The following is a 57,671-nucleotide window of genomic DNA, read 5'->3' as shown; positions in this document are numbered from 1 at the left end:
GAGCGGATCCGCCGGGCGACCGAGGTCATCGACCTGGTGGGCCTCGACGGCTACGAGAACGCGTACCCGGACCAGCTCTCCGGCGGGATGCAGCAGCGGGTCGGGTTGGCGCGGGCGTTGGCCGGTGACCCGGACGTGCTCTTCTTCGACGAGCCGTTCTCCGCGCTGGACCCGCTGATCCGCCGCGACATGCAGAACGAGGTCATCCGGCTGCACCGTCAGGTCGGCAAGACGATGGTCTTCATCACGCACGACCTCTCCGAGGCGCTCAAGCTCGGCGACCGGATTCTGCTCATGCGCGACGGCAACGTGGTGCAGGCCGGGACCGGGGACGAACTGGTCGGTGCGCCGGCCGACGACTACGTGCGCGACTTCGTCCAGGACGTGCCCCGCGCCGACGTCCTCACCCTGCGGTGGATCATGCGTCCGTCCCGGGACGCCGATCAGCTGGACGGCCCCGAACTGGGTCCGGGGATGATCGTGCGGGACGCGGTCCGTACGGTGCTCGCCGCCGACCGGCCGGTGCGGGTCGTCGAGAACGGGAAACTGCTGGGCGTGGTCGGCCATGAGGAGGTCCTCGACATCGTCGCCGGCAATCAGGCGGGCGCCTGATGGCCACCACGACCATGACCGGCGCGTCAACGCGGACCACCCCACGTCGACGAATCACCAAGCCGCTCGCGGTGGTGGGCATCCTCGTGCTCTGGCTCGTCGCCTGGACCCTGCTGCGCGGCCAGGACATGTTGGAGCTGCCCCGGGCCACGCTGACCGAGCTGCACCACTGGCTCAACGACGTCAACGACTCGGTCGGCGTCAGCCGGAACAGCAACCCGCTCTTCCTGTACTTCTTCAACGAGATCCGCGTGGTGATGGACGCGTTGGTGACCTTTGTCCAGGGGCTCATCGCGCAACCGGCGTACGGGCGGCCGGTGCCGGTGCTCGGGTGGCTGGGTGTGGTCGCGCTCGTCTCCTACGTCTCCTGGGTGTTCGCCAACTGGCGGGTGGCGCTGCTCGCCGCGGGCGGGTTCATTCTCTTCGGCCTGCAGGGGCTGTGGCAGGAGAGCATGGACACGCTGGCGCTGACGTTGGTGGCGGTCTTCGTGTCGCTGTTGTTCGGCATTCCGCTGGGCATTCTGGCCGGGGTGTCGGATCGGTTCCACCGTTTGATCACTCCGGTGTTGGACCTCATGCAGACGATGCCGACCTTCGTCTACCTCGCGCCGCTGACCCTGGTCTTCCTGATCGGCCCGGCCTCCGCCACGATCGCGACGCTGATCTACGCCATGCCGCCGGCGATCCGGATCACCGCGCACGGGATCCGTTCCGTGCCCGGACCGCCGGTGGAAGCCACCGACTCGTTCGGGGCGACCCGGCGGCAGCGGTTGACCAAGGCGCTCCTGCCGCTGTCGAAGCGGACGATCGTGCTCGGCGTCAACCAGACGATCATGGCGGCGTTGGCGATGGTGACCGTCGCGGCCCTGATCGACGCTCCCGGCCTCGGTAAGCCGGTGATCAAGGCCCTGCAGACCACCGACGTCGGTACCGCGTTCAACGCGGGGGTGGCGATCGTGGTGATGGCCATCGTCCTGGACCGGGTCACGACGGCGGCCAGTGTCCGCGCCGAGCAGGGGGGCGGTGAGGTCGATCCCCGGATCCGCCGGCTGCTCCTGGCCGGGTTCGGGCTGGTCGCCGCGGTCTGCTCGTACCTGTCCTACACCTACCTGTGGGCCTCCGAGTTCCCGGAGGGCGGCCAGCTCGGCGAGTATCTGTCGCAGGGGGCCACCACGGTGACGACCTGGGCGCAGCACCACCTCGCGGATCTGACCGCGGCGGTGAAGGACGGCGTGACCATCGCGTTGCTCAACCCGTTGGAGGCGCTGCTGGCCGAGTCGCCCTGGTGGTTGGTGGGCGCGGTGATCGTGCTGCTCGCCGCGCTGGTCGGCAACCTGCGGGCCACCGCCGTCGCCGCGGTCTGTGTGGGGCTGCTGGTCGGTAGTGGGCTCTGGAACGCCAGCATGGTCACGCTGGCCATGACGCTGGTGGCGACGCTGTTGGTGGTGACGCTGGGTGTGGTCGTCGGCGTGTGGATGGGGCGGAGTAACCGGGCCGATCGGGTCATCCGGCCGGTCCTGGACGCCGGGCAGACCATGCCGGCCTTCGTCTACCTGATCCCGGTCGTCGCCCTCTTCTCGGTGAGCCGCTTCAGCGCGATCGTCGCCGGTGTCGTCTACGCCGCGCCGGTGGCTATCAAGATCGTTGCGGACGGGGTGCGTGCCATTCCGGAGTCGACGGTGGAGGCGGCTACCGCAGCGGGCTCCAACACCTGGCAGACCATCACGAAGGTCCAGCTGCCGATGGCGCGGCAGTCGTTGCTGCTCGCCACCAACCAGGGGCTCATCTACGTGCTGTCGATGGTGGTTATCGGTGGCCTGGTCGGGGCCGGTGCGCTCGGCTACGAGGTCGTCGCCGGTTTCTCGCAGGGGCAGCTCTACGGCAAGGGCCTGGCGGCGGGCGCCGCGATCGTCGTACTCGGGATCATGCTGGACCGGATCGTGCGGGCCGCCGCGCAGCGGTCGGAGCGTGCTCCCAGTGGCAACCAGACGTGACTCATCCGCCGTTCCGGTTCGCCGGGACCGCGGAATCGGAGTTGACCGACGAACAACACCTTGGGAGGGTGGCAGTAAATGAGATCCATTGTCAATAAGAGGGTCCTGGCGGGCGTCTCGCTGTCCACGGTGGCGGCTCTCACGCTCACCGCGTGTGGTGGTTCCAAGATCGAGTCGACGGATGCCGCCGACTCGGGTGACTGCGGCACCTTCACCATCGCGATCAACCCCTGGGTCGGGTACGAGGCGAACGCGGCCGTCCTCGCCCACGTCGCCGAGACCGAACTCGGCTGCAAGGTCGTCAAGAAGGACCTCAAGGAGGAGCTCGCCTGGCAGGGCTTCGGCACCGGCGAGGTGGACGCGGTCGTGGAGAACTGGGGCCACGACGACCTCAAGCAGAAGTACATCGAGGATCAGAAGACCGCGGTGAGCGCCGGTTCGACCGGTGTGGAGGGGGTCATCGGCTGGTACGTGCCGCCATGGATGGCCGAGGAGTACCCCGACATCACCGACTGGAACAACCTGAACGAGTACGCCTCCCTCTTCGAGACCACGGAGTCCGGCGGCAAGGGACAGCTGCTCGACGGTGACCCGTCCTTCGTCACCAACGACGAAGCCCTGGTCAAGAACCTGGGGCTGGACTACAAGGTGGTCTACGCGGGCAGCGAGCCGGCCCTGATCCAGGCGTTCCGTCAGGCCGAGGAGAAGAAAGAGCCGGTGCTCGGCTACTTCTACGACCCGCAGTGGTTCCTCTCCGAGGTCGAACTGGTGAAGGTGGACCTGCCCGAGTACCAGGAGGGCTGCGACGCCGACCCGGAGAAGGTCGCCTGCGACTACCCGGTGTACGACCTCGACAAGATCGTGAGCAAGTCGTTCGCCGACGCCAACGGCCCCGCCTACCAGCTGGTCGACAACTTCAACTGGACCAACGAGGACCAGAACCTGGTGGCCCGGTACATCGCCCAGGACAACATGTCGCCGGAGGAGGCGGCCGAGAAGTGGGTCGAGGCCAACCAGGACAAGGTTGAGGCCTGGCTGCCGCAGAGCTGACACATCGTTTCGTAGGACCTGTGCGGTGGCGCCGGTAACACACCGGCGCCACCGCACCGCCGTTTCTCGACCTTCTTGCCGCTGGGCAGCTCTTCCGTGGTCCCGTGAATCCGGGCCACCGGATTCACGGGACCACGGAAGGGGCACGGTGCCGCTACGCTACGGCGTGACCGTTGGCGTAGCGGAAACCGGGGGTTGGCGTGTCGCAGAACCAGGCCGAGCAGCGGACCGCCCCGCGGCGGACCGGAGCCGCCCCCTCCACCTTGGACGTGTCGGTGCCGCACTCGGCGCGGGTGTGGAACTACTGGTTGGGCGGTAAGGACAACTTCGCGTCGGACCGGGCGGCCGGGGACCAGGTTCGCGCGATCTTCCCGGAGATCGTCGAGGCCGCTCGCTACTCCCGGGTGTTCCTGCGCGAGGCGGTGACCTATCTCGCCGCCGAGGCGGGGATCCGCCAGTTCCTCGATGTCGGCACCGGCCTGCCGACCGCCGACAATACCCATCAGGTCGCCCAGCGGATCGCACCGCAGGCCCGCGTGGTCTATCTCGACAACGACCCGATGGTTCTCGCACACGCCCGGGTGCTGCTGACCAGCGACCCGGCGGGCGCCACCCAGTACCTCGATGCCGACCTGCACGATTCCGAGCGGGTCATCCGCGAGGCCCGGGCGACACTGGACTTCAGCGAGCCGGTCGGCTTGATGATGCTGGGGGTCATGGGCCACGTCGGGGATCCCGCCCAGGCCCGGGACGCCGTACGCGCTCTGGTCTCGTTCCTGCCGGCGGGCAGCTTCCTGGCGATGTCCGATGGCACGGCCACCAGTGAACGGGTGATCGAGTCCCATCGGCAGTACAACGAGAGCGGTGCGGCGCCGTACCACCTGCGCGAGGTCGCCGACTTCACCGCCTTCTTCGACGGCCTTGACCTGGTCGAGCCGGGTGTCGTGCCGCTGGGGCACTGGCGGCCGCAGAACGGCTCGCCGAAGGTTGTGGACGGCTACTGCGGGGTTGCCCGCAAGTCCTGACCAGCAGCGCCACCGCGGCCGAACGGGTCGGCTCCGTCCGGTCCGACCTACCCCGGGTCAGTGGTGGGCCCGATGTTGGTCGAGCTGGTGGCGCAGGGCACTGGCGAAGCCCTCCGCGGTGCGGAGCTGTTCGCGTAGCGTCTCCACCCGGGTGGCAGCGACGGTGTGGAAGAGGCCGAGCCGGTCAAGCAGGGCGGGCCGGTCGGCGGCACCGGCAGTGACCAGGGCGTCCAGGACGGCGAGCAGCGCCCGCATCTCGTCGAGGCTGAACCCGAGCGGTTTCATTCGTTTGACCACCGCGAGACGCTCCAGGTCGGCGTCGGTGTAGAGGCGGAAACCGCCCTCGCTGCGTGCCGACGGGATGATCAGTCCGGCGTCCTCGTAGTGCCGGATGGTGCGAATGCTCAGCCCGACCCGCTCGGCCACCGCGCCGATTCGCATCAGCGGACCGGCGCCGGCCGGGCGCCCGGCGGCCCCGGGTGCGGGACCACCGGGCACCGAGCCGGGCATCAGTGGCCCCCGCCGAGGTTGCCGGCCAGGTTGCCGTGGATGGCGGCACTGGGCTGGTTCAGCTCGATGATCTCCACGGTCTTACCGCGAGCGGCGTACTTCGTGGTGATCGCGTCCAGGGCCGCGACCGACGAGGCGTCCCAGACGTGGGCGTGGGTCATGTCGATGACCACGTGCTGCGGGTCGTTGGCGTAGTCGAACTGGTAGACCAGATCGTTGCTGGCGGCGAAGAACAACTCGCCGTGCACCGAGTAGATGCGGCTCCCGCCGTCGGGGTCCAGCACGCTGGTGACCTCCACCAGGTGTGCGACCCGGTTGGCGAAGATCACCATGGCGGTGAGGACGCCGATGACCACGCCGATTGCCAGGTTGTGGGTGACCAGGGTCGTGGCGACGGTGGCGACCATGACGAGCGTCTCGCCCCAGGGCATCCGCTTCAGCGTGGCCGGGGCCACCGAGTGCCAGTCGAACGTCGAGACCGAGACAATGATCATTACAGCGACCAGGCCCGCCATCGGGATCGCGGCGACCACGTCACCCAGGCTGACCACCAGGATGAGCAGGAACACGCCGGAGAGGAAGGTCGACAGCCGGGTCCGCGCGCCGGACGCCTTGACGTTGATCATCGTTTGGCCGATCATCGCGCAGCCACCCATGCCGCCGAAGAAGCCGGTGACGATGTTGGCGACGCCCTGACCCCAGGACTCGCGGGTCTTGTTGGAGTGGGTGTCGGTGATGTCGTCCACCAGCTTGGCGGTCATCAGCGACTCCATCAGCCCGACCAGCGCGACGCCGAGGGCGTACGGAGCGATCAGGGCCAGGGTGTCGGCGGTCCACGGGATCTGCGGCAGCCCGAGGGTGGGCAGGCTGTTGGGCAGCTCACCCTGGTCGCCGACGGTCGGTACGGCGATGCTGGCGGTGACGGTGATCCCGGTCAGGACGATGATCGTCACCAGCGGGGCGGGTACGGCCCGGGTGATCCGGGGTAGCCCGATCATGATCGCCAGGGCCAGGCCGACCAGCGGGTAGACCAGCCACGGCACCCCGAGCAGGTACGGCACCTGGGCGGAGAAGATGAGGATGGCCAACGCGTTGACGAAGCCGACCATCACGCTGCGGGGGATGAACCGCATCAGTTTCGCGACCCCGAGTAGGGCCAGTAGCACCTGGATGATGCCGCCGAGGATGACCGCGGCGATCAGGTAGTCCAGGCCGTGCTCCTTCGCCAGCGGTGCCACGACCAGAGCGATCGCCCCGGTCGCTGCGGAGATCATCGCCGGTCGGCCGCCGCAGATCGCGATGACGACCGCCATGGTGAAGGAGGCGAACAGCCCGACGCGGGGGTCCACCCCGGCGAGGATCGAGAAGCTGATCGCCTCGGGAACCAGCGCCAGGGCGACGACCAGACCGGCGAGCACCTCGGTACGAAGAACCCTCGGTGTCAGCCAGGACGGGCGGGACAGGCGCGGCCGGGTGACCGCGGGCAGCTCAGAAGACATACGGCCGTTTCCACTCGGGTGTGCATGGGGCGCACACAGATCGGCACGTCCTACTCGGGACGTGCCGAATTTCGTATACAAACATTTTGGGTTGGGAAACCCGGTGCTGATCCGGGCGGCCTTGCCCGGTAGGGACCGTGAGGGGCCAGCAGCCGCACCTCGACGACCGGGATCGAACTCTACCCTTCGGTGAGGGGAGAGTCGGTCCACCGTGATCATCATCACGGTGGACCGGGTCTGCCCCGGGTTGGCCCGTCCGGATCGGCTCGGGGCTATCCGGCCGACGAATCAGGCGTCCCGAAAAGAGCAGACATATGGCCTGATTCCGTGCTAGAGGAGCACAGTCCGCAGTGCGCAGCTCATCAGGCCAGGCGAATGTCGCTGCCCTCGACGACGAGGTCACGTGGGTCGAGGCTGCGCGGAGCTGGCCCGCCCACCACGGAGCCGTCGGCCACCGAGAACCTGCTGCCGTGGCAAGGACAGTTGATCGTCCCGTCGGACACCTCGGCCACGGTGCAGCCCTGGTGCGTACAGGTCGCCGAGAACCCCTTGAACGTGCCCTCCTGCGGTTGGGTGATGACCACGCCGGCGTCGGCGAGGATCATGCCGCCGCCGACCGGGACTTCGGCTGCCTGTGCCAGCGCCTGCCCGCCGCTGGGTGCGTCCTGCGCGTCGCCGGCCGCTGCGGTGCCGTCACCACCACCGGTGTTCCCGCCGCTGTTCGTGGCCGGCGCGGAGTTGCCGTAGGTGGCACAACCGCTCAGGATGACCGCCCCGGTCGCGCCCACCCCGGCCAGCCACCGTCGCCGCGATGCGCATCCTCCTGGTCGCCCGCGGTCCTGACCGTCGAGTAGGTCGGGACAGGTGGTCACTTCTGGGCCCAGGCCGTCGGGGCGGTGCACCTCGCGACCGACCTCGGTTGCCGGCCGGGTGTTGTCGGCCGATTCGCCACCGGGCCTGCCGGCGGCCGTCCTCGATTCGTTCACAGCGTGACTCCGATCGTGGTGAAGTACCAGAACGACGACGTCAACCACAGTGCGATCAGGGCGGTGAACACGGTGCCGCCCAGCACCGGCAGGATCCAACCAGGCAGGCCAGGCTTCGGTAGGGCGAGCATCTTGACCGTGAAGGCGCCGAAGAAGAAGCAGCCGAGCAGCCCGTGCGCCACGACGCGCATGTCGTAGGTGGCGAAGCCGAGCGCGTACAGGCAGTGGATCGCCACGGGGACAGCGAGCAGGAACGCCAGTCGTCCGGACCAACGATGTACGGGTGCGGCCCAACTGGGAGTCAGTGTGCCGAGTTTGCCCCACATCGACAGCGCGGACAGCAGCTGAGTAACCGCGAGCACGGCCACGCCGGTGGCCAGCCATACCTTGACTGTCTGTGGGCTGGAGAAGCCGCCCACGTTCACCGCGACACCGGTTGGCTCGTGCAGACTGCCGTAGACCCCGAGGGTCACCGCGACCGTGGCACCGATCAGGAACGGGACACCGAGCAGCGTCAGCTGGCGGGTGCCGGCAGTGCGCCCCGCGCCCTCGTCGGCGGTGTGGTTCGTCGTAGTCTCGTTGGGGATGGTCACGACAACTCCCTGGGGCGGGTCGGGGTGAGCACATCGCCGTCGACGGTGACCCGGCCGGCGGCGGTGTCCAGCGGTGGCGCGGGTTGAGCGACGCCGTCCACAGTGACCAGGCCGACCTGGGTGCCGTCGGCGAGCACGATCCACCCGCCGTCGACCTGCGCGCCGCGCACCGTCGCGGTGGCCCGGTAGAGCCCGGACGGCGCCGTGACCGCTGTCAGGGTGAACGGTAGGACCTGGTCGTCGATCTTGATTTGGCCGCTGGCCCGTCCCTCGCCGTACGTGCCGCTGAGCGTCTCGCCGGCACGGCCAGCCAGGTCGAGTCGTCCGCCCGCGGCGGTGCCCTGAAGCCACGCCTCGATCGCAGCACCGTCGCACAGGTAGGCCACCGCGACGCCGTCTTGTACCGAGATCGCGAGTGTGCCGGCGGTCAGTCGTCCTGCCCAGGTGGCGTCGATGGGTGTTTGGGTCGGGGATGGCGATGGTGCGGCGGATGCTCCCGCGACGGCGGTGGCGGTGGGGGCGGCGGCCGGGACTGGTGGCTCGTCGTTCCCACCGGTGGCGTGCACGCTGAGCGCGAGCACCACCGCGCCGAGCGTGACGCCGCCGAGCAGTGTTAACAGCGGAGTGGATTTCACGCTGGGTAGTCAACCCTCGTTCGGCGCGGCAGTCTGCGTACTAGTACCCACAGCCGTCGGGTGGTGGGGTGTTACGGGGCACGTATGGTGAGGCGTGTGTGGCGACAGCTGACCGGGTCTCCTGTTTCGTTGGCTCGGCGGTGGCGTCGTCCGCGGCCGGCTCGTCGTCGAGGCCGCCAGGTTGCGGTGCCGGTGCGGGCTCTGGTCTGGGCCGTTCACATGGCGCTGCCGCTTCTGGGGTTGTGGCTGCTGGTGGCGCGCCCGCAGGCTGATGTGCACTGGCATGATCCGTTGGGTCACTTCTATTTGATCGTTGCGGTGGCGCTGGTGAACCTGGTGATCGGCGTCATGGTCAGTGCGGCGGCGCATCGGCGGCGTGATGCGCGACTGTTCCTCGTGTCGTTGGCGTTTGTGGCCAGTGCCGGGTTTTTTGTGTTGCACGGGTTGGCCACGCCGCAGGTGCTGGTGGAGCATCCGAATCTCGGGTTCGAGTTGGCGCAGCCGGTGGGGCTGGCTTTCGCCGCCGTGTTCGCGGTGGCCTCGTCGCTGCCGTTGGATGGCCGGCGGGGCGCGGCGATCCTACGCGCGCGGCATATCTTCTGGGGTGAGCTGGCGGTGATCCTCGCCCTGTGGGGCGTGGTGTCGTTGCTGGATATGCCGCCGTTGTCGGATCGGCCGGACCCCGCGGTGGAGGACGCGTGGCTGGTCTGGTTGGCGCCGGTGTCGGTGGCGTTGCTGTTGGTCGCCGCGGTGCGGTACTTCCTGCTGTATCGGCGTCAGCCGTCGGCGATGTTGATCAGTGTGATCACGGCGTTCGTGTTGCTCGCTGAGGCGATGGTGACGGTGGTGCTGGCCGACAAGTGGGCGTTGTCGTGGTGGCAGTGGCATGTGCTGCTGGCGCTGGCGTTCGGGTTTGTCGGCTACAGCGCGTTTGTCCAGTACCGTCGTGAGGGTTCGTCGGCCGGGCTGTTCGACGGGTTGGCGCTGGACCAGACCATCCGGGCGGTTCGGGCCGAGTACGGTGCGGCGTTGGAGGAACTGGTATCCGCGCTCGCGGAGCGGGAACGTGACGGTACCGGTGACATCGGCCCGGTCGCGGCCGGGTTGGGGGAACGGTTCGGGCTGACCGAGCGGCAGACCGCGGTGCTGGAACGCGCCGCACAGGCGTTGTCGGCGGAGCGGGAGGTCAGCCGCCGGCTGGGTACCCTGTTTCGGCACTACCTGTCGCCGGATGTCGCGGCCGCGCTGATCGCCGACCCGGACCAGGCGGCGTTGGGCGGCTCGGTTGTCGAGGTGACGGCCCTCTTCGCCGACCTGCGTGGGTTCACCACGTTTTCTGAGGCGGCCGAACCCGCGGAGATCGTGGCCATGCTCAACCGCTACCACGGGGTAGCGGTTCCCTGCATCCTCGACAACGGCGGCACCGTGGTGCAGTTCGTCGGTGACGCCCTACTGGCCCTGTTCAACGCCCCAGCCCGGCAGCCCGACCACGCGCTACGAGCGGTACGCGCGGCGAGCCAGATGCGCCACGCCGTGGACGAGATCGCCGCCGGCCACCCCGACTGGCCGCGGTTCCGTATCGGCGTGAACACCGGCCCGGCGCTGGTCGGTAATATCGGCAGTGACCAGCTACGCGGCTTCAACGCGATGGGCGACGCGGTCAACGTGGCCGCCCGACTGCAAACGATGGCCGACCCCGGCCAGATCGTCATCGGCGAATCCACGTGGCGATCCACCCACACACAGGTCCCGGTCGAGCCACTCGGGGACCTCACCGTCAAAGGACGAACCGGTCTGGTCCGAGCCTACGCAGTACAGGTGCAGCAGTGAACGAATTCTGGAGCACCCTGACCACCGGCGAACGCGACGCCTTCCGCCAACGCGCCACCACCCGCCACTGGCAACGCGACGACGTCCTCTTCCACGAAGGCGACCAGTCAGGATGGGTCGCCGCCCTCGTCGCCGGCCGGGTCAAAGCCTCCTGCCACAGCGCCTCCGGCACCGAGATCCTGCTCGCGGTACGCGGGCCCGGAGCACTCCTCGGTGAGCTGTCCGCGGTAGACCGTTTGCCGCGCTCCGCAACCGTGCAGGCGCTGGACCCGGTCACCGCACTCGTTATGCCACCGGCCGGATTCCAGGAGTACCTACAACAACAGGGCCGCGTCGCCTTCCAACTCATGCGGCTGCTCGCGGAACGGTTGCGGGACGCCGACCGCAAACGAATCGAGTTTGGGGTCCAGGACAGTACCGGCCGTGTGGCGGCTCGCCTGGTGGAACTGGCCGAACGGTTCGGCACCCCGGTGGACAACGGCATCCACGTCGCCGTCCGGCTGTCCCAGGACGAGTTGGCCGGCTGGATCGGTGCGTCACGGGAGGCCGTCACCAAGTCCCTGCGTGTGTTGCGTGACTCGGGCTGGGTGCGCACCAGTCGCCTTTCGGTCGTGGTGTTCGACCTCGATGCGTTGCGGCGGCGGGCGGCCGGGGGTGCGCCGGACTGATCCGCGTCTCAGGCGGCTGCCTGTCGGGTGCTACCGACCACGCGTACCCAACGGATGACCTGAGGTGGTGCCGCCCGGGTTTGGCGGTCTGACGGGATCATGGTCGCGGTGCCAAAACGTGGTCGGTGCCGCTAGCATCGGACTGTTCTGAGGAGACCGGATGGACGACGTCACCCTCCGGGCCCTGTGCCTCCTCGAGGAGGCACAGGCCGGCGGCGCGGCCCAGGTGCTGGTGGCCGCCGAGTCCGCGCTGCGGGCACCGACCGGGGACGTCTGCGACGGCCCCGCCGCGATGCACTTCGCGCGCGTTGTGGCGTTGACCCGGTTGGGTGACCTGCGGGGCGCCGTCACCGCAGCCGACCTGATGCTGGCCGCCGCGGACCGGGAGCACAGCGTGGGATGGCGTTCGTGCGCGCTGTCGCTGCGCGCCATCCGGCGGCTGCGTCTCGGCGACCTGGACATCCGCGAGCACGACATCGTCGCGGTGCTCCGGGATCTGGTCACCGCGGAGACCGCGCTGCTCGCCGGCGAACCCGACCCCGTGATCGCGGGAAACGCCCACACCGGGATCGCAATCGGGTACGCGCAGCTGCGCCTGTACGAGCTGGCCGAGCCCCAGTTCCAGGCAGCGTACGAATCCACCTTTCAGGCGTCGTACCCGGACAACGGCAACCGGGCGATGTGGCTGTGCAACCTGGCCGAAAGCAACCTGATGTGGGCCCTGGAGCTGTACCAGGTCGGCCAGGTGGCGGAGGCGGAGCAGCATCTCACGGTGGCCGAGGAGCACGCGGTACGGGCGGCGGCGGAGGCCTCGGGGCCGAAGGCGGAGGTGTGGCGGCACCTGGGGTTGCTCTTCGCGGCGTCCGCGCGTGCCGAAGGCCGGGATCCGACCGGCGCGGCCGATGACATCCCTCGGTGCATTGCCCAACTCCAGGCGTTCGGCGTGCCCGCGCAGCAGGCGGAGGTGCTGCTGTGCCGGCCCTTCCACGCGGTCGCGCTGCACCGCTCCGGTCGGCTGGACGAAGCCCTGCGTGTCATCGAGGAGGCCGTCGTCGACCTGTCGTCCGACGCCACCTGGCTGGCCTCGGCGGCGCTGCACCGCACGCACGCGATACTGCTGGCCAAGAACGGATCGCGCGACGTCGGGCCCGGACTCACCTACGGCGACACGCTCGCCGAGCTGTTGTGGCGCCAACGGCACCGCTGGCTGCACGCGGCGGTGTCGATGCAGTCGTACGACGTCCTGCGGTGGCAGCACGAACAGGCCGAGCGGGCGGCACGGACCGACCCGCTGACCGGGGTGGCGAACCGGCGGGGCCTCGACAACTTCCTGCGGAAGCTGGCGGACCCGGGCACCGACGACGACCGGGTCGCGGTGCTCGCCCTGGACGTCGACTGTTTCAAGCGGATCAACGACTCGCAGGGGCACGCCGCTGGGGACGACGTGCTGCGTGCGGTGGCGCAGGCGCTGACCACCAGTGTCCGCAGGGGCGACTTCGTGGCCCGGCTGGGCGGCGACGAGTTCGTCGCCATCCTTCCCGGTGCTGACTGCGCCGCCGCGGAACAGGTTGCCCGTCGGGCCGTTGCCGCCGTGCGTGGACTGACGCCGTGGCGGACGGGGGTCAGCGTCGGGGTCGCCAGCGGCGCCGCCCACTCGCTCGGGATGTCGCTGGCTGATGCCGACCGCGCGATGTACGCCGCAAAGCGGGCCGGCGGCAACCAGGTGAGCCGCGGGCACGTCGCGACCTGAGCTCGGCAGCGACCCCGGCCGCGTCGGCGCCCCCCCCGGATGTCCCCGCGGGCGCGGCGGCTGCCGATATCGGGGCCAGCCTGCGGTCCGGTGGGGGAGGATCCCCACGTGACGGGCGAAATTCCTCGTGGGCGGCGGTGGTCCGCCCGGAGCACCGGGGCCAACCGGCGCAGTTCACCACTGCGGGCCTTCCTGCACACCGAGACCGGCAGCGCGCGGGTGCTGCTGGCCGCCGCCGTGGTCGCGCTCGTGTGGGTGAACCTCGACGAGTCGTCGTACGAGTCGCTGTGGGGCAGCACCTTCTCCGTCCAACTCGGCAACTGGCAGGTCTCACACGATCTGCGGTTCTGGGTCAACAGCGGACTCATGACGTTCTTCTTCCTGGTAATCGGCCTGGAGGTGCGGCGCGACTTCGATCTGGGTGAACTGCGGGAACGGCGCCGGTTGATGCTGCCGCTGCTGGCGGGGATCGGCGGCATCCTGGCGCCAATCGCGATCTACCTGGCATTCAACGCCGGGAAGCCGACGGCCATGGGCTGGGGCGTGGTGATGGCGACGGACACCGCGCTCGCGTTGGGCATGCTCGCCGTCCTCGGCCCCCGCTTCTCCGACCGGTTGCGGAACTTCCTGCTGACCGTCGCCGTCGTGGACGACCTGATCGTGATCGCGGTACTGGCGATCGCCTACCCGGAGCATCCGTCGCCGACGGCGTTGTTCGTCGCGGTGGGCATCTTCGCGCTGGTCCTGCTCATCCGTGCGGCCGGCGGCCGGTGGGGGCCGGGGTACCTGCTGCTGGGGGTGGCGGCGTGGCTGGCGGTGTCGGAGTCGGGGGTTGACCCCGTGGTGGTCGGTCTGGTGATGGGGCTACTCACCTACGCCTATGTTCCGGCCCGCACCGAGTTACGGCAGGCGGCCGACCGGTTCCGGCTGTTCCGGGAGCAACCCAGCCCGCAACTGGCGAGTTCGGTCCGGGCCGGGCTCGCGGCGGCGCTGTCCCCGAACGACCGGTTGCAACACATCTACCACCCGTGGGCCAGCTATCTGATCGTGCCACTGTTCGCGCTGGCGAACGTCGGCGTGGTGGTTGACGGTGAACTTCTGGCTCGCGCGGCGACCTCCCCGGTCACCCTCGGCGTCCTCTTCGCCTACGTGGTCGGCAAGCCGGCCGGAATCGTGATCGCCTCGATGCTGGTGGCCCGGCTCAGCCAGAACCGGTTCCGGGCACCGGTCGGCTGGGCCGCGATCATCGGAGTCGGCACCGTCTCCGGCATCGGGTTCACCATCGCGTTGCTGATCGCCACCCACGCCCTCCACGGGCCCGCCCTCGACGAGGCGAAGGTGGGCATCCTCGTAGCGACGGTCGGCGCCTCCCTCACCACCTGGCTGGTGTTCCGCCTCGCCGCCCGGCTCGGCCCGGCGCGGCGGGCCCGGGCGCTGCTGGGCGCCGCGGAGGGGATCATCGACCTGATGGTCCCGGTCGATCCGGATCGGGACCATGTCCGTGGTCCACGCGAGGCACCGGTGACAGTCGTGGAGTACGCCGACTTCGAGTGCCCCTACTGCGGGCAGGCCGAACCGGCAGTCCGGGAACTGCTGGCCGACTTCTCCAGTATCCGGTACGTCTGGCGGCACCTACCCCTCACCGACGTGCACCCCAACGCCCAGGTGGCCGCTGAGGCCGCCGAGGCGGCGGGAGAGCAGGGGGCCTTCTGGGAGATGCACGACCTGCTGCTGGCGAATCAGGGTGAGCTGCGCCCCGCCGATCTGCTCCGGTACGCCGAACGACTCGACCTTGATCTGGACCGGTTCCGGGAACACCTCGCCGAACGTCGTGGTACTGCCCGGATCGCCGAGGATGTCGACTCGGCCGATCTGAGCAGCGTCTCCGGTACGCCGACCTTCTTCGTCAACGGTCGCCGACACCACGGCCCGTACAACATCGAGGCGCTCTCCGCGGCGGTCACGACGGCGTTCACCAGTGCGCGGCTTCGCCCCGCGGACGGCCGGGAACCAGGCTACCGGCGCGAGGGTGGGCCGGAACGGCCGGACGCGGAACCGGGGAGCTGAGGGACCCGGCCCGGCGGAACGACCGGGTGGGTCCGCCGACGTGGCGGATGCGGACAGCGGGGGCGGGCCGGGGCGGGAAGGTTTCTGGTCGGCCCGTCGGGGAAGCCAGCGGTATGGCCGAAACCTTCGCGGATCAGGATCTGGCTACCCTGCGGTCCATCGCGCGTGGCGCCGGGATAGCGGACACCGAACGTATGCCGCACGACGAGTTGGTCGAGATGCTAAGCCGGGCAGGCTTGGCCGAACCGGACAGTGAGGCGGCCGAGCAGCCCACCCGGGACCCGGCCGGGCTCGCCGGCCTGCCTCGCAGTGATCTCACCCTGGGTGATGAGAGCACCGGTGGGCGGGCCGCTGAGGAGTCGATCGGCGCTCGCCCGGGGGAGTCGGGCACCGAGATCCCCGACCGCACCGAGCGCTGACCACCGACCACCGACTACGGGCGCGCCGCCCCCGGGGACCGAACCAGCGTGTTCGGCCGCGGGGGCGGCGCACGCGCAAACCACCCCGGTTGACCCGGTCGAGCCGGAGGCCGGAACAAGCCGTGATGCGACTGGCGGGCGGTCCGCGCCGAACCAGCCCGTACCGGCCGGCCCGGCAGGGCATGGTGGGGGTATGACGACCTCGCAGTCCACCACCGCTGGTCACCGCGCCGATCGGGCGAAGCACCGCCCCCAGACGTTGCTCCTGCTGGGGGCGAGCGGTGACCTGGCTGACCGGCTGCTGCTGCCGGGCCTGGGGCGGCTGGTGGCCACCGGTCCCGGTGCCCGGTCGAACCTCACCCTGCTCGGCAGCGGCGCGGACGACTGGGATGACGAGCGTTGGCGTCGCCGGGTGGCGGACGCCTTCGCCGCGGCGGGGGCGACCGGCCCCCGGGTCAAGGAGCTTGTCCGCACCACCTGCTATCTGCCCGCCGACGTGACGAAGGAGAAGGATCTACGCCGGCTGTTGTCGAACTGTCACGACCAACTCGTGATCTTCTTCGCGCTGCCGCCGGCGATCACCGCCCAGGCCGCCGCCGAGCTAACCCGGATCGGTCTGCCACCGGGCACCCGGCTGATGTTGGAGAAGCCCTTCGGCACCGACGCTGTCTCGGCCCGCTCCCTCAATGAGGTGCTGGCCCGGCTGGTGCCGGAGGAGCAGGTTTACCGCATCGACCACTTCCTCGGCAAGTCCACGGTGATGAACATCCTCGGGCTGCGCTTCGCCAACCGGATCTTCGAGCCGATGCTGAGCTCCGCGCACGTGGCCTGCGTGGACATTGTTTTCGACGAGACGCTGGGACTGGCCGGCCGGGCCGGCTACTACGACGGCGCCGGCGCGCTCATCGACATGGTGCAGAGTCACCTGCTCCAGGTCCTCGCACTGATCGCGATGGACGCCCCGCCCACCCTCGACGCCCGGGACCTGCGGGGCCGGAAGGCGCAGGTGCTGCGGGCCACCCGGGTGTGGGCGGACGACCCGGCGAGGTGGAGCCGGCGGGGCCGGTATGCGGCGGGGGAGGCCAACGGGAAACGGCTGCCCGCGTACACCGAGGAGCCCGGTGTCGACCCCGGCCGGGGCACCGAGACGTTCGCCGAGGTGGTGCTCTGTGTCGACACCTGGCGCTGGGCCGGCGTGCCGTTCCGGCTGCGTACCGGCAAGGGGCTCGCGGCCCGCCGCAAGGAGGCCGTGGTCACGTTCAAGCAACCGCCCCGGGTGCCGTCCGGGCTGATCGGGTACGACCAGCCCGACCGGCTGCGGATCGGCTTCGGCCCGGACCGGCTCGGCCTCGACGTCAACATCAACGGCCCCGGGAACCCGTTGGAACTGGGCCAGGCACACCTGGTGGCCGACTTCGGCCCGGGGGGTCTGCCGCCGTACGGGGAGGTGCTCCGCGGCGCCTTCGACGGCGACCCGACGCTGTCGGTCCGGGGCGACACCGCCGAGGACTGCTGGCAGATCATCGAGCCGGTGCTCGACTGCTGGCGGGCGGGGGCGGTGCCATTGCGGGAGTACCCGGCGGGCAGTCGGGGCCCGGAGGACTCCCTGCTGACCCCGATGCCGGGCGTGGCGACCAAGGACTGACCCGGTGCCGGGTAGGCATCAGCCCAATTTTTTGACATGGTCCGGCTCGAGGGTGAGACTCACATGATCGTTCACTTTGCCGGGAAGAGTCCACAGGGGGGACCATGTCCAGCAAGAGATTCCGGGGGGCCGGTGTCGCGCTCGCCCTGACGTTCGGTCTGCTGGCGGGTTGCAGCGCCGGGGAGGGCGTCGACGTCGACGGGGGGCAGACCGGCGCCGGTGGGATCCTCACCGCCGCGATCAGCGGGGAGCCGGATCAGCTGGACCCACACCACACCTCGGCATACCCCAGCTTCCAGGTGCTCGAGAATGTCTACGACACGCTCGTCGAGCCGGACGCGAACCTGGCGATGAAGCCGTCCCTGGCGACCGAGTGGACCACCAGCGATGACCAACTCACCTGGACGTTCACCCTCCGTGAGGAGGTGACTTTCAGTGACGGATCCCCGCTCACCGCCGAGGACGTGGTCTACTCGTACAACCGGATCATCGACGAGGAGCTGAACGCCGCGTACCGGCTCGCCACCGTCGAGTCGGTGACGGCCCCGGATCCGGGCACCGTCGTCGTGCAGCTGACCGCGCCCACCCCGAACCTGCTCGCCAGCCTCGGTGGCTTCAAGGGAATGGCGATCGTCAAGGAGTCCAACGTGGAATCCGGGGCGGTGAAGACGGAGCCGATCGGCAGCGGCCCGTTCGCCGTCTCCTCCTACAGCGCCGGGGACAGCATCAAGCTGGTGCGCAACGACAACTACTGGGGCACCAAGCCCAAGCTGGACGGGGTGACCTTCACCTTCGTGCAGGACCCGACGGTGGCCCTGCAGAACCTGCGCAGCGACGAGGTGCAGTGGACCGACAACCTGCCGCCGCAGCAGGTGTCGGCGCTTCGTGAGGACGACGACCTCGTCGTGCGCTCCGCGGCATCGAGCGACTACTGGTACCTGGCTCTCAACCAGGCCCGCAAGCCCTACGACGACGTCAACGTGCGCCGGGCGGTCGCCTACGCGCTCGACCGGGAGGCCATCACCAAGGCCGCCAAGTTCGGGCTGGCGACGGTCAACCAGACCGCGATTCCGACCGACAGCGCCTACTACTACGACTACGCGCCGTACCAGCAGGACCTGGCGCAGGCGAAGCAGCTGCTGGCCGAGGCGGGCGGGACCGACCTGACCATGGATCTGATGGTCACCAACGAGTACCCGGAGACGGTGACCGCGGCGCAGGTCATCGCGGCGCAGCTCGAGAAGATCGGCATCACTGTCAAGATCCGTACGCTGGACTTCGCCCAGTGGCTCGACGAGCAGGGCAAGGGGAACTTCGACTCGTTCATGCTCGGTTGGCTGGGCAACATCGACCCCGACGAGTTCTACTACGCCCAGCACCACAGCGCCGGCACCTTCAACTTCCACGGATACCGCAACCCGACCGTGGACAACCTGCTCGACCAGGCCCGGACCGAGACCGACCAGGCCGCGCGGAAGCAGCAGTACGAGCAGGCGGCCAAGCAGATCGTCGACGATGTCAGCTACCTCTACCTCTACAACCCGGATGTGGTGCAGGGCTGGTCGCCGCAGATCAGCGGCTACGAGGTCCGCGCCGACCGGGCGATCCGGTTCCGCGACGTCGACCTTGCCCGGTGAGGTGGCGGGACCTTGCTGGTGATGCTCAGTGAGTTGGCGGGTCACTCCAGGTGACCCGCTTCATCCTGCGTCGGCTGCTCCAGTCCGGCATCGTCCTCCTCGGTGTGACGCTGGTGGTGTTCCTGCTGCTGCAACTCGTCCCCGGCGATCCGGTGCGGGTGGCGCTCGGTACCCGCTTCGACCCCGAGACGTACGAGGCGTTGCGCTCCCGGGCCGGGCTGGACCAGCCGCTGCCGGTGCAGTACGCCAGCTACGTCGGGCAGGCGTTGACCGGTGATCTCGGGGTCAGCTTCCGCAGCGGCCGGCCGGTGACCGCGATCGTGCTGGAGCGGCTGCCCGCGACGCTCTCCCTGGCGATCACCGCGATCGTCTTCGCGCTCCTGGTCGCCTTCCCGCTGGGGGTGCTCTCGGCCCTGCGCAGCGGCTCGGTGTTCGACCACGCCGCGCGGGTGTTCAGCCAGTTCGGGGTCTCGGTACCGGACTTCTGGATGGGCATCATGGGCATCCTGCTCTTCGCGGGGGTGCTGGGTTGGTTTCCGCCCTCGGGTTACGTGGCCCTCACCGAGGATCCTGTCGGCTGGGCGTCGCACGTCTTTCTCCCGGCGGTCACGGTCGGCCTGGTCACCGCGTCGATCCTGACCAGATTCATCCGATCCTCCGTGCTGGAGGTGCTCGCCGAGGACTACGTCCGCACCGCCGAGGCGAAGGGGCTGCCCACCCGCGTGGTGGTGGTGCGGCACGTCCTGCGGAACGCGCTGATCCCGGTGGTCACCGTCGTGGCGGTGCAGCTGGCCAGCCTGCTCGGCGGCGTGATCGTGATCGAGGTGCTCTTCGCATGGCCCGGGGTGGGTCGACTCACCTATGACGCGGTGCAGGCCCGGGACTATCCCGTGCTCCAGGGGGCGATCCTGCTCGTGGCGGCGCTGTTCCTGGTGGTCAACCTCCTGGTGGATCTCCTCTATGCCCGCCTTGATCCGAGGATTCGGGTGCGATGAGCGGAAACGGTGACTCGACGTCGCGCCGGGCGCTGGTGGCGCTGGGCCGCGACCCGTTGGCCGTGACCGGCGGTGTGGTGCTCGTGCTGCTGGTCGTGGCGGGCCTGGCCGGGTCGTGGCTGGCCCCCGCCGGCATCAACGAGGTGGATGTCGACCGGATGCTCCAGCCACCCAGCTGGGCGCATCCCTTCGGCACCGACGAACTCGGTCGGGACGTACTCAGCCGGGTCCTGGTCGCCGCCCGCGTCTCGCTGCAGGTCGGCGCGGTCAGCGTGGGGATCGCCCTGCTGGCGGGTGTCACGCTGGGGCTGTTTGCCGGCTACTACCAGGGGTGGCTGGACAACGTACTCATGCGGTGCATGGACGTGTTGTTCGCGTTCCCGGTCCTGCTGCTCGCGGTGGCCATCGTCGCGGTCCTGGGGCCGGGCCTGAGTACCGCGATGGTCGCGATCGGCGTGGTCTACACCCCGATCTTCGCCCGGGTCACCCGCGCGGGGGTGCTCTCCGTCCGGGAGCAGGTCTTCGTCCGGGCGGCCGTCGCCACCGGGGCATCGGATCTGCGGATCATGCGTCGGCACGTGCTGCCCAACATCGCGGCGCCGCTGATCGTCCAGACGTCGCTCTCACTGGCCTTCGCGATCCTGTCCGAGGCGGCGCTCTCCTTCCTCGGCCTGGGGGTGCAGCCGCCCGAGCCGGCCTGGGGCCGGATGCTCTACGACGGGCGCGGATTCGTCACCGACGCGTGGTGGCTGGGCTTCTTCCCCGGTGCCGCGATATTCCTCACCGTCCTGGCGTTCAACCTGGTCGGAGACGCGCTCCGCGACGTGCTCGACCCCCGCCAGCTCACCGTCAGCGAGGCGAGGAGGAACGCCGGATGACCGACGAAACCGTGCTGTCCGTCGCGGACCTGACCGTGACGATCGGTACCCGCCGGGGAGCGGCCCGCGCGGTCGCCGGCGTCGACTGGTCGGTCCGGCCGGGGGAGACCCTCGCCCTGGTCGGCGAGTCGGGCAGCGGCAAGAGCATGAGCGTGCTCGCCGCCACCGGGCTCGCCCCCCGCGCGGCCCGGGTCACCGGAGATGTCCGGCTACTCGGTACGGACCTCGCCGCGCTGTCGGCGGCACGTCGCCGGCGAATGCGGGGGCGGCACGTCGGGTTCGTCTTCCAGGACCCGATGACCTCGCTGAACCCGGTGCTGACCGTCGGCCGCCAGATCGGCGAGGCCAGCGAGGTCCACCTCGGACTGACCCGCCGAGCCGCCCGGGCCCGCGCCATCGAGATGCTCGAAATCGTCGGCATCCCCTCCGCCGCCGACCGGGTGGACGCCTACCCGCACCAGCTCTCCGGTGGGATGCGTCAGCGCGCGGTGATCGCCATGGCCCTGGTCTGCGAGCCGGATCTGCTGATCGCCGACGAGCCCACCACCGCGCTCGACGTGACCACGCAGGCCCAGATCGTCGAGTTGGTCGCCGACCTGCAGCGGCGCCTCGGCACCGCGGTCGTCTGGATCAGCCACGACCTCGGCGTCGTCGCCGGGCTCGCCGACACGGTGGCCGTCATGTACGGCGGTCGCATCGTGGAACAGGGGGCGGTGGACGCGGTCTTCGCCGAACCGGCGCACCCGTACACCGCCGCGCTGCTCGCGGCGCGGCCGGACCCGGACGTGAACGTCACCGAACTGGTCACCATCCCGGGGACGCCCCCCAGCCCGCTGGAGCTTCCCGAGGGGTGCGCGTTCTGGCCCCGCTGCTCGGTCCGGGGGGACAGTCGCTGCGAGCGGGAGTTGCCACCTCTGGTGCCGGTCGCGGCGGGGCACCAGGTCCGGACCTTCTATCCGCGCCAGCCGACTGGGGAGGACCGATGACCGGGGAGAGCGTGGCCACCGACGCGGTCGCGGAGCTGACCGACCTGGCGGTGCGGTTTCCGACCCCGGCCGGGGTGGTCCGCGCCGTGGACGGGGTGTCGCTGACGGTACGCCGCGGCGAAACCCTCGGTCTGGTCGGCGAGTCCGGCAGCGGCAAGTCGACCACCGGGCTGGCGCTGCTGCGCCTGGTCGAGCCGACCGCCGGTACGGTCCAGGTGGCGGGGCAGGACGTGACCCGCTGGTCGCGGCGGCGGTTGCGTCGGCTGCGCCGCCGCGTCGCCATGGTGTTCCAGGATCCGCAGGCATCCCTCGACCCGCGGCACACCGTCGGGGCGAGTATCGCCGAGCCGCTGGCCGTACACCGGCTCGCCGCCAGCGGCGCGGCCCGGCGGGACCGGGTAGCCGAACTGCTCGACCTGGTCGGCCTGCGTCGCGATCTCGCCGAACGGCACCCGCACGAACTCTCCGGCGGCCAGCGGCAGCGGGTGGGCATCGCCCGGGCACTCGCCGGTGAGCCGGACCTGATCGTCCTCGACGAACCGATCGCCTCCCTGGACCTGAGCGTGCAGGCGCAGATCATGAACCTGCTCCGCGGGCTGCAGCGAGAGCTCGGGCTAACCTATCTCTTTATCGCGCACGATCTCGCCGCCGTCGAGCACATGAGTGATCGGGTGGCCGTGATGTACCTCGGCCGGATCGTGGAGAGCGGCACCCCGGCGCAGATCTGGCGGGAGCCCGCCCACCCCTACACCGCCGCTCTCCTGTCGGCGGTGCCGGTGGCCGACCCGCCGGTGCAGCGTAGTCGCCAGCGGATCATCCTGGCCGGTGATGTCCCGAGCCCGATCGACCCGCCCACCGGCTGCCGGTTCCGGACGCGGTGCCCGCAGGCCCGGCCCGACTGCGCCCAGACCGACCCGGTGCTGGTCGAGATCGGCTCCGGCCACCAGGCGGCCTGCCTCTTCGCGGGCGAGGCGGTACGCGCGATGCGGGCGCAGCCCGTCAACGTCCCCTCGCCCTGACCGCTGCAACCTGGCGCAACAACAAGGCCAGTGCACCCGGGTCCGGGACGAGGCCGCTGAACCGAGATTGCCTACGAGGTCTTTGCGGTGTCCGGCGGCGTGAATAGTCAACTCGTCGCCGTGGAGGCGGTAGCGGACTCGGTAGTCACCGGCACGCAATTGACGTCCGGATCCGTCGCGCATGTTGGTCGAGCGCTGCGGTAGGGGGCCGGAGACCGTCAACATCGTCTCTCAACTGACCGTGCGTCAATCATTTTGCTCGCAGCCGCACCTATTCCACAAGTGTAACCACTAGTGGTTCCGAATTGTGCGATAGGAATTCATGGTCAGGCAGGTATTCAACATGAAGATGAGAAGTGTAGTCACCTTCTGTGGCAAATTCTCCAACGGTTGCCGCCAGCATTTTCATCTCCGCCACCCCGCCCTGAATCTCCAGAACCTCGTGATCAGATGAAACCGAGACCAAAACCGGCCCCGACGTCCACCTGATCTTGATTAACGATAGCGCTTTGCTGTAGGGTGAAGGTTTACCACTTGGATCGAGACGACAACCCTCCCGACCCAAGCGTAGCTCCTCCGCCACTCTCAACAGCTCGAGGATGGTGCCAGTGAGTTCCATCTCGCCAGTGGCGTTAGCCCAAAGGACACGCATTTATGATCTCGTAATCGCTTTACGGATAATAATCACCAGGCCTAGTGGTTGACGGATTGATCGGGGTAAGGGGGTCTTTGAGTGGACCTTTGGCCACTGTCTGATCATAAGGCAGAGCCGGAGTCGACACACTCCCGAACCCGAACAGAGGCCATCGTTACTCCAGATATTGGTCCACATCTACAAATGCGCCAACGTCCGCAAGAAATTTAAGGGCGTTCCCATCTAACGAGAACCCCGGCCCATGGGGGTCATCGTCGGAAATCCATTGGATAATCTTTAGTTTGACTTCGCAGCCAGACTTTTTAACTCCCATAATAGCATTACGCAATGGAATGGCTCGACAAAGCAGTCGCTCTATCACCTCGGAAATCGCCACGGAACGCCGGCCGCTTTCACGAATCTCCCACGAATGCTCCTTGGCGGGAAACGGCAGGGTTGATCCCGGACGGACCTTCCCCTTCCCTAGCGACCTGTCCGGGGGGACTCCGACAGCCGCAGTGAGCGCTTCCACGTCAACCGCATCACTTATAATGACAAGCGCTGCGACCCGCACATTCCTGTCGTCAGACACGTTCAGCATCCTGTGCCCGGCATATAGAAACTTCCATCCTCGTTTGCGTATGTAGAAATAGGAGTTCGATCTTTACCTTGTTTGGGGATAAGAAAGAGATAACCGGACCTCTTGTCGACATAGATGTCATAGTGCGAACACTTTCGTCCCTCACCCAATCACACCTTCCTTGAATTCGTGAACGTTTCACACCATGGTGTCAGCTGACTATCCTTGACCTTTTCAAGGAAGATAGATCCGGATTCAGTGCCGGATGCCCATCCTCATTGTTGTTGTGCACCAGGACTCGCGTTTTGCCGGCTACCACATAGTACGCACGCCGAAAGGGTAGGAGGCCCCCTTGAAAGCGATAGCGGCGATACTCTGCGTCGACCAGTTCGGTTCGTGCTAGCAATTCTTGGGACAGCAGGAACGACACACCATTCGACAACTACCACTCAGACTCATTAGACCCCGTCTCGTAATCAACCGCAGAAACATACTCCCAAGGAGTTCCCGTCTTTCTCTCGTACGCCTTTTGAGCGACGTAAAGGATCCGCTCCGAGCTTGGGAGGTAGGAGTGAGTGTAACCTTGAAAGGGCCGAGAACCGGCCAAGACCGACTCAAAGGCCACCTCACCTGCAACCACCACCGCACAACGATTATAGAGGAACGAATCGCTTGATTGACTTCTGTCGGTGTCTATGGTCGGAAGATCAGCATAGGTTCTACGATCTAAACGAAAGAGAGCACTGGCAAGAAGATCTTCGAAGGAAGTTATTTCCTCCACCTCCCTGCCAGCCAACTCCTCTTCCAGCGCACTAAAGGGTTCGCGCTCGTCAGCGACTGGATACCCGCCAATCAAGGCAATGAGACGCCAGAACTCTTGAAAGGTCATCGCAATCCTCAAGGAAACCTTCGTTTCAATCCGGGCGAATTTACCTCGTTAGCCAACTTCTCCTTTCCGCCCAGCAGCTCAATCACATCTGCCTCAACAGCCTCACGTTTCGCCTGAGAACCCCATACATTGATACAAATAACATGCCCATCAGGATCCCGCCGACCCCTTCGGGCATGCTTGCCTAGCCGATCCTGGAAACTGGCAGCTTGACCAACGTACGGCAACCCCGCCTTCTTATCCTGTAAGATATAGACCCCTTGATCATTACCGCAGTTGTGAACGAGGACCGGGGTGTTGCCGGCTATCACATAGTACGTGTGGCATATTTACCGCCTGCTCGGAGAGTAACCTACGACGACATGTCGTTGACCTGCACTTTCGTCGACTGCAACAGCGACGGCTCGCGGTGCAGGACCTGGTTGACGGCAACGGTGACGGCAACACGGACAGACACCACCGCACACCACCGCACGCCGCAGAGGACTGGCGGTTCCCCGTTGGACACCTACAACGCCCTCTCCCCGAACGGCTGGCCCAGGCCGCGGACGACGGACCTGCGAGCGGCGCGAGCGCACGAAGGCCTCTCCCGGACTCAACGGCGCTACACGTCGCCCTGCAACCGCCCTACCGGCACCCCCTCGACCCGGAGACCACGCACAGGCCCCACAAGCCACCGACACCACCCGGGCAGACACCTGACGGCACCCGCCCCGCCACCGCACCACCCAGCCGCCAACAAGCCGACCAGAGCACCGAGCACAGCAGCCACGGGAGCGAGCTGGTCCAAATTTGCTCTACCTAATCAAGAGCGGCCCGGCATAGCCGGGCCGCCCGCACGCGCTACAGGCCTACGGCCCCGCGCGCACGCCCGCAAGTGCGATGCCGCCCAAACGGCAGTATGCCCGTTGGCAGTAGACAGCGGCCGTGACGATCCCTTCACCAAGCAGCCTCAGCTATCAGATCCGGGGATCGACGCCGCACCACTATGCGGCAGGCCACCGACCATGCAGCACGCAGGGATCGAGCGTAGGCACTGAATCGGCGGTTATCGATCCAGATCTCCCGCTGACGGCAACCGTGACGGCAACCCGAGTGGACCCGAACGACCATAGATGCCCTCCCATCACGGATCGTGACCGCCGATTACGGCCATGGCGGGCTGGACGACGGCCAGGCCACGGCACAACACTGATCATCAGTACGCGCCTTCCGCTCGGTTGAGCCGATGCCCCGTCGAGGCACGACAGCGTCCATTCGAATAGCAAGCGCACAGGAGAGATTCTTTACGAGGAGTCCCATTCACCCCAGAACGCAATCTCACCACCAGGCAAGCACGTCAACCGCCTTCCGTTCGGCCCGACAATACCCCAAGCCTCGTACTCGGCATGCGGAGCAACGATCAGTTGGGCTCCACTCTCAAATGTTACTTCTAGATCGCCACCGTTCCCTACGTCAGCCAAGCCGACGCTATCGCGCACTAGCTGCGCGAGGTGGATGGCGGCAGCGGCTGGGGATTCCGGGTCGAACCGTACCAGGTCACCAGCAGGCGTCTTAATGATCGAATCGGTCTCCACACGCAGTTCATAGTCCCCACTAGTAAGGATCGTGAGAGCAGCACCGAAGCAAACACGAGTTACCAATTGGCCTTCAACGTTCAAGTCCACGTCTACCATCCAACCGGGGTCGGAAACGTGCCGTCGGGATTCATTGGGATATGGGTTTCGGCCTTTGAGTCTGGCTTCCCATTGAGCCCGATCGGCTGACCGTGCCTGTTATAAAAGCGTACGTACCCATTTGGATACTGAGCGTTCGGGTTCATAGTGCGGACCATGTTCGCGTTCCCGGTCGCTCCAGGAGCTTGCCAGACAGTTCCCTTACCATTATCGGCCGTCCTCGCTGTCCAATCATCTCCGACTCCAGCAGGACGATGGGGACCGGGCGCCGGAACGTCACACGGTCCGGTGTTGTGCACCAGCACTGGCGTCCTGCCGGCTACCACATAGTACGTGTGGGGCCAACAGCGGCGTCACGCTAGGTAATGACGGGCCCCACCTGCACGTCCGCTTACGGTTCTGCCCGGCGAATATCAGCGTCGTCGATGCTGACAGCAGTCATGACAGCAACACCGACGCACGCCCGGCAACAAGGGCGGCCTGTTGACCCGGACTACCACTGATGGACGCCCCACCCCTGCCGGCTCGAGCGCACCCCGGCGTCGGGCGACCGCTCCCTGGATGGCCCTTGACCAGGAGCCCACTATGGCCGGACATGGCCACCGGACCCAGGCGGTTTACGAGTAGACGTCCTTGCGATGCCCGACGTCATGGACGGTCAATTCGTCACCGTCGAGGCGGTAGAGCACCCGGTAGTCACCGACGCGCAACCGACGCCCGGATCCATCCCGCATCTCAGTCGAGTTCTGCGGCGCAGGATCGGACACCAGGCCGAGAATCGCGCTCAGGACCGTCAGGAAGACGTTGCGGGGCTGCTTGTGCAGCCAGACCAGTACATCCCGGTCGATCTGCACCTTCACGCCGCCGCACCTCCGGCCCGGTCGGCCAGCAGCGCCTCCACCTCACGAGGATCAACCCCAAGCGACTCAAGAGCCGCCGACAGCGGCACGAACTCACCCTCGGCACGGGAATGAGCGATCACCGCAGAGTCCCGACGGTCTCGGAACGCCTCGATCTCCTCCCACTCGTCGATACCGACCAGGACGGCCACGGGCCGCTCGTACTTGGTGATGATGACCGGCTCACCGGTTCGCTCCACCCCGTCCAGCACCCGACCCGCGCCATCACGGAACTCCCGCAACGTAATCCTCGCCATGCACCACACCGTACCACGCGGTACCGTTCGGCCTGAGGGGAAGCGTCGCAGCCCCGAGACCCCGACCAACGGACCCCGCCGCCGACGGAGCCACTGGGCTAGAAACTGCTTCACCTAATCAAGAGCGCCCGGCTACGCCGGACGCACGCGCACGCGCTACAGCCGTTCCGGCCCGCGCGCACGCGCCCACGCAACAGAACACCCGAACCCGCCAGACGCAGCCAGCCACCGGCGCGACAGCAAGCAGTCATCAGGGGACACCAGGCCGTGACGATCCCTTCACCGAGCAAGCGACGCCGTGGCTTCCGGGGATCGACGCCCCGCCGCTACGCGCCGCGCCACCGACACCCTCGGGCACTGTCGCCGTCGTTAGATCACATCGCTCAATCTACATACGTACGAATTAATTGACAGCAGCCGTGACAGCAACCCACGCGAACAACCACGCCCATCAGCACACAGTCGAGTGGCACCAATACAGTGGGTAGTTGACATGCTCTGCGACCGGCAAGGACGGGTGGCCTTGGCGATCAAGGCCACCCGTAGTTCGGTCTCGCCTACATCCGGAACTCTATGAAATAGTCGAACCTTTCTGAGTCGATTTCAATCGAATATTCCCTCTGCAGGCGATCGAGACTTTCACCTATGACCGGGAACGAGTCTCCCCGCAAGTTAGGATAGTCGCCAACAAGCGACTTGACGACGTCTTCGTCAAAAGAATCCGGGAGCTGAACCTCCGATTCAAAGGCATCGCCGAACTTCTCATACGCGAGCACTACCCAGCTCATCGCCCACAGGTCCGTCCTGCAATAGGACCTTTAGGCCTACCCTTGCTGTCTGTCATCATCTCGCCAGTGCTCGGATCAAAGGCTCCGAGGTGCTTGCCCTTCTTATTGTATTTCTCAACCTCGCCATGCTGCGAGTCCCACTCATAAATGAACTTCTTGTCTTCCCAGAGTGCACGCGTTCCTCCACCGCCCTGGACGGAAGTTCGCGGCTTGACGCGCCGCGCGTCGGGGAATCCAGGTAGCTCTTTCGGTGCTGGAGTATATCCACCGGAATTATGGACCAACACCGGCGTGTTGCCGGCTACCACATAGTACGTGTGGAGGCCGTCAACGGTGAGGTTGTGCACTCGTCCCTGGCGGAGAGCTTTGGCAATCGCGGTGATCTGGATCCAGGTTCGGCCGAGGCCCGCAGCCCATGCGGGGCTTGAATTGCTCGCGGTGACCGGTCCTGGCCCCGCGTAGCCGGTTCGGTGTGTTCAGCGGTGGAGATAGCCGGTCCGGGCTTTGGAGTCCCGGGGCGAGGGAGCGGCCTTGGCCTGGCCCGGGGCCAGGAGGGTCACCATGGCGGGTCATGGGGGTCTGAGGCCAGATGGATCCGGGTGCGCAGCTGCCACCGTATCCCCGTCAATGGCCTGTCGGTGTTCGCGCCGTTGTCTGCCCGCACAGGCACAGGCACAGGCACAGGCACAGGCGCAGGCACCAGGATGGACCTGGCCCGCCGTTCATCGGTGAGGTCGTTACCACGTGGCACCTGAAGGTCAGCAGACGGCCGTGCGGGCATCCGCTTTCGACGGCTTGCTGGTGACGGGTCTCCGGGACAACCCGGCCGCGCCGACTGCGGCGGTGATCTGGAGGAGCCCGGTGGTCAGGAGTACGGCCTCGGATCCTGCCGAGCCGATCAGGGCTCCGCCAGCCAGCAACCCCAGGGAGGTGCCTCCGGAGTGCAGGACTGTCTCTGCGGTGAAGGCCGCCCGGCGTTCGGGGCCCTGGGTCTGCTCGCTGATCAGAGCGTTCAGGGCGGCGAGCCCCCACGGCATCGCGGCTCCGCCCACTGCGGCCACGGCGGCGACACCGGTCAGGCTCGGTGCCACCAGCGGCAAGGCGACGAACACGGCCCCGAGCACGACCCAGGAGAGCAGCATCGCCGCCATCCGCGGCAGGCGGTCGATGACCACCGGCACCAGCAGGGAGGCGGCCACGGATGCGGCCCCGTACCCGCTCATGCCCGCGGCGATGAGTGCGCCGGGCCGGTCGTGCTCGACCCCGAGTACGGCCAGGCCCAGGCTGAACCCGAACCAGCACATCCCGCCAACCCCGGCCATGAGCGCGCCGGTCGCGATCTGCGGGTGGGAACGGAGCACTGCCAGAGCAGAGACTGGCCGTCCCGGCGTGGCCGCTCCCGGACCGCCGCCCTGGCCTTCGTGGGATGTCGTGCTCCGGGCGGGGACGGCCAGGAAGGCGATCGCGGCCAGGGCGACCACGGCGGTCTCGCACCACAGCAGCGCGCTCGCGCCCAACATGGTCACGGCCCAGGCCCCAGCGGGTGGGGCGAAGATCATCGAGACTCGGTGGGCGAGGTCCTGCCAGGCCAACCACTTCGCTGGTCCGGTCCGGCCGCCGCGGGCGACGTGTTCGTCGGCTAGGTCGGAGACCAGGGATCGTTCGGCGGGGCCCAGCAGTGCGCCCGCGACTCCGGTCACCAGGCCCGAGGCGCACAGCGCGACCGCCCCGACCTGACCCGCCAGGGAGGCCACGGGGACGATGGCGAGCCCGGCGGCGTTCACGCCTGCCACTACCGCCAGGGCTCTCCCATCGGTGAGGCGGTCCCGCAGCCTTCTGCCCCACCAGCCCACTGTCAGCAGGGGCAGCCCGGCCATCCCGCCGACCAGCCCCGTGGTCCAGGCCTGTCCGGTCTCCTCCAGTGCGACCAGGGGCAGGGCGACGGCGGTCATCCTCGTCCCGACCCAGGTCACGAACGTGATCACGGTCAGTAGCAGCAGTCCTCTCCGCACGCACCGATCCTCAGCCGCCCTCCGCCGACCGGGTAGAGATCTCTTCGGGTAGCTGGCTCATACGCTGGGGGCATGAGACCCAGCCTGAAAGCCGAGGACCTGGTGCTGGTCGAGGCCGTGTCCCGGCACGGCTCGGTCGGGGCCGCGGCCAAGGAACTGCTGACCACCCAGCCCTCGGCCTCGCGTCGACTGGCCGCGCTGGAGCGCCGTCTGGGGATCAGGTTGTTCGAGCGGGACACGACCGGTGCCCGCCCGACGCCGGCCGGGCGGGAGCTGGCCCGGCGGGCCGTACGCCTGCTGGCTGACCTCGACGCCCTCCCCGCTCAGCTCGCCGCTGCGATGCAGGCCCCGTCGTTGAGCTTGGGCACGATCCAGGGGCTGGCCCCGATCGTGTTCACTGCCGCCCGGATCGAACTCGCGGGCGTGACACTTCAGGCCGAGGTCGAGCATGGCCCCACCCTGATCGGCCGGGTCCACCAGGGCCTGCTGGACGCGGCGATCGTCACGATCGCAGACCAGGCCGTCCTGCCCCACGGCCTCCAGGTCACCGGGCTCGGGGCCTCCCCGCTGGTCCTCGTCCTGCCCGCGGACACCGCACCCCTGGCTGCCGTCGGGAGGCGGGCGTTGGCGGGAAGGGAGGTGCTGTACTCCTCGATGGATCTGGCCGGTGGGCACCTGCACGCCGGGTTGACCGGGCTCGGCGCGCTCCCGCAGCCGGGCCCCACGATCGAGGCCACCCTGCGTATCGCCCGGCACCGCAAGGTCCCGGCCGTGGTTCCTGACATCGCCGCCCGCTGGTGGGATGACCGCACCGACCGCCTGCTGCCCTCCCCGGTGCCGGGGAAGGTCGTGCTCTCGCTGGTGAACCGGCCCCCGCGACCATCTCACCTGGCACAGGTGCTGCCTGCCCTGACCGCGCGGATCCTGGGCGTCGCGGAGGATGCACGGGGCAGGCCCGAGCTGGGCGTGGCTCGCCGGTAGCCGCGGCTCGGCAGCCGCTCGTCCCTGGCCTGCCGAGCACGCGCACCGCTGGAGAGCGGCTACGAACGGGGTGTGGCCGCGTCGGACTGGCACCCGTCGGTGCAGCTCGGTGCCGGGTCGGCGGTGGCGGTGGCGCGGGTGGGCGGCGCGCAGTCGTCGCACTGGTCACCCCGCCACGCCGCGATCCCCTCCCGCACCGCGACGGCCGCGATGACGAGCGCGGCGATCGGGTCTGCCCAGGACCAGCCGAGCCCGGCGTTGAGGAGCAGTCCCACGAGCAGCACCGCGGACAGGTACGTGCAGAGCGCGGTCTGGGTGGAGTCGGCCATGACGGTGGCCGAGCCGAGTTCCCGGCCGGTACGCCGCTTGGCGCGGACCAGCAGGGGCATGACGATCAGTGAGGCGACGGCGAGGCCGATGCCGACCGGGCTGGGGCTGGCGTCTCCGTCGCTGAGTAGCGCGCGCCCGGCGTCGACGGTGATCCAGGCGGCGAGGGCGAAGAACGAGACGCCGATCAGTCGCAGTGCCAGCCGTTCCCGCTCTTCCGGCACCCGGGAGCGGAACTGCCAGATCACCACGGCCGCGCTGGAGACCTCGACGAACGAGTCGAGGCCGAAGCCGATCAGCGCGGTGGAGGAGGCCGCCGCGCCGGCGGCGATCGCGACCAGGCCCTCCAGGAGGTTGTAGCCGGCGGTGGCGTAGGCCAGCCAGAGGCTGCGGCGGGACAGGAGCGCGCGTCGCTGGGGGGTCAGGGTGGAGGTGGTCACGCGTCGTCTCCTCGATCCGTGGACGAGCCGTACGTCGGGCAGAGGGCGACGGCTTCGCCGGTGGCGGCGAGGAGCTGTTCCGCCGAGCGCAGCAGGGCGGGCAGCTCTGGCCGGGCCAGCGCGTAGAACGACTGGCGACCCTCAACCCGGAAGTCGATCAGTTGACAGTCCCGCAGGCAGGAGAGGTGCTTCGAGACGGTCGACTGCGCCAGCCGCAGCTCGCGGGTCAGGTCCACCACCCGGGCCTCACCGCGGGTGAGCCGGTGCAGGATGGCCAGCCGGGCCGGGTCGCCGAGGGACCGGAACAGTGCGACGGCCGGTGTGAGCTCCGGAGCGGAATCAATCGTCACGCAGCGATGATAGCACCGCTGGTGCATCACTCTGGGGTGGCCGGCGCGGGTCGCGGTGCCCTGGTTGGCGCAGCGCGACCCGTGACCGGCGGTCAGCGGCGGGGGATCAGTCGACCGGGTATTCGGTGAGATAGACCGGCTGGCCGACGCGGGTGGTGTCGGCCGCCGCACCGATCCCGTTGACCACGTGGTCGATCGTGCCGGCGTTCAGGTTCACGGTCATCACGCGATGGAGCTGCACTCCGGGGCGGTCCGGCACCTCGAATCCGTTTTCGGTGTGGATCGACGGGTTGTTTCGGTTGTACACGTACACCCCGCCGGCGTAGAGCGTGTGGTGCCGTACCCGGTCGTTGACCTTGTAGCCGGCCCAGCCCTGCACGTCGCCCTTCATCCAGTCGGCCTGCGTGGGCGGGTCGTACGGCAGCTCGTTCTGGTAGAGGATCGTGGTGCCGTGCTCGCCGTTCCACACCGTGTTGTGGCGCTGGAAGTGCTCGACGAAGAGGCCGGTCGCGGTGACCCGGTCGCCGTTGATGATCGCGCCGTACCGCCCGGTGTTGGTACGCCAGCGGTCGGTGTCGCCCTTGACCCCCTCGGTGAAGTCCTCCACGCCGTGGTCGCCTCGCCACACCCAGGTGTGGTCGATCAACACGTCGTCGGCGTTGACCTCGAGCGCGGTGTGGGTGCGGCCGATGTGGGGCCCGCCGACCCGGAAGTACACGTCCGAGAGTGTGATCGGGTTCCGTGGGGTGCTGTGGTTGCGTCCGTGCCGTTTGCCGACCCGGAGCAGGACCGGCGACTCGTCGAGCCCCGCGTCGATGGTCACCCCGGCCACCACGACACCGGGTACGCCGGCGACGTTGAGCGGCGCGGCGCCGTCGACGGCGGTCAGGGTGGCGTGCCCCAGCCCGAGGACGACCGTGTCCGGCCGGCGGATCTCGATGCTGCGGGCGATGTCGTACCGGCCGGGGGTGAGCAGCAGGTGCTTGCCCCGCGCCAGTTCCCGGTTGATCTTCCGCACGGAGTCACCCGGCCGCGCGATGTGGAAGTCGCGGATCGGGATGGTCCGGCCGGCGGTGGGGCCCGTGGCCCAGGAGACGCCCCGGGTGTCGCGGCGGGCGGCCGGCACCCGTACCTGGTAGCGCCCCCGATCGTCGACGAAGAGGTACGGCTTCTCCCGGCTCAGCGGGGTGGTGTCGAGCGTCGTGTACGGCGGGTCGGGGAAGCTGTCGTCCTCGGGTGCGCCGGCAACGCCGGTGAAGACCTGGTTCCAGACGCCGTTGGACCAGCTGTCGATCTCGCTGTTGCGGGTCAGCCACTGCTGTTGCGAGCCGTTGACGATCTCGGGGAGCCGGGAGTCGGCGATGAACCCGCCGCTGGCGTACTGCGGGCCGGCGGTGCAGTAGTCCATCAGGGACAGGGTGCCGCCGCTGACATCGAGGCGGCGCATCGACACCGCCTGCGACACCGCCCAGAAGTTCGCCGAGGAGCGGCAGTCGTCCTGCCCGGCGGGGTCAATGCGCAGTGCCAGGTTGGACAGGGTGCGCCAGAAGTTGACCAGCGCGAGGCAGTTGCTGGTGCCCTCGTCGTCGAGGCAGCGGTTGTAGACCTCGATTTTTCCGTTGACCTGGACGTCGGTGGGGGTGGCACCGAGGCCGGAGACCTGGGTGTAGTAGCCGAGTTTCACCTGCAACGGCTGGTCGGCGCTGCCGTACTCGCCTGGCAGGAAGAGGTAGGCGTGCCGGTCGGTGCCCATCTCGGCGTCCACCTGCGCGGCGTGCCGCGCGTCCATGGTGGCTTGGATCTCGTCGAGGGGTGTCGCCGGGCTGAAGATCGTCACGTTGGGGCCGAAGTCGGGGGCGCCGGGGCGGGGTCCGCCGGCGCTGGCGGCGCCGGGGGCGGAGGCGGTGACGGCGACCATCAGCGCGAGGCTGAGCCCGAGGGCTCCGCGTACGCGTCGTCGTGGCTGGGGAAGGGGCATGCGTTCGTCCTCTCGTCACGCGGTGGGGAGAGAGCGCTCTCTCGGTGTTTCGCGGGGACGGCCTGAACGGGTGGGGGCTGACCCCGTTTCTACCCGGTGAGCAGGCTGGAGGGAAGAGGGTCGATGGCTACCCCTGGGTCGCGAACTGGGCGATTCGGGTGGCCAGCGGGGTCGCTGCGGTGCGCGTCCAGCTGAAGTGGTCGAGCCGGCTGCCGCCCGGCTCGGCCCGGTGGCGCTCGCGGGTGATGGGAGCGCTGGTGAGTTTGGCGCAGAGGTGGTCGAGGGTCTCGTGCGGGGTGTACTGGTCGTTGTCCACGCTGATCGCCAGCACCGGCGTGCGGAGATCGCGGAGCGCCGCCTCGGCATCCACTCCGTCCAGTCGGGGGAAGCGTCCGGTGCGGGCGGTGTAGGCCCAGTCCCGGACCACCCCGCGCGCCAGCCGGCCGCCGAACCCCCAGCCGGGCCAGACCCCGAGCAGCCGGGTGGCGACCGCGACCGTCTGGGAGAACGGGAGGACGCCGTAACCCCGCGGTCCGGGCGGATAGCTGCGCCACCAGGGGAGCCCGACGGCGACCAGGGCCAGACCATCCACATCGTGCCCGGGGGTCAGCGCCAAGTGCAGCAGCGCCGTCTGACCGCCCAGAGAGTGCCCGAGCAGGAGGGTGCGCCGGCCGTTTCGATGCTCCTTCAACGCCGCCAGCGCCGCGCCGACATCGGTGGCCAGCTCCGCGTACCCGTAGCGGCAGCGGCGGCTCGGGCGTGGTGTGCTCGCTCCGGTGCCGCGAAGGTCGGCTACCGCGACGCCGAGCCCGGCGGCACGGAGCGCGGTGGCGAACGGGCGGTAGTACCCCGCGGGTACGCCCATGGCGGGGGAGATCAGTACCAGCGGGGCGTCGGCGCTCTCCGCCGGCTCCGGATAGATCTGCAGACCGAGGCGGGCTCCGTCGACCTCGACGAATTCTTGCTGGTAATCCGCATTCACCAGCCCAATCTACGGGGTGGATCTACTGGCAGGTAACCAATCGGTGACTGTCGTCACGTCGATCCGGGTCGGGTTGGCGCCGGCGCATCGGGTAACACGGACGCCTCGCGGATCCGTTCGGGGTAACGGATCCACGAGGCGTCGGGGTGCGGTGAGGGGTCAGCTCACCGTGATCGTGCCGTTCGGGGAACGGACACAGGAGACCTCACGGGAACTCGTGGACGCGGCGCCGGTCAGGCACTGCCCGAGCGCCAGGTGGCCGGCGGCGTTCGGGTGCCAGGACTCCTGGCACGTCTGGAAGTAATCCACGCAGGTGTTGGCGATCCGGTTGATGTCGAGCTTGTCCGCCCCTTCGAGGCTGGTGACGTAGGTGCCGCTGGGTCCATCCATCAGGCGGACGGCGGTGGCGAGGGCGTGCTGCGGACCAGCCGTCGTCTCGCAGAGCCGGGCGCCGTCGAAGGCCTGCTGCACGTTGAGCAGGACCACGTCGGCGTTGGGGAACGCGCTGGTGACGTCGGTGTGGACCTGGCTCACCATGGTGCCCAGACCCTGCGAGAAACGGTGGCCGGGGGCGAGGCTGGCCCGGTGGATCGGGCATCCGGCGGCGTACCGTTCGCGGCCGAGGTCGCGGAACTTGTCCCGCGTGTCGTCCCGGTTGTCCTCCGTCCAGTAGGCGTGGTCCAGCTCCTCCGGCAACGGGTTCGTGTAGTCCTGGAGGACGACCCGGTGCTCGCCGTCGGCGTCCACCTCGGCGAGCGTGCTGAGGACCTGCTGCACCGCGGCGCTGGTCTCCGCGGTCGCCGCGGCGAGCTCGGCCTCGGTTGCCAGGTCGGCGTCGGAGCAGGGATCCTGTTCCACCGCCCAGGGCTCCGCCCAGAACTCCCACCAGCCGATCCAGGCGTCGGCGATGAACCGGTTCGCGCACTTCTCGGCCACCTTGCCAAAGGTGAACGAGCTGTTGTTCGAACCGACGCCGATGAGGACCAGGTCGATGTCGTGGGTTTGGGCCACCGCGCGGAGCTGGTCGAGCTGGGCGGCGACCTGGCGCCCGTTCGCCCGGTCGGCGGAGGCGTTGGCGATGTCGGCCGGGCGTCCGCCGGAGCAGGCGAGGTTGAAGCGGTCCTCGATGCCGGGCAGGTTGGCCCGGTGGAGTGAGGCGTTCGCTGAGCGGTGGCAGAAGTAGGCCGCGCTGTTCGACGCGGACCACCCGGGGAAGGTGCTGGTCTCCCCGTCGATGTCGACAACCGGAGCGTAGGCCCCGGCGCCCTCTCCGCTGATAAAGCTGTCTCCGAGTGCTACCGCGGCGGTGGGTGGTGCGCCGGCCGGAGCGGTGGGCGGTGTCTCGGCCAGAGCCGGCGATATGACCGTCGCAGAGAATGTGGTCGTGGCGACGGCGATGCCGGCGGCCAGGACGGTACGACCCAATCTGGACATGTGATGATCACCCCTATCGAGATGTGAAAGATCCGCTGGGAGGGGATCAGATCACCCATCGATCGATAGTGTCAATACTCACTAGTAACGAATCTCACGGCAGCGGGGTTTGTGGGTGTCGGCTCCGGCGCCGCGGCGCTCGGGGACGCCTGTCGCCTGGGTCACGGCCGGAATCGCCGGGGGACCCCGATCCGTTACTCCGGTTGTGGTCGGGCGAACGGGCCCAGCGGGGCCCGTCGGGGCCTACGGCTAGGCTCGCTGCGGCGTGCCGCACCGGCCAATGCCTACTGTGCGTGGCACCATACCCGCCGAGACCTGGGAGTACGACCAGTTGACCGCAGAGCCTGAGACCCTGTATGAGGCCGACGACCTCACGCATCTCGAGGGACTGGATGCTGTCCGTAAGCGTCCGGGGATGTACATCGGCTCGACGGACAGCCGTGGCGTGGGTCACCTCGTCAACGAGATCCTCGACAACTCCACCGATGAGGGGGTCGCCGGTCACGCGACCTCCATCGAGGTGACGCTGCACGCCGACGGATCGGTGCAGGTCGACGACGACGGTCGCGGTATCCCCACCGACGTGCACGCGAAGTCCGGAATATCGGGAGTCGAGCTGGTGCTCACCCGGCTGCACGCCGGTGGCAAGTTCGGTGGTTCCGGCTACAAGACCTCCGGTGGCCTGCACGGCGTCGGTGCCTCGGCGGTCAACGCCCTCTCCCGTCGGTTCGACGTGACGGTCCGTCGCGGTGGCAAGATCCACACGATGTCGTTCCGGCACGGGGTGCCGGGGGCGTTCGACGGCGACGGGCCGCAGGCGCCCTTCACCGCCGGCCCGGGCCTGCAGGTGATCGGTGCGGCGAAGCGCCAGCAGCGTACCGGCACCTCGATCCGTTACTGGTACGACCCGCGCTACTTCGAGGTCGGTGCCACGCTGGACGCCGACGCCGTACGGATGAAGCTGCGCAACACCGCCTTCCTGGTCCCCGGGGTCAGCTACCTGCTGCGGGACCACACCGGAGCGGAGCCGGTGGAGGAGCGGTTCCACTACCCCAACGGCCTGTCCGACATGGTGGACTTCCTCGCCCCGGCCGGCGACCGGCCGGTCTCCGGCACCCTGCTGGTCCGCGGCGAAGGGGCGTACCGGGAGAACGCCGCCGACGCCAACGGCGTGATGCAGGCCAATGTGCCGCGTCGCGCCGAGGTGGAGGTGGCCTTCCGCTGGGGCACCGGTTACGAGCGGACCGTGGAGTGCTTCACCAACACCATCCGCAACGCGCACGGCGGCACCCACCGCAAGGGCTTCGAGCGGGCCCTGACGCGGACCCTCGCCGAGGCCATCCGAAACACCCGTGGCCTGCTCAAGGCCAAGGAGGATCCGCCCACGCTGGACGACATCCTCGAGGGTCTGACCGCGGTCGTGCACGTGCGCGTCCCGGAGCCGCAGTTCACCTCCCAGACCAAGGATGAGCTCTCCACCGCCGGTATCACCAAGGTGCTCCAGCGCCTGGTCGAGCAGCACCTCAAGGCCTGGCTGGAGGAGCGCAAGACCAAGACCGAGGCGCGGACCGTCCTCCAGAAGATCGCCGACGCCGCCCGGGTCCGGCTCACCCAGAAGCAGCAGAAGGAGGCGGCGCGGCGTAAGACCGCCCTGGAGGGCGCGTCGATGCCGGCGAAGCTGGTCGACTGCCGGTCCACCGGGGTGGAGCGCAGCGAGATGTTCATCGTCGAGGGGGACAGCGCCCTCGGCACGGCGCGGTTGGCCCGCTCGTCGGAGTACCAGGCGTTGCTGCCGATCCGCGGCAAGATCCTGAACGTACAGAAGGCGAACCTTCAGCAGGTGCTGGACAACGCCGAGTGCGCCGCGATCGTGCAGGTGCTGGGGGCCGGGTCGGGGCGCACCTTCGACCTCTCCGCCGTACGGTACGGCCGGGTTCTGATCATGGCCGACGCCGACGTGGACGGCGCGCACATCAGGACGCTGCTGATCACGCTCTTCGCCCGGTACATGCGACCGTTGATCGAGGCCGGCCGGTTGTATGCGGCGATGCCGCCCCTGCACAAGATCACCACAAGGGGCCGCAAGCCGCAGACCATCTACACCTACACCCAGGAGGAGATGGAGGCGACCGTCCGGCGACTGGAGCAGGCGGGCAAGCAGATCGTCACCCCGATCCCGCGGTTCAAGGGTCTGGGCGAGATGGACGCCGACGAGTTGTGGGAGACCACGATGAACCCGGCCGGACGGGCGGTCCGCCGGATCACGCTGGAGGACGCCGAGGAAGCCGAGCGGGTCCTGGAACTGCTGATGGGGGAGAAGGTGGAGCCCCGTCGGAACTGGCTGATCGCCTCCGCCGACCGGGTCGACCGCGAGGCGATCGACGCATGAGACCCGGACCGGCCGCGGATCACGTGGGCACCGGCACGAGCACGGAAACAGTCCGAGGGGAAAGCTGAGTCATGGCACGCCGCAAGGGCCCGAAGGTCGACCTGTCCGCGTTCGACCAGGCGGGCGCCCGGGTTTTCGACAATCCGCTGGTCACCGAGGTCTCCGACTCCTACCTGGAGTACGCGTTCTCGGTCATCCACTCCCGCGCCCTGCCGGACGCCCGAGACGGGCTCAAGCCGGTGCACCGGCGCATCCTCTGGTCGATGTACGAGTCCGGCCACCGTCCGGACCGGGGGCACGTCAAGTCGGCTCGGGTGGTCGGCGACGTGATGGGTAAGTACCACCCGCACAGCGATGTGGCGATCTATGACGCGCTGGTCCGGCTGGCGCAGGACTTCTCCCTGAACGCACCCCTGATCGACGGGCACGGCAACTTCGGCAGCCCCGACGACGGCCCGGCCGCGGCCCGCTACACCGAGGCCCGGATGTCGCGGGAGGCGATGCTACTCGTCGGTGAGCTGGGCGAGGAGACGGTTGACCTGGGGCCGAACTACGACGGTTCATTGACCCAGCCCACCGTGCTGCCGGCCGCCTTCCCGAACCTGCTGGTCAACGGTGCCTCGGGGATCGCGGTCGGAATGGCGACCAACATGATCCCGCACAACCTGGGTGAGGTGGTCTCCGCCGCCCGCTGGCTGATCAACCACCCGGACGCGACGCTGGACAAGCTGATGGAGTTCGTGCCGGGGCCGGACCTGCCGACCGGCGGGCTGCTGCTCGGCCTGGACGAGGTGCGGCGGGCCTACGAGACCGGCCGTGGCGTGGTGCGGATGCGCGCCAAGGTGGAGATCGGCCCGATCGAGGGCAGCCGCGGCCGGCAGGCGATCACCGTCGTCGAACTGCCCTACGGCATCGGCGCCGAGAAGGTCATCGCCGCCGTCACCAACGAGGTCACGAAGACCAAGCGGCTCACCGGGATCGCCGACGTCAAGGACCTCACCGACCGGGAGAACGGCACCCGGCTGGTCATCGAGTGCAAGGTCGGGGTGAATCCACAGGTACTCCTCGCCGACCTCTACCGGCTGACCCCGCTGGAGCAGTCGTTCGGCGTCAACAATCTGGTGCTGGTGGACGGGCAGCCGCAGACCCTGGGGCTCAAGGCCCTACTGGAGGTCTTCCTGGCCCACCGGTACGAGGTGGTGACCCGACGCAGCGCGTACCGGAAGCGTCGACGGGAGGAACGGCTGCACCTGGTGGATGGGCTGCTGGTCGCGCTGCTCGACATCGACCGGGTGGTCAAGCTGATCCGGGGCAGCGAGGACGCGCAGGCCGCGAAGGACGCTCTTATGCGGCGCTTCGGGCTCTCCGAGATCCAGGCGACCTACATCCTCGACACACCGCTGCGCCGGCTCACCAGGTACGACCGGTTGGAGTTGGAGGCCGAGCAGGAGAAGCTGCGCGGCGAGATCGCCGAGCTGTCCCGGCTCCTGGACGATCCGAAGATCCTGCGGAAGGTCGTCTCCGGCGAACTGGGCGCGGTGCTGAAACAGTTCGCCGCGCCGCGCCGTACCACCCTGGTGGACGGGGACCTGAAGGAGGTGCTCGCCGCGTCCGCGCCGGCCGGCCCGCTGGAGGTCGCCGACGACCCCTGCCAGGTGATCCTCTCGTCTACCGGGCTGGTCGCCCGGACCGCCGCCGAGTCGGAGGAGGCGGTCGAGGGACACCGCCGGCATGGCCGGGTCCGGCACGACGCGGTACGCGCCGTCGCCCACTCCACGGCCCGCGGCAAAGTACTGCTGGTCACCAGTGGCGGCCGGGCGTTCAAGGTGGACGTGCTGCCGTTGCCGGTGTTACCGGAGCAGTCCGGGACGGTCTCCCTGCGCGGTGGGATGTCCGCGGCCGAGTTGGTGCCGTTGGCGCCGGGGGAGACGGTGGTGGGGATCGCGCCGCTCGGTGCGTCCGCGGCGGGCTCGCCAGGGCTGGCGCTCGGTACTCGGCAGGGCATGGTGAAGGTCGCTGCGCCGGACTGGCCGGTGCGCGCCGATGAGTTCGAAGTGATCACCCTCCGGGACGGGGACGAGGTGGTCGGGGCGACCTGGTTGACCGATGGAGCAGAGAGCCTCGCCTTCGTCACCTCGGAGGCGTCGCTGCTGCGCTACCCGGCGGGGTCGGTCCGTTCGCAGGGGTTGCGGGGCGGTGGCGTCGCCGGAGTCAGCGTCCCCGATTCCGCGCGAGTGGTCTACTTCGGGGCGGTTCGCACCGACGATCCTGCCCACGGTGAGCCGATGGTGGTCACCTCGACCGGCGCCACGGTGAAGGTGACACCGTTCGCGGCCTATCCGGCGAAGGGGCGGGCGACCAGCGGCGTACGCTCCCAGCGCTTCCTCAAGGGGGAGACCGAGGTGGTCGTCGCCTGGGTCGGTCCGCGTCCGGCCGGTGCGACAGCGAACGGCGAGCCGGTGGAGCTACCGGCGGCCGACCCACGCCGGGACGGCAGCGGGTTCGCCGTGCTGCTCGGCCCCGCGGTGATCGGCCACCAGATCGAGCGCGACTGACCTACCGTTGGCGGCCGGGCGCGGTCGCCCCGACCAGCGCCTGGACAGCATCAGCCACGCGGGCCCGGCCTCGTCCATCCACCATGGCCCAGGCCCGCGCGGCGAGTTCGGCCCGGTGTTCTGCGGAGGCGAGCAGCGTGCGCAGGGTCCGGACGGCGCTGGCGCGGGCGGAGTCTCCGGCCGGTCCGGTGGCGGTCAGCCCGGTCAGCTCGCCGAGCCCGGCGGCGACGCCCTCCCGGATCACCCGGTGGTACGAGTCGCGTTGGTTGTCGACCACGCAGACCAGCGCCGCGGCGGCGCCGAGGCAGCAGAGCTCCCAGGTGGAGGTGCCGGCGGCGGAGACCACCAGGTCCGCCGCGGCGATCAGCTCCGGCAACGTGTCGGTGGGCGGTACCGTCCGCACTGTTTGCCGGGGGGCAGGGCGTAGCGTCGCCAACTCCGCCCCGATCGATTCGCGGGCGACCACCACGGTCAGGTCCAACGGTTGCCCGGTGGCGAGTAGCAGCCGGGTCAGCGGCGGGGCGGCGTCGAACGCGTCGGTGCCGCCGAAGAAGGCGAGTACCCGGGGTCGGGCGGTCGGCGTCGCCGGGCGGGGAGCGGCTGGTCGCCGGTCGAGTATCTCCCTGCGGAGCAGGGCGTAGTTGGTGCCGGCGAGTAGCCGGTGGGCCGCTGCGCGACGGCCGGCGCCGAGGTTCTGGTCCAGGTACAGGTCGGCGTCCTGACCGCGGGTGTCCCCGTCCACCACGGCGAGGGTACGAATGCCCACCGCTCCCAGCGCCCCGGCGCAGGCCGGGTCCAGCTCGTACGAGTCCAGGACAAGCACGTCCAACTGGTGCTTGCGGGCCGCCGCCACCAACTCGCGCGGGGTGTCCGGTCCGGGGTGGTGCGGGATGCCCCGGTTGGCGAGTTGGCGGGCGGCCCAGTCCACGTCGGCCACGCTGCCGAGCAGTGCGACGTGGCCGTCTCGGGCGAGAAACTCCTCGCCCAGGGCGAGGCAGCGGATGAGGTGGCCGACGCCGCGACGCGCGCCCGCATCGCAGCGCAGGCCGATCCGGAGCGTCGTCACGCCTCCGCCAGCTGCTTCTGCCGGACGGCGGCGTTGAGGGCCCGCAGTGCTGGTTGGTCGGCCAACCAGTCAGCGAGCGTGGCCAGCGGCACGGTGACATCACCGAAGTGGTCGGCTATCGCGCTTATCAGGGCCAGGTCCTGTTCGGTGTCGAGGGTGAGTCTCAGGTCGGAGCGGTCCGGGGTGAGAGTCACCCCCAGCACCCGGAACAGTTCCGGATGGGTGTACGCGTACGAGGTGACGTGGACCCGGTGATGGTCGGTGGCGATCTGGTGCAGGGTCCGCAGCGCGTCCGCGTGGATGATCTCGACATCCATGCCGCGGGGCAGGGTTCGGGCGATGGAGGTACTAACGTAGTCGAGGCCGGGGACGGCCTGGTAGACGTCGGCGACGAGTCGGATGATCTCCGGGTCGAGGAGGGGACAGTCGGCGGTGAAGCGGGCCACCGCGTCGCCCGGGTGCGCGTCCAACGCGCCGATGAAGCGGCTGAGGACATCGTCCACCGGGCCGCGGTGGCAGGCGACGTCGAGTCTGGCGCACTCGTCCGCGACCGCGTCGTCATCGGGCTCGGTGCTGGTGGCCACCACCAGGTCGGACAGCTTCTCGCTCTCCCGGGCGGCCCGGACCACCCGGCCGAGGACGCTGCGTCCGGCGAGTGGCCGGAGCACCTTGCCGGGAAGCCGGGACGAACCCATCCGAGCCTGGACGACGCCGACGATGCCGCTCACCGTTGCCCACCCCGCACCGTCCGCTGGTTGGGCGCCTTACGTAGGCGTCGCTTCAGCGCCCTGAGGGCCCGTCTGGCCCAGCGGGCCGGGGTGATGACCAGTCGACCCAGCCGGAAGCTGACCGACCCGCTGAGGAGTTTGATCATGGCGTCGGCTCGGCGTAGCGCCCGCTCCCGGCTGGTGATCAGGTCTTCGGTCCAGCGCAGCACCGCCTGGATCCGGTTCAGTTCCTCGCGCTGGCGTAGCCACGCCTCGTGTAGCTGTTGGTAGCTTCGTGGGCCGGGTGGAGGCGAGTTCGGCTCCAGCGCGTCCAGCTGGTCCCGGAGCTCCTCCTGGCCTGCCGGGTCCAGGTCCGTCCGGGCGGCGACGAGCGCCGCCTCGGTCTCCACCGCCACCCGCACGGTGGCCCGGTCGAGGTTACGACCAGCCATCCCGCCCAGAACAACGGTGAGCCCGGCCAGGTCGAGAGTGGAAGACCAGGGGTGGGCGTAGCCGCCGGTCAGCAGGATGGCGGCGAACCGCCAGAGGCTGCGGGCCAGCGCGACATTCACCGGAAGTGGGGCGGCCGCCTGCCAGCTCGGGTCGAGTACGGCAAACCGGTCCCCGTCCACCACCACGTTGTCGACCCCGGCCAGCGCCGACGCGCCGGCGATCTGGCCGGCGACGGCGCCCGAGTCGAGCCAGTGGGCGTACCCGGAGAGTAGCGCCCGCAGCTGGTCCAGGTCCTGCCGGAGGCAGGCGTCCAACAGCAGGGTGCGCAGGAGGCGACCAGCCGGGACCGGCCCGGTCAACGCCCCGGGATCCCGGTACGCCGGACCGGTCTCCGGCGTGGTTCGCCGCAGCGGCTGGGTGAGTTGCCAGTGCCAATCCTGCCCGGCGGTCACCACCTCGATTCCCCCCAGGTCGGGCGGACCGGTCTGGACCAGCGCCACCGGCAGGTCGGCCGGCTCCACCGCCGGAAGCGGGCTGCGCCGGGCGTACACCACCCATGCCGGGGCGAGCCCCGAGGCCAGCCCGGCGTGCAGCGCGTCAACCGCCAGCCGGGCCGGGTCCTGAAGCACCGACCGGTCGGCGTAGCCGTCCGAGCAGGCATTGTGGAGCATGGCGTCGAGCAGGCCGGCGGAGGTCCCCTGGTCGAGCGCTTCGGTAGCCACCAGGGTGGTAACCGACTCCGGGTGCGGATACGCCGCGAAGAAGGCGCCTGGGGTGAGGCCGGCATCGACGAGGCGGCGGCGCAGCTGGTCGAGGTTGGCGGGGTGGCCCGCATCCAGCACCCCTTCCACGGTCCACCGGCTGTCGTCCCGGGCGGCATACCAAGGGGATACGTCAACGATCCGGTGCAGACCGACGGGGTTGTCCATGCGGAGCAGCAGGGTCCCGCCCGGACGTAGCCGGTCGGCCAGCATGGCCAGCACCCCGTCCCAACCGAGACGGGCTCCCTCGATGGATTCCACCGAATCCAGCCCGGACATGGCGACAACCACGTCGTACGTCTCGTCGGCGGGCAACCCGGCCGGGCCGCCGACGATCACTCGTACCGGGAGTGTGGCCGCGTGTTCGGCCAGCGCCACCCCGTCCAGGTGGCTGCGGAGCAGACAGGTCACCTCGGCGTGGGCCAGTCGGTCGAGGAAGCCGGGCGGGTGCGGCCCGGCCAGTAGCACCCGGGCACCGGCCGGCACCACCCGGGCGCCAAGGACGCCGAGGGGCCCGCCGTCGGTCAGCTCCTCGGTCGGTAGGTCGGACCACGCCAGCATCTCGCCGCCGGGGAGCATGATCGGCTGGGCTTGGTCAGTGTCAGTCGTCACGGTCGTTCTCCTGAAGATGCGCCCAGCCGAGCAGCTCGCGTAGCTCGGCCGGGGCGCAGCGATGGTCGGTGCCCAACTCGGCGCGGGCGATCTCGACGGCGGTCGACAGCGTGATCGACTCGCCGTGAAGTTCCGGCCACTGTCTGCGGATTCGGGCGGTGCCGCCGAAGGTCGGATCTTCGTTGGCGAGCACCATCGGGTCACCGTAGACCGCCGGTTCGCACCCGGCGGCGATGCCGTAGAAGATGGCGCTGGTCAGCCGGTTGGAGGCGACCCGCTGGTGCCGACGGAGTTCGGTGAGCTGCTTGTCGAGGAAGAGTGGGTCGGTGTCCCGCCACCAGTGGCCGCGGTAGCCGTGGCAGATGACCCGGAAGCCGGCCTTCTCGTAGAGCTGACGTACCCGGCGCATGCCGTACTCGTGCCAGTAGAGGCACACCGTCACCGGGCCGGGCTCGGTGTCCCGGATCCGGGCGATCAGTTCCTTGTGGTCGCCCTTGACATGCTGCCCCTCCCAGCCATGGAACGGGTACCAGATGGTGCCCTCCCGCACCGCCGGCATGGTCTTCGACAGTTGGGGATCCTGCGGACGCAGCGCGAGCAGGTAGGTGAAGGGTGCCCCGACAACGACGACGTTTCGCCGTCCCACCGCCCAGGCCCGGCGACGGGTCTGGGCGGACCAGAGCAGGCTCGGTGTCCGCTCGACGTACGGGTGGCCGGGTGCCAGCCCGTCGCCGATGTTCCAGCCGTGCTGGACATAGCCGTTGATCCGGGGCGGGTGCCGATCGCCGAACCCGCAGTATCGGGCGAGCACGTGGGCGTGGCCGTAAAAGTGGTTGGCGTGATGCATCGGTTCCGTCTCAACAAGCAGTGGTCGGCGCCGGTGCCCGCAGCGCGGCGGTGAGGGCGTCAACGACCCGCTCCTGGTCGGTATCGCTGAGCGTCGGGTACAACGGAAGGGAGAGCTGCTGGTCGTAGAACGCCTCGGCGACCGGACAGGACCCACGCCGGTAGCCGAGGTCGGCGAAGACCGGGTGGAGGTGCGCCGGAAGGTAGTTGACCTGCACGCCGATTCCGGCGGCCCGCATCCGGTCGTAGACTTCGCGCCGCCGCCCGTCCAGCACCCGGATCGGATACAGGTGCCAGGCTGGGCGGGCCCAGTGGCGGCGGGTCGGAAGCAGCACACCGGGCAGGTCGGCGAGCGCCTCGTCGTACCGCCGGACGAGCCGTTCCCGGGCGGCGCGGAACTCACCGAGTCGGCGCAGCTGGCTGCGACCAAGCGCACAGAGGACATCGGGTAGTCGATAGTTGAGGCCGAACTCGGGCACCTCCTGGTGCCAGCCGCCCTCGTCCGGCCAGCGCTGCTCGGCTCGGTCCCGGACCAGGCCGTGGTTGCGGAACCGGCGGGCGCGCTCCAGCATGGCCGGGCCGGTGGCCGCGACCGCGCCGCCCTCCGCCGTGGTGAGGTTCTTCGTGGGGAAGAACGAGAATGTGGTCAGATCAGCCAGCGAGCCGACCGGCTGACCGCGGTAGGCGGCACCGATGGAGTGTGCGGCGTCGGCGAGTAGGAGCGCGTCGCTGCCGGACAGGGCCGCACGAAGGGCGTCGTAGTCGGCCGGGTGGCCGGCGTAGTCCACTGCCGTCACCACCCGGGTCCGGGACGTGACCGCGGCGGCGGCCGCCGCCGGATCCAGGGTGAAGGTCTCTTCCTCGACATCGGCGAAGACCACCGTGGCGCCGAGGGCCACGGCGGTGCTCGCGGTGGCCACGAAGGTCATCGGCGGCACGACCACCTCGTCGCCGGGACCGACCCCGGCCGCCGCGTAGGCGGTGTGCAGCGCGGCGGTGCCGTTGGCGACCACCGCACAGCCGACTCCGCCGGTCCAGCGGGCCAGGTCGTCCTCGAACGCCGACACCTGGGGGCCGGTGGTGAGCCAGTCCCCACGGAGGACGGCGGCGACCGCGGTCACGTCGTCCTCGACGATGGACTGCCGGCCGTACGGGAGCATTGTCGTCACGCGGTGATTCCGAGCATGTCGCGCATCTGGTCCGGGGCGAGCCACAGGTCGTTGCTGTCCGACTGGTAGGCGAATCCGTCCGGCACCGGCTCGCAGTCACTCGGAGGCTCGTAGCCCCAGGTGGCGATGGTCGGCTGCACGATGAACCGGTCGGCGGCGCGCAGCGTGCGGCGGCTGTCGTCCGGCGCGATCATCTCCTCGTGCAGCTTCTCGCCGGGGCGAATGCCGATCTCGTGCGTGGTGGCCTCCGGAGCGACCGCCTCCACCAGGTCGAGGATGCGCATGCTGGGGATGCGCGGCACGAACAGCTCGCCGCCCTGCATCTGCTCAAACGAGTCCAGGACGAACCGGACTGCCTGCTCCAGCGTGATCCAGAACCGGGTCATTCGCTTGTCCGTGATGGGCAGGCTCCGGCCCTCGGCGGCGAGTCGCCGGAACAGCGGTACCACCGAGCCACGGCTGCCCATCACATTGCCGTAGCGGACCACGGCGAAGCGGGTCGGGTGGCCGGCGGCGTAGTGGTTGGCCGAGATGAAGAGTTTGTCGGCAACGAGCTTCGTCGCCCCGTACAGGTTGATCGGGCTGGATGCCTTGTCGGTGGAGAGTGCGATGACCTTCTGCACTCCAGCCTCGATGGCGGCATCAACGACGTGCTGGGAACCGGTGATGTTGGTGGCGATGAACTCCGAGGGGTTGTACTCGGCGGTATCGACCTGCTTGAGGGCGGCGGCGTGCACCACGAAGTCGATGCCGTGCATTGCCCGGGTGAGCCGGTGTCGGTCCCGGATATCGCCGATGAACCAGCGTAGCCGCGGGTCGTTGCCGAGTTCCCGACGCAATTCGTACTGCTTGAGCTCGTCTCGGGAGAGCACCACCACCCGAGCCGGTGTCGCCTGGGTGAGAATGTTTCGGAGAAATGCCTTGCCGAAGGAGCCGGTTCCTCCGGTGATCAGAATGGATGAACCGTCTAGCACGCTCAACTTTGGTACTCCGTTCCTGCTCATGCGGCTGCCGCGCTCGGGGGTATGTGGTTAGCGCTGGGGCGTGATCGGTCGGGCGCCGGCGCTTCCCGGTGCTGCACTTCGCCGTTGGCCGTGCGAATGCTAGCAGCTTTTAGGGCGGTCGCAGCAGTCCAGTTTGGCGCTCACGTTTGCGCAACCCTCTCAGCTACACTCGGCCGTCGACCCCGGCCGGGTGTGCCGGGCGATTAGGAGTGTCGCGGTGGAACTCGGACGACTAAGAAACGTTTTTAGGAAGTCCCTGGAAATTCCGAATGAATTTCCGGTGGACGACTTGGAATACCGGGGTAACGCGCAGTGGGACTCGCTCGCGCACATGTCCCTGGTCGCCGCGATCGAGGACGAGTTCGGGGTGATGCTCGACACTGACGAGGTGATCGACCTCAGCTCCTTCATCCGCGCGCAGCAGATTCTGGAGAAGCACGGTGTCGTCCTCGCCGACTGAACTGCCGGACCCGCGGTACGCGCTGATCACCGGATCGACCCGCGGGATCGGTCGCGCCATCGCGACCCGCCTGGCCACGGCGGGCTACGCTGTCGCCGTTCACGGCCGAACCATCGGCGACGCCGAGCAGGTCGCCGCGGCGCTGCCGGGCGGTCCGCATCTGGCGGTGCACGGTGACGTCGCGGACCCGGAGCAGGTCCGCGCGCTGATCCGGCTCGTGTTCCAGCGCTGGCGGCGGCTGGACGCACTCGTGGTCAACGCCGGTGTGCACGCGGCGGGTCTACTTGGTTCCGTCGCCGATCCAACAATCGAACGGCTCTTCTCGGTCAATGCGGCCGGCGCCGCGCACACCCTCCAGCAGGGCGTCCGGCTGCTGCGGCGGGGGCAACGCCCCGCGGCGGTGCTCACCGCCTCGGTGGTGGGTACGGCCGGCGCCGCGGGCCAAGCCGTCTACGCCGCCAGCAAGGCCGCGATTGAGGGGCTGACCCGGGCCGCCGCGAAGGAACTCGGCCCGGCGGGGATCCGGGTCAACGCGGTGGCGCCCGGCTTCATCCGTACCGACCTCCTCGCCGACCTGGACGCCGAAGGCCGCGCCGCCCGGGTCGCGGCCACCCCGCTGGGCCGGCTGGGGGAGCCGGAGGATGTCGCCGAGGTGGTGGCCTTCCTGCTGGATCCGGCGGCAAGCTTCGTGACCGGTCAGGTGATCGGAGTGGACGGCGGTCTCACCCCGTGAACGGCCTGCTGCACCCCGACGCCCGCCTGGTGGACGCGGCCAGCGGTGTCCCGCTCGGCGGCGTCGACCTGCAGGAGCGGGTTGCCGAGTTGGCCGCCGTGTTGGACCGGGAGCCGCCCGGGATGGTGCTGGCCGCCATGCCCACCACGGTCACCGCGGTGCTGCGGTTCCTCGCAGCGCTGGACGCGGGTCGCCCGATCGCCCTGGTCGATCCGCGAACCGACGGAGAGCGGCTGGCCGAGTTGACCGATCGGTTCCGGCCGGCGGTGCTGTTCGGCGATGCCGCGCCGCTGCCCGGGTATCGCGCCGGACCGGACCTGCGGCTGGGCGGCTACCAGCGCCGTACCGGGGAGGCCGGGCCGGCCCCGCACCCAGACCTGGCGCTGTTGCTGACCACCTCCGGCTCGACCGGCAGCCCCAAGCTGGTCCGGCTATCTCAGGCGGCGGTGCTGACCAACGCCGCGGCCATCAGCGCGGCGTTGGGGATCGATGGTGCCGAGGTCGCCTCGACCAGCCTGCCGCTGCACTACACCTTCGGGCTGTCGGTGCTCACCAGCCACCTCTACGCCGGCGCCACCGTGGTGGTCGAGGAGAACGCCCTCACGACGCGGAACTTCTGGTCCAGCCTGGACCGGTATCACGTCACCTCGCTGGCCGCGGTGCCATACCAGTACGAGATGCTGCGCCGGCTTCGTTTCGACCCCGTCCGCCACCCCCGGCTACGGACGCTCACCCAGGCCGGCGGACGGCTGAATCCCGACCTGGTCGAGGACTTCCACCGCCGGATGGCCGCGGTTGGTGGCCGGTTCTTCGTCATGTACGGGCAGACCGAGGCCACCGCGCGAATGACTGTGCTGCCCGCGGACCGACTGCCCGCGAAGCTCGGCTCGGTGGGTGTTCCGGTGCGCGGTGGTGCGATCACTGTTAACCCTGGCGACGGATCCGAGACGACCGAGCCGGGGCGCACCGGCGAGATCGTCTACCGGGGCGCCAACGTCATGATGGGGTACGCCGAGACCGCCGCGGACCTGGCCCGCGGCGATGACCTGGGCGGGGTGCTGCGTACCGGCGACCTCGGCCGGCTGGACGACGAGGGATTCCTGTACCTCACCGGCAGGATCAAGCGGATCGCCAAGATCTTTGGAGTGCGGGTCAACCTCGACGACGTCGAGCGGTCCCTCGCGCAGCATGGCCCGGTCGCCGCCGTGGCCGGCCCAGACCGCCTGGTGCTGGTCGCTGAGGGCGCCGACGACGACCGGCTGGCCCGGATTCGCGCCGAGGCCGCCGCGGGGCTGGGTACCCACTCCTCCGGCATCCTGGTCCGCAGCGTTGCTGCGCTGCCGCTGACCGCCACCGGAAAGCCTGACTACCGAGCCCTGGAGGACCAGTGCTGACCGACGTGTTCACGCTGCCCCAGCCCGACAAGGAGAAGCGGCTACGTGACGAGCTGAACGCCCTGGTGTCGCACCACCGGCGGTCCTGCCCGCCGTACGCCCGGATCCTGGACGCACTCGATCTCCGCGGCGAGGCGGCGACGGTGGCCGAACTACCCTGGCTGCCGGTCCGGCTGTTCAAGACCAAGAAACTGGTGAGTGTTCCGGAAGATCAGGTGATCCGGGTGCTCACCTCCAGCGGAACGACCGGCGAGGTGAGCCGGATCCACCTCGATCGCGAGGCGGCGGCCACCCAGTCCCGGATGCTCGCCCGGACCCTCGCGACGGTGCTCGGCCCGCGCCGGCTACCAATGCTGGTGGTGGAGGGTCGTGGCGTGGTCGGCGACCGCCGCTCCTACTCTGCGCGGGGCGCGGGTGCCCTCGGCATGGTGAACTTCGGCCGGGACCACCACTGGCTGCTGGACGCCGACGATCGACCGGACGTCGAGGCGCTGCGGGCCTTCCTGGACCGGCACGGTCGTACGCCCTTCCTCATCTTCGGGTTCACCTTCATGGTCTGGACCTACCTCTACGAGGTGGCCCGCGAGCACGGACTGGACCTTTCCCAGGGCACCCTGGTGCACTCCGGCGGCTGGAAGAAGCTCGCCGACCGGGCGGTCGACAACGCCGAGTTCCGTCGCCGCTTCGGCGTGGACACCGGTCTGACCCGGATCCACAACTTCTACGGGATGGTCGAGCAGATCGGCACCGTCTTCCTGGAAGGGCCGGAGGGCGGCTCGCTCTACTGCCCGGACTTCGCCGATGTGATCATCCGGGACCCGGTGACCTGGCAGGAGGCGCCGGTGGGCACGCCGGGGATCATCGAGGTGCTGAGCACCCTGCCCACCTCGTACCCCGGGCAGGTGCTGCTCACCGAGGATCTGGGCGTGGTGCACGGGATCGACGACGGGCACTGGCCCGGTAAGCGATTCAGCGTGCTCGGCCGGCTGCCCCGCGCCGAGGCGCGTGGCTGCAGCGACACCTACCCAGGAGGTACGCCATGACGCTACGGATGCGTTTCCCCGCCGGCGAGGCCGTCTCCGTGCCGGACCTGCTGGCACCGGATGAGGCGGAGCCGTTGGCTGTCGGAGATCCGCGGATGGTGGACTTCCTGGCCGCGGTCGCCAACCGGCTACTGACTCCGGCGTTGGCCCGGCGGCACCCCGAGCTGGGCTCCCTCGGCTTCTTCCTCCGCCGCCGGGAACTACTGGGCGCGATCGAGCGGCTGCACTCCACGCTCGGGCCGGACACGCTCGTCTTCCCCCGCGGGCGGGTGTTCCACGTCCCGCCGGCCAACGTAGACACCATTTTTGTCTACTCGTGGGCGCTCTCCGCGCTGGCGGGTAACACCAACGTGGTCCGGGTGTCGCCGCGTTCCGCGGCGGCCGCCGAGACGGTACTCGAGGTGCTCAACGCCAGCCTCGCCGAGGCCGACCCGGTGGTGGCGCGTACCCAGCTCATGGTCACCTACGGCCACGATGACGCGGTGACCGCCCAGCTGAGCGCCACCAGCGACCTGCGCGTCCTCTGGGGCGGGGACCGGGCGGTGGAGAACCTTCGACGGCATCCACTCGCGCCGGCAGCCCGGGACCTCACCTTCCCTGATCGGTCCTCCTTCGCCATGCTGTCGGTCCCCGGCTGGGCGGCGGCGGCGCCACACCGGCGGCGGGACGCGGCCAAGGCGTTCGCCAACGACGCGTACTGGTTCGATCAGGCGGCCTGTGCCTCGCCACGTACCGTCTTTCTGATCGGTGCGGCGGAGCAGGCTGAGGAGGTCCGGGCCGAGTTCGTCGCCCTGCTGGACGACGTGGTCCGGGAGCGCGGCTGGGACGTGGATGCGGCGATGGCGGTGGAGCAGCGGGTCGGTGCGTACGGGCTGGCTGCCGACGGGGGAGTGCGGCGGATGGTCTTCCACCGCAATGCCCTGGCAACCCTGGAACTGGCCGAGGTCTCCGCCACCCCGCGGCACTGGCTCGGCGCCGGCACCTTCCCCTTCGTCACAGTGCCGGACCTGACGGAGCTGGTGCCGTTCGTGCGTCGCCGCGACCAGACCCTCACCCACTTCGGTTTCGCTCGGGACGAGCTGACGGCGCTGGCGCGGAGCCTGGGAGGGCGGGGAATAGACCGGATCGTGCCGTTCGGCGCGGCGTTGACCTTCGCTCCGGTGTGGGACGGTCACGATTTGCTGCGGGAGTTCGTTCGGCTGGTCACGGTCAACGACTGAGGACGGCTGGGGCCCGGGTGACGAGCACCCCGGGCCCCGTTCGAGTCCGATTTAGATCTGCTCCCAGCCCAGCGGGGTGCCGCGTTCCACGTCCCGGGTGAAGGTGCGCCCGAGCACCCGGTCCAACTCGTCCGGGTGCAGGCCCCCGGCCGGTCGGATGGATCGGATGTTCGCGCGGGTAACCGGCTCTCCGGCCCGCACATCGGCGATCACGTGCAGCGAGCGACGGAAGCGCAGGCCCTCACGTTCGGTGGGGGTGGGGCCGACCACCGCACTGCCCATCGCCGCCCAGGCGCGCTCGGTCTCCACCCGCAGCGCGGCCAGCTCGGCCGGTTCCAGCGAGAAGTCCGAGTCCACGCCCCCGTCGGCCCGGGCCAGCGTGACATGCTTCTCGACCAGGCAGGCCCCCAACGCCACCGAGGCCACGGGTACCCCGATCCCGGGTGTGTGGTCGGAGAGGCCGACCGGCAAGCCGAAGGCGTCGGCCAGCACCGGTATGCGGCGCAGGTTACTGTCCTGCGGAGGCGCCGGGTAGGAGGCGGTACAGGCGAGGAGCACCACGCCGTCGGCGCCACCCTCGCGGGCCGCCCGGACCGCGGCGTCGATCTCCGCCATCGTGGCCATCCCCGTGGAGATGACCAGTGGTTTGCCGGTGCTCGCGACCAGCCGGATCAAGGGCAGGTCGACCAGTTCCGATGAGGCGATCTTGTACGCCGGGGCGTTCAGCTCCTCCAGCAGCTCCACCGCGGTGCGATCGAACGGCGAGGAGAAGACCGTCAGTCCGTGCTGGCGGGCCCGCTCGAAGAGCGGTCCATGCCATTCGTACGGCGTGTGTGCCCGCTGGAAGAGCTGGTAGAGGTTCTCGCCACCCCACAGGTCATGCCCGTCGGAGATGCGAAAGGCCGGGCTGTCGTGGTCGATGGTGATCGTGTCCGGCGTGTACGTCTGCAGCTTGAGTGCGTGGGCGCCGCTCGCCGCCACCGCGTCCACGATCTCCAGTGCCCGGTCCAGGCTGCCGTTGTGGTTGCCGGAAACCTCAGCGACCACGAGTGGCGGCTCGCCGGGCCCCACCAGGTGCGGCCCGATCTTTACTGTGCTGCTCATGCTCTCCTGCTCAGTTCTGTCCACACCACCTGGTGCGGTTTACCGTCAATGTCCCGTTCATAGCGTCGGACGACCCGGAACCCGAAGCGGCGGTGTAGCGCCAGTACCGGTTGGTTGTCGGCCAGGGTCTCCCCGCCGAGGGTTCGGGCCGCTAGTGATTCGAAGGCGTGCGCGATCGCGGCCTGCTGTAGCCCGATCCAGGCGGGTAGCAGCTCACGGCGTTCCTCAAGGCCCACAATGTCCAGGTAGAACCCCCAGGTCAGGTCCTTGTCCTGGGAGGCGACGCCGGTGAAGGTCACGACGCCGGCCGGCTTCCCACCGTGCAGATAGATGAGCACCCGGCGGTCGGGCTCCTCCCGCACCGCCGACCACCAGGCCAGGTGTTCCTCCGGAGCGATCTCGTGCTGGGTCAGGCTCGTGGCGCGTACCTGGGGGTGGTTGCGCCAGCGCCGCATCCGGTCGAGGTCTTCGGAGCCGGCCGGACGCAGGGTCGCGGTCATCGGGAAGCCGTCAGCGGGTCAGGCTGCTGCTCGGCGGAGGTCGCCGGGAGGCCGGCGGACACGACGGTGCCGGAACCCGACGGGGGCCGCCTGGCGAGCCGGTGCGCGGTGCGCAGTGCGGTGTAGAGCAGGTAGCTGTTCGTCGCAAGGAGGCGATGCTTCAGGCCCCGCACCCCGCCGGGGCGAGGATAGCCGCCGGCCGGCCGGTAGCGCCGGTACTGGGCGGCCGCACTACGGAAGAAGGGGCGGCGCAGCTTCGCGGGCATTCGATGGTCGTTGCCCACCACCACGAGCAGGTGACTGACCATCAACCCGAACAGGTCGGCGTGCAGTCTGGTCTCCTGGGGATAGGTGGTGAACAACCATTCGAATAGTCGTCTGTATTGGTGGAACGCGTCGAAGTGTCGTTCGCTGGGGGTGGCGGTGATTGCGCCGGGTCGGCCCAGGCGGTAGTAGTAGCAGGCCCGATCGAGTACCGCGATCCGCTCCGCCGTGATGAGCAGCGGGTGACTGAATGGGATGTCCTCGTACCAGCCGGGAAAGAAGAGCAGGCCCAGATCGTCGAGGAAGGATCGGCGGATTACCTTGTTCCAGGCGGTGTGTTGGACCCGGAGCAGTTCCGGGCGCTCGTTCAGCCGGACACAGCCGTTCACCTCGCGGAGGAGCGGGCTGCTGGCGTCGGGCTCTTTTCGGCCGTCGTGGTGTACGCGGAGATGGTCAAGTAGCAGCACGTCCGGTCGATCGGTGCGCAGCCGCGCCAACACCGCTGGCACCGAGCCTGGTGGCAGCCAGTCATCGCTGTCCACGAACCAGACGTATCGACCGGTCGCCGCCTTCAGCCCAGCGTTCCGGGCCAGGCCGAGCCCCACGTTGTTCGGCAAGGTGACCGTACGCGTCGCTGGTCGGCGGTTGGCGTAGGCGTGCAGCAACTCGCCGCACCGGTCGGGGGAGGCGTCATCAACCGCGACCACCTCTACGTCGGTGACGTCGGCGTCGTTCAGCCCGGCAAGGATCGAGTCGAGGCAAGTATATAGATATTCCTCGACGCGATATACGGGGACGATCACGCTCAGCAGTGGCTGTCGAGTATTGGTGACCACCCGGAGAGGTTAGCGGGAACAGGTGGGGGACTGTTGGTGCGCGGGATGAGAGTTTCTTGAACGGTTTTGGAGCACCAGGTTAAGAAATGATTTTCGCGATTTTGACGCCGAAGGTGCGTTCGGAAGTGCCTCCCGCCGCGCGGGACCTATGGAGCTCACCCCATAGGTCCCCACCGCCGTCGAGCAGCAACTCCGCAGGGTCACCCGGCCCAGCTACCCCGGACTGCTCACCGGTGGAACAGCTGGCGAATCCGGCTACTCATCGCGTCGCGAACCTGGGTGCGTAGGCTGGTGGTGTGTCGCTGGGACGTCTTCTTCTTGGTCTCCACGTGTCGGTCGTGCAGCCACTGCAGGCGGGTCTGTAGCTCGTCGTTGGTGAGGGTGTGCAGCGGCTGGACCGCCGGCGGGAAGGAGACCTGGCTGACCCGTTGGTCGAAGCGGGCCGCGCTCTCCCCGTCCGCGAAGGTGTTGCCCAGGTCGTGTTTGGTCAGGAAGCGGATCATCGTCTCGAAGCGGGCCTTGTGCCCCTCGTTCAGCGCGGTGTAATCAGCCTCTGCGTAGAGATCGGCGGCATCGACATCACTCGGCAGGCCATCCATGATCCGGTGCGGGATGTGGAAGTAGCGGGCCAGCTCCAGGGTGCGGGAGTCGTGCGCGAACAGGAAGCCCGGGGTGCCGGCGAGAAGTGCGGCGATGGTCCCGTGGATCCGGGTGCCGAAGTTGAAGTCGAACCCGGAGAGGTAATCCATCCATGTGGACGGGTCCACGAACATCCGCACCTTGTCCTCGACGAACAAGGGGTGTGAGGTGTGGATGGGGATCGGGCTGACCTTGCCGCGGTTGTCCCGTGCGTCGCCGTAGAGAAGAGTGCCCAGGGTCTGCAGGTCCTGGGGAATGTAACGAAGGTTGGGGTACTTCTGGTGATGCCCTGCCACCACCGACGCCATCGAACTCACGTACGGCGAGATTGTCATGGCGACCCGATCCTGTGGGCCCAACGCCGCCTTGCTCTTCTCGATCCGCAGACTGTCGCCGTGCAGGAACATCGACGGACAGCCGATCTGTTCGACGGCCGAGAAGCCGAGAGTGCGCAGGTAGTCCTCGGTGACCTCGCCGCGTACGCCGATGGTGTGCGAGCGGTCCAACACCGCTCGGCAAAACGCCTTCACCGCGTCGTCGATCGGGCGCAGATATTCTCGGTCGCCGTGGACGTCGGTCTGCACCCCGACGCCGAGTACCACGACCGGGATCGTCAGCTTCTCGATCACCTGGGTCAGCGCCCGTAGCCCGTTGACGTAGCTGCGTCGGAACGCGTTCGCCAGCGGCACCACGAAGACGTCTTGCGTCTCGTTGATCTTCTGTGGATCGTATGACTTGGGGCGGAACCTGGTCGTGATCTCGGCGTTGGAGGTGGCGAGAAGCTTGTACGTGGCATGGCTGAAGATCAGGTTGCCGCTGTTGTCGCCGAGGCGGTTCTGTTCGAACGTCTCCTCCGGGCTGAAGACGCGGAACGGGTCTTTCAGGGCGCGC

Annotated in this window: 52 protein-coding genes and 2 pseudogenes (2 of these 54 cut by a window edge); 23 read left to right on the top strand and 31 right to left on the bottom strand. The window is 68.9% G+C overall.

Going from position 1 to position 57,671, the window contains the following annotated elements:
• From H0524_RS17610 to H0524_RS17595, 4 genes are all read left to right on the top strand, one after another.
• Window positions 1-612, top strand: partial view of a glycine betaine/L-proline ABC transporter ATP-binding protein gene (locus H0524_RS17610; protein ID WP_018725470.1) — the 3' portion only. The gene continues 468 nt to the left of window position 1, outside the view; only the last 612 of its 1,080 coding nucleotides appear in the window; its start codon lies beyond the left edge, outside the window; its stop codon occupies window positions 610-612.
• Complete coding sequence (locus tag H0524_RS17605) at window positions 612-2,606, top strand: proline/glycine betaine ABC transporter permease (RefSeq protein WP_180199623.1); 1,995 nt, start codon at window positions 612-614, stop codon at window positions 2,604-2,606. The genes H0524_RS17610 and H0524_RS17605 overlap by 1 nt, the downstream gene beginning before the upstream one ends.
• A gap of 78 nt (window positions 2,607-2,684) precedes the next feature.
• The gene (locus H0524_RS17600) at window positions 2,685-3,656 is read left to right on the top strand and encodes an ABC transporter substrate-binding protein (protein WP_180199622.1); all 972 of its coding nucleotides are present in this window, start codon (window positions 2,685-2,687) and stop codon (window positions 3,654-3,656) included.
• Between the two features lie 200 nt (window positions 3,657-3,856).
• Window positions 3,857-4,681 (top strand): SAM-dependent methyltransferase, encoded by an 825-nt coding sequence (locus H0524_RS17595; protein WP_180199621.1) that lies wholly within the window; start codon window positions 3,857-3,859, stop codon window positions 4,679-4,681.
• Between the two features lie 57 nt (window positions 4,682-4,738).
• On the opposite strand, the gene H0524_RS17590 is transcribed toward H0524_RS17595, so the two are convergent.
• From H0524_RS17590 to H0524_RS17570, 5 genes are all read right to left on the bottom strand, one after another.
• A complete protein-coding gene (locus tag H0524_RS17590; protein ID WP_180199620.1) occupies window positions 4,739-5,191 on the bottom strand; it encodes a MerR family transcriptional regulator in 453 nt (150 codons plus the stop codon).
• Window positions 5,191-6,690 (bottom strand): SulP family inorganic anion transporter, encoded by a 1,500-nt coding sequence (locus tag H0524_RS17585; RefSeq protein WP_180199619.1) that lies wholly within the window; start codon window positions 6,688-6,690, stop codon window positions 5,191-5,193. The genes H0524_RS17590 and H0524_RS17585 overlap by 1 nt, the downstream gene beginning before the upstream one ends.
• 362 nt (window positions 6,691-7,052) lie before the next feature.
• Window positions 7,053-7,676: a Rieske (2Fe-2S) protein gene (locus H0524_RS17580; RefSeq protein WP_180199618.1), complete on the bottom strand. Its 624-nt coding sequence runs from the start codon at window positions 7,674-7,676 to the stop codon at window positions 7,053-7,055.
• Window positions 7,673-8,269: a DUF6529 family protein gene (locus tag H0524_RS17575; protein ID WP_180199617.1), complete on the bottom strand. Its 597-nt coding sequence runs from the start codon at window positions 8,267-8,269 to the stop codon at window positions 7,673-7,675. The genes H0524_RS17580 and H0524_RS17575 overlap by 4 nt, the downstream gene beginning before the upstream one ends.
• Entirely contained in the window at window positions 8,266-8,904 is a 639-nt protein-coding gene (locus H0524_RS17570) for a hypothetical protein (protein WP_180199616.1), read from the bottom strand. The genes H0524_RS17575 and H0524_RS17570 overlap by 4 nt, the downstream gene beginning before the upstream one ends.
• Before the next feature lie 219 nt (window positions 8,905-9,123).
• On the opposite strand from H0524_RS17570, the gene H0524_RS17565 reads away from it, so the two are divergent.
• From H0524_RS17565 to H0524_RS17515, 11 genes are all read left to right on the top strand, one after another.
• Window positions 9,124-10,734: an adenylate/guanylate cyclase domain-containing protein gene (locus H0524_RS17565; RefSeq protein WP_180199615.1), complete on the top strand. Its 1,611-nt coding sequence runs from the start codon at window positions 9,124-9,126 to the stop codon at window positions 10,732-10,734.
• Entirely contained in the window at window positions 10,731-11,402 is a 672-nt protein-coding gene (locus tag H0524_RS17560) for a Crp/Fnr family transcriptional regulator (RefSeq protein ID WP_180199614.1), read from the top strand. Before H0524_RS17565 ends, H0524_RS17560 begins: the two co-directional genes overlap by 4 nt.
• A 160-nt stretch (window positions 11,403-11,562) precedes the next feature.
• A complete protein-coding gene (locus H0524_RS17555; protein ID WP_180199613.1) occupies window positions 11,563-13,152 on the top strand; it encodes a diguanylate cyclase in 1,590 nt (529 codons plus the stop codon).
• 108 nt (window positions 13,153-13,260) lie between these two features.
• On the top strand, window positions 13,261-15,219 hold the full coding sequence (gene nhaA, locus H0524_RS17550; protein WP_180199612.1) for a Na+/H+ antiporter NhaA: 1,959 nt from the start codon (window positions 13,261-13,263) through the stop codon (window positions 15,217-15,219).
• 113 nt (window positions 15,220-15,332) lie between these two features.
• Window positions 15,333-15,638: a hypothetical protein gene (locus H0524_RS17545; protein ID WP_018725485.1), complete on the top strand. Its 306-nt coding sequence runs from the start codon at window positions 15,333-15,335 to the stop codon at window positions 15,636-15,638.
• A gap of 193 nt (window positions 15,639-15,831) precedes the next feature.
• Window positions 15,832-17,283 (top strand): glucose-6-phosphate dehydrogenase, encoded by a 1,452-nt coding sequence (locus H0524_RS17540; protein WP_180199611.1) that lies wholly within the window; start codon window positions 15,832-15,834, stop codon window positions 17,281-17,283.
• Between the two features lie 104 nt (window positions 17,284-17,387).
• Window positions 17,388-18,920, top strand: a complete 1,533-nt coding sequence (locus tag H0524_RS17535) for an ABC transporter substrate-binding protein (RefSeq protein WP_180199610.1) — start codon at window positions 17,388-17,390, stop codon at window positions 18,918-18,920.
• Between the two features lie 50 nt (window positions 18,921-18,970).
• Window positions 18,971-19,915: an ABC transporter permease gene (locus tag H0524_RS17530; RefSeq protein ID WP_180199609.1), complete on the top strand. Its 945-nt coding sequence runs from the start codon at window positions 18,971-18,973 to the stop codon at window positions 19,913-19,915.
• The gene (locus tag H0524_RS17525; protein WP_018725488.1) at window positions 19,912-20,793 is read left to right on the top strand and encodes an ABC transporter permease; all 882 of its coding nucleotides are present in this window, start codon (window positions 19,912-19,914) and stop codon (window positions 20,791-20,793) included. The genes H0524_RS17530 and H0524_RS17525 overlap by 4 nt, the downstream gene beginning before the upstream one ends.
• Window positions 20,790-21,779 (top strand): ABC transporter ATP-binding protein, encoded by a 990-nt coding sequence (locus tag H0524_RS17520; protein ID WP_180199608.1) that lies wholly within the window; start codon window positions 20,790-20,792, stop codon window positions 21,777-21,779. Before H0524_RS17525 ends, H0524_RS17520 begins: the two co-directional genes overlap by 4 nt.
• Window positions 21,776-22,798, top strand: a complete 1,023-nt coding sequence (locus tag H0524_RS17515) for an ABC transporter ATP-binding protein (protein ID WP_180199607.1) — start codon at window positions 21,776-21,778, stop codon at window positions 22,796-22,798. Before H0524_RS17520 ends, H0524_RS17515 begins: the two co-directional genes overlap by 4 nt.
• Before the next feature lie 75 nt (window positions 22,799-22,873).
• On the opposite strand, the pseudogene H0524_RS25645 reads toward H0524_RS17515, so the two are convergent.
• From H0524_RS25645 to H0524_RS17470, 11 genes and pseudogenes are all read right to left on the bottom strand, one after another.
• Window positions 22,874-23,014 (bottom strand): annotated as a pseudogene (locus H0524_RS25645) (type II toxin-antitoxin system RelE/ParE family toxin); the annotation flags it as partial.
• A 55-nt stretch (window positions 23,015-23,069) separates the two neighbouring features.
• Window positions 23,070-23,417, bottom strand: coding sequence for a hypothetical protein (locus tag H0524_RS17510; protein ID WP_180199606.1), 348 nt, complete (start codon window positions 23,415-23,417; stop codon window positions 23,070-23,072).
• Window positions 23,418-23,607: 190 nt separating this feature from the next.
• Window positions 23,608-24,033, bottom strand: a complete 426-nt coding sequence (locus H0524_RS25640) for a DUF4279 domain-containing protein (protein ID WP_375372010.1) — start codon at window positions 24,031-24,033, stop codon at window positions 23,608-23,610.
• Window positions 24,034-24,454: 421 nt separating this feature from the next.
• On the bottom strand, window positions 24,455-24,901 hold the full coding sequence (locus tag H0524_RS17500) for a DUF4240 domain-containing protein (protein WP_180199604.1): 447 nt from the start codon (window positions 24,899-24,901) through the stop codon (window positions 24,455-24,457).
• A gap of 8 nt (window positions 24,902-24,909) precedes the next feature.
• Complete coding sequence (locus H0524_RS25635) at window positions 24,910-25,212, bottom strand: GIY-YIG nuclease family protein (RefSeq protein ID WP_375372009.1); 303 nt, start codon at window positions 25,210-25,212, stop codon at window positions 24,910-24,912.
• Window positions 25,213-26,187: 975 nt separating this feature from the next.
• On the bottom strand, window positions 26,188-26,577 hold the full coding sequence (locus tag H0524_RS25630; protein WP_375372008.1) for a DUF6188 family protein: 390 nt from the start codon (window positions 26,575-26,577) through the stop codon (window positions 26,188-26,190).
• A 617-nt stretch (window positions 26,578-27,194) separates the two neighbouring features.
• The gene (locus tag H0524_RS17490; RefSeq protein WP_018732983.1) at window positions 27,195-27,437 is read right to left on the bottom strand and encodes a type II toxin-antitoxin system RelE/ParE family toxin; all 243 of its coding nucleotides are present in this window, start codon (window positions 27,435-27,437) and stop codon (window positions 27,195-27,197) included.
• Complete coding sequence (locus H0524_RS17485) at window positions 27,434-27,733, bottom strand: type II toxin-antitoxin system Phd/YefM family antitoxin (protein WP_180199603.1); 300 nt, start codon at window positions 27,731-27,733, stop codon at window positions 27,434-27,436. The genes H0524_RS17490 and H0524_RS17485 overlap by 4 nt, the downstream gene beginning before the upstream one ends.
• 557 nt (window positions 27,734-28,290) lie before the next feature.
• A complete protein-coding gene (locus H0524_RS17480; protein ID WP_180199602.1) occupies window positions 28,291-28,521 on the bottom strand; it encodes a hypothetical protein in 231 nt (76 codons plus the stop codon).
• Window positions 28,518-28,865, bottom strand: a pseudogene (locus H0524_RS17475) (colicin E3/pyocin S6 family cytotoxin); the annotation flags it as partial. The gene H0524_RS17480 and the pseudogene H0524_RS17475, both read right to left, overlap by 4 nt.
• Before the next feature lie 414 nt (window positions 28,866-29,279).
• Window positions 29,280-30,533, bottom strand: a complete 1,254-nt coding sequence (locus tag H0524_RS17470; RefSeq protein WP_180199601.1) for an MFS transporter — start codon at window positions 30,531-30,533, stop codon at window positions 29,280-29,282.
• Window positions 30,534-30,605: 72 nt separating this feature from the next.
• Here H0524_RS17470 and H0524_RS17465 point away from each other — a divergent pair, with 72 nt between their 5' ends.
• On the top strand, window positions 30,606-31,514 hold the full coding sequence (locus tag H0524_RS17465) for a LysR family transcriptional regulator (protein WP_180199600.1): 909 nt from the start codon (window positions 30,606-30,608) through the stop codon (window positions 31,512-31,514).
• 59 nt (window positions 31,515-31,573) lie between these two features.
• On the opposite strand, the gene H0524_RS17460 is transcribed toward H0524_RS17465, so the two are convergent.
• The 5 genes from H0524_RS17460 to H0524_RS17440 form a co-directional block, all read right to left on the bottom strand.
• Window positions 31,574-32,281 carry a cation transporter gene (locus H0524_RS17460; RefSeq protein WP_180199599.1) on the bottom strand — a complete coding sequence of 236 codons (708 nt, stop codon included), beginning with the start codon at window positions 32,279-32,281 and terminating at the stop codon, window positions 31,574-31,576.
• Entirely contained in the window at window positions 32,278-32,631 is a 354-nt protein-coding gene (locus H0524_RS17455) for a helix-turn-helix transcriptional regulator (RefSeq protein WP_180199598.1), read from the bottom strand. Before H0524_RS17455 ends, H0524_RS17460 begins: the two co-directional genes overlap by 4 nt.
• Before the next feature lie 106 nt (window positions 32,632-32,737).
• Complete coding sequence (locus H0524_RS17450) at window positions 32,738-34,609, bottom strand: adenylyl cyclase (protein WP_180199597.1); 1,872 nt, start codon at window positions 34,607-34,609, stop codon at window positions 32,738-32,740.
• Window positions 34,610-34,736: 127 nt separating this feature from the next.
• The gene (locus tag H0524_RS17445) at window positions 34,737-35,591 is read right to left on the bottom strand and encodes an alpha/beta fold hydrolase (protein WP_180199596.1); all 855 of its coding nucleotides are present in this window, start codon (window positions 35,589-35,591) and stop codon (window positions 34,737-34,739) included.
• Between the two features lie 159 nt (window positions 35,592-35,750).
• The gene (locus H0524_RS17440; RefSeq protein ID WP_180199595.1) at window positions 35,751-37,025 is read right to left on the bottom strand and encodes a hypothetical protein; all 1,275 of its coding nucleotides are present in this window, start codon (window positions 37,023-37,025) and stop codon (window positions 35,751-35,753) included.
• A gap of 280 nt (window positions 37,026-37,305) precedes the next feature.
• Here H0524_RS17440 and H0524_RS17435 point away from each other — a divergent pair, with 280 nt between their 5' ends.
• Window positions 37,306-39,414 (top strand): type IIA DNA topoisomerase subunit B, encoded by a 2,109-nt coding sequence (locus H0524_RS17435; protein WP_180199594.1) that lies wholly within the window; start codon window positions 37,306-37,308, stop codon window positions 39,412-39,414.
• A 71-nt stretch (window positions 39,415-39,485) separates the two neighbouring features.
• A complete protein-coding gene (locus tag H0524_RS17430; protein WP_180199593.1) occupies window positions 39,486-41,969 on the top strand; it encodes a DNA topoisomerase (ATP-hydrolyzing) subunit A in 2,484 nt (827 codons plus the stop codon).
• 1 nt (window position 41,970) lies between these two features.
• Here the strand turns inward: H0524_RS17430 and H0524_RS17425 are convergent, their stop codons facing one another.
• Genes H0524_RS17425 through pseB form a run of 6 tightly spaced genes read right to left on the bottom strand, consistent with a single transcriptional unit; the run spans window position 41,971 to window position 48,557 of the window.
• Window positions 41,971-43,035 (bottom strand): PseG/SpsG family protein, encoded by a 1,065-nt coding sequence (locus tag H0524_RS17425; RefSeq protein ID WP_180199592.1) that lies wholly within the window; start codon window positions 43,033-43,035, stop codon window positions 41,971-41,973.
• Window positions 43,032-43,763 (bottom strand): cytidylyltransferase domain-containing protein, encoded by a 732-nt coding sequence (locus H0524_RS17420; protein WP_180199591.1) that lies wholly within the window; start codon window positions 43,761-43,763, stop codon window positions 43,032-43,034. Before H0524_RS17420 ends, H0524_RS17425 begins: the two co-directional genes overlap by 4 nt.
• The gene (locus tag H0524_RS17415; RefSeq protein ID WP_180199644.1) at window positions 43,760-45,535 is read right to left on the bottom strand and encodes a class I SAM-dependent methyltransferase; all 1,776 of its coding nucleotides are present in this window, start codon (window positions 45,533-45,535) and stop codon (window positions 43,760-43,762) included. Before H0524_RS17415 ends, H0524_RS17420 begins: the two co-directional genes overlap by 4 nt.
• Window positions 45,536-45,557: 22 nt before the next feature.
• Window positions 45,558-46,415 carry a hypothetical protein gene (locus H0524_RS17410; protein ID WP_180199590.1) on the bottom strand — a complete coding sequence of 286 codons (858 nt, stop codon included), beginning with the start codon at window positions 46,413-46,415 and terminating at the stop codon, window positions 45,558-45,560.
• 10 nt (window positions 46,416-46,425) lie between these two features.
• Window positions 46,426-47,574: a DegT/DnrJ/EryC1/StrS aminotransferase family protein gene (locus H0524_RS17405; protein ID WP_180199643.1), complete on the bottom strand. Its 1,149-nt coding sequence runs from the start codon at window positions 47,572-47,574 to the stop codon at window positions 46,426-46,428.
• A gap of 5 nt (window positions 47,575-47,579) precedes the next feature.
• A complete protein-coding gene (gene pseB, locus H0524_RS17400; protein ID WP_018725507.1) occupies window positions 47,580-48,557 on the bottom strand; it encodes a UDP-N-acetylglucosamine 4,6-dehydratase (inverting) in 978 nt (325 codons plus the stop codon).
• A gap of 247 nt (window positions 48,558-48,804) precedes the next feature.
• Here pseB and H0524_RS24990 point away from each other — a divergent pair, with 247 nt between their 5' ends.
• The 5 genes from H0524_RS24990 to H0524_RS17375 are packed head-to-tail and all read left to right on the top strand — an operon-like array spanning window position 48,805 to window position 53,437.
• Window positions 48,805-49,047, top strand: a complete 243-nt coding sequence (locus tag H0524_RS24990; RefSeq protein WP_180199589.1) for an acyl carrier protein — start codon at window positions 48,805-48,807, stop codon at window positions 49,045-49,047.
• On the top strand, window positions 49,028-49,780 hold the full coding sequence (locus H0524_RS17390; protein WP_018725509.1) for an SDR family oxidoreductase: 753 nt from the start codon (window positions 49,028-49,030) through the stop codon (window positions 49,778-49,780). Before H0524_RS24990 ends, H0524_RS17390 begins: the two co-directional genes overlap by 20 nt.
• Entirely contained in the window at window positions 49,777-51,174 is a 1,398-nt protein-coding gene (locus H0524_RS17385) for an AMP-binding protein (RefSeq protein WP_180199588.1), read from the top strand. Before H0524_RS17390 ends, H0524_RS17385 begins: the two co-directional genes overlap by 4 nt.
• Window positions 51,168-52,217, top strand: a complete 1,050-nt coding sequence (locus H0524_RS17380; protein WP_180199587.1) for an acyl-protein synthetase — start codon at window positions 51,168-51,170, stop codon at window positions 52,215-52,217. The genes H0524_RS17385 and H0524_RS17380 overlap by 7 nt, the downstream gene beginning before the upstream one ends.
• The gene (locus tag H0524_RS17375) at window positions 52,214-53,437 is read left to right on the top strand and encodes an acyl-CoA reductase (RefSeq protein ID WP_180199586.1); all 1,224 of its coding nucleotides are present in this window, start codon (window positions 52,214-52,216) and stop codon (window positions 53,435-53,437) included. The genes H0524_RS17380 and H0524_RS17375 overlap by 4 nt, the downstream gene beginning before the upstream one ends.
• Before the next feature lie 51 nt (window positions 53,438-53,488).
• On the opposite strand, the gene pseI is transcribed toward H0524_RS17375, so the two are convergent.
• The 4 genes from pseI to H0524_RS17355 form a co-directional block, all read right to left on the bottom strand.
• Window positions 53,489-54,541, bottom strand: coding sequence for a pseudaminic acid synthase (gene pseI / locus H0524_RS17370; RefSeq protein ID WP_180199585.1), 1,053 nt, complete (start codon window positions 54,539-54,541; stop codon window positions 53,489-53,491).
• On the bottom strand, window positions 54,538-55,041 hold the full coding sequence (locus H0524_RS17365) for a GNAT family N-acetyltransferase (RefSeq protein WP_180199584.1): 504 nt from the start codon (window positions 55,039-55,041) through the stop codon (window positions 54,538-54,540). Before H0524_RS17365 ends, pseI begins: the two co-directional genes overlap by 4 nt.
• Window positions 55,038-56,141, bottom strand: a complete 1,104-nt coding sequence (locus tag H0524_RS17360) for a glycosyltransferase (protein ID WP_180199583.1) — start codon at window positions 56,139-56,141, stop codon at window positions 55,038-55,040. Before H0524_RS17360 ends, H0524_RS17365 begins: the two co-directional genes overlap by 4 nt.
• A 227-nt stretch (window positions 56,142-56,368) precedes the next feature.
• Window positions 56,369-57,671, bottom strand: partial view of a polysaccharide pyruvyl transferase family protein gene (locus H0524_RS17355; RefSeq protein WP_180199582.1) — the 3' portion only. Its footprint extends 20 nt past the window's final position; the window shows 1,303 of its 1,323 coding nt (coding positions 21-1,323); its start codon lies off the right edge, out of view; it ends in the stop codon at window positions 56,369-56,371.

Source organism: Salinispora sp. H7-4 (assembly GCF_013416675.1).
In the GTDB taxonomy this organism is placed as follows: Bacteria; Actinomycetota; Actinomycetes; order Mycobacteriales; family Micromonosporaceae; genus Micromonospora; species Micromonospora vitiensis.
The sequence above is the reverse complement of the archived record's forward strand: the minus strand, read 5'-3'. Positions and strand labels throughout refer to the sequence as shown.

What these genes read in the sequence shown, in the direction of transcription:
- H0524_RS25640 (WP_375372010.1), bottom strand. Translation starts at nt 24,033, where the DNA reads ATGCTGAACGTGTCTGACGACAGGAATGTGCGGGTCGCAGCGCTTGTC.
- H0524_RS17435 (WP_180199594.1), top strand. Translation starts at nt 37,306, where the DNA reads ATGCCTACTGTGCGTGGCACCATACCCGCCGAGACCTGGGAGTACGAC.
- H0524_RS17565 (WP_180199615.1), top strand. Translation starts at nt 9,124, where the DNA reads ATGGCGCTGCCGCTTCTGGGGTTGTGGCTGCTGGTGGCGCGCCCGCAG.
- H0524_RS17525 (WP_018725488.1), top strand. Translation starts at nt 19,912, where the DNA reads ATGAGCGGAAACGGTGACTCGACGTCGCGCCGGGCGCTGGTGGCGCTG.
- H0524_RS17600 (WP_180199622.1), top strand. Translation starts at nt 2,685, where the DNA reads ATGAGATCCATTGTCAATAAGAGGGTCCTGGCGGGCGTCTCGCTGTCC.
- H0524_RS17485 (WP_180199603.1), bottom strand. Translation starts at nt 27,733, where the DNA reads ATGGCGAGGATTACGTTGCGGGAGTTCCGTGATGGCGCGGGTCGGGTG.
- pseI (WP_180199585.1), bottom strand. Translation starts at nt 54,541, where the DNA reads ATGAGCAGCACAGTAAAGATCGGGCCGCACCTGGTGGGGCCCGGCGAG.
- H0524_RS17375 (WP_180199586.1), top strand. Translation starts at nt 52,214, where the DNA reads ATGACGCTACGGATGCGTTTCCCCGCCGGCGAGGCCGTCTCCGTGCCG.
- H0524_RS17450 (WP_180199597.1), bottom strand. Translation starts at nt 34,609, where the DNA reads ATGCCCCTTCCCCAGCCACGACGACGCGTACGCGGAGCCCTCGGGCTC.
- H0524_RS17590 (WP_180199620.1), bottom strand. Translation starts at nt 5,191, where the DNA reads ATGCCCGGCTCGGTGCCCGGTGGTCCCGCACCCGGGGCCGCCGGGCGC.
- H0524_RS17465 (WP_180199600.1), top strand. Translation starts at nt 30,606, where the DNA reads ATGAGACCCAGCCTGAAAGCCGAGGACCTGGTGCTGGTCGAGGCCGTG.
- H0524_RS17605 (WP_180199623.1), top strand. Translation starts at nt 612, where the DNA reads ATGGCCACCACGACCATGACCGGCGCGTCAACGCGGACCACCCCACGT.
- H0524_RS17440 (WP_180199595.1), bottom strand. Translation starts at nt 37,025, where the DNA reads ATGTCCAGATTGGGTCGTACCGTCCTGGCCGCCGGCATCGCCGTCGCC.
- H0524_RS17585 (WP_180199619.1), bottom strand. Translation starts at nt 6,690, where the DNA reads ATGTCTTCTGAGCTGCCCGCGGTCACCCGGCCGCGCCTGTCCCGCCCG.
- H0524_RS17535 (WP_180199610.1), top strand. Translation starts at nt 17,388, where the DNA reads ATGTCCAGCAAGAGATTCCGGGGGGCCGGTGTCGCGCTCGCCCTGACG.
- H0524_RS17515 (WP_180199607.1), top strand. Translation starts at nt 21,776, where the DNA reads ATGACCGGGGAGAGCGTGGCCACCGACGCGGTCGCGGAGCTGACCGAC.
- H0524_RS25630 (WP_375372008.1), bottom strand. Translation starts at nt 26,577, where the DNA reads ATGGTAGACGTGGACTTGAACGTTGAAGGCCAATTGGTAACTCGTGTT.
- H0524_RS17500 (WP_180199604.1), bottom strand. Translation starts at nt 24,901, where the DNA reads ATGACCTTTCAAGAGTTCTGGCGTCTCATTGCCTTGATTGGCGGGTAT.
- H0524_RS17405 (WP_180199643.1), bottom strand. Translation starts at nt 47,574, where the DNA reads ATGCTCCCGTACGGCCGGCAGTCCATCGTCGAGGACGACGTGACCGCG.
- H0524_RS17545 (WP_018725485.1), top strand. Translation starts at nt 15,333, where the DNA reads ATGGCCGAAACCTTCGCGGATCAGGATCTGGCTACCCTGCGGTCCATC.
- H0524_RS17555 (WP_180199613.1), top strand. Translation starts at nt 11,563, where the DNA reads ATGGACGACGTCACCCTCCGGGCCCTGTGCCTCCTCGAGGAGGCACAG.
- H0524_RS17480 (WP_180199602.1), bottom strand. Translation starts at nt 28,521, where the DNA reads ATGAGCTGGGTAGTGCTCGCGTATGAGAAGTTCGGCGATGCCTTTGAA.
- H0524_RS17510 (WP_180199606.1), bottom strand. Translation starts at nt 23,417, where the DNA reads ATGGAACTCACTGGCACCATCCTCGAGCTGTTGAGAGTGGCGGAGGAG.
- H0524_RS17365 (WP_180199584.1), bottom strand. Translation starts at nt 55,041, where the DNA reads ATGACCGCGACCCTGCGTCCGGCCGGCTCCGAAGACCTCGACCGGATG.
- H0524_RS17540 (WP_180199611.1), top strand. Translation starts at nt 15,832, where the DNA reads ATGACGACCTCGCAGTCCACCACCGCTGGTCACCGCGCCGATCGGGCG.
- H0524_RS17415 (WP_180199644.1), bottom strand. Translation starts at nt 45,535, where the DNA reads ATGCTCCCCGGCGGCGAGATGCTGGCGTGGTCCGACCTACCGACCGAG.
- H0524_RS17430 (WP_180199593.1), top strand. Translation starts at nt 39,486, where the DNA reads ATGGCACGCCGCAAGGGCCCGAAGGTCGACCTGTCCGCGTTCGACCAG.
- H0524_RS17520 (WP_180199608.1), top strand. Translation starts at nt 20,790, where the DNA reads ATGACCGACGAAACCGTGCTGTCCGTCGCGGACCTGACCGTGACGATC.
- H0524_RS17410 (WP_180199590.1), bottom strand. Translation starts at nt 46,415, where the DNA reads ATGCATCACGCCAACCACTTTTACGGCCACGCCCACGTGCTCGCCCGA.